The sequence below is a fragment of the Pseudomonas sp. NFACC02 genome, assembly GCF_900110765.1.
Classification (GTDB): domain Bacteria; phylum Pseudomonadota; class Gammaproteobacteria; order Pseudomonadales; family Pseudomonadaceae; genus Aquipseudomonas.
In genome coordinates this window covers 57672-114268 of sequence record NZ_FOEO01000006.1, presented here as the reverse complement: position 1 = coordinate 114268, position 56597 = coordinate 57672, and the positions used below count along the sequence as shown (strand labels likewise).

The window sequence follows — 56597 nt, the reverse complement described above, 5'->3', positions numbered from 1 at the left end:
TCGTCACGCTCACCACCGTCGGCTTTGGCGACATCGTGCCCAAAACGCCGGTCGGGCAAATATTGTCCTCGCTGGTGATGATCACCGGTTATTCGATCATCGCCGTGCCCACCGGCATTTTCACCGCTGAGCTGGCCAATGCCATGCGCGGCGATCAGATCGAGCACGATTGTCCGGTGTGCAAGAAACACAGCCATGAACCTGCTGCTGCGTTTTGCTCGCGTTGTGGGAACGCGCTGTTTCCGAAAGTGGATGCCATCTCGGCCAAGGAACCGATGGACAAGGCATAAGCACAGACGTTTTTAATCTAAGGTGGACTGGCGGTTTTCGTTATAGTCGCGGCCATTCGCCATCGTTTTTTATATAAGAACAGTTTTCTGACACGACAAAGGAATTCGCAGTGAACAAACTCTTTTCCGCCTCCCTGCTGGCCGCCGGACTGGCGTTTGGCAGTGCCGCCCACGCCGCGCCCGAATTGCTCAACGTCTCCTATGACGTGATGCGCGACTTCTACAAGGACTATAACGCCGCCTTCCAGAAGCACTGGCAAGCCGAACACAAGGAAGACGTGACGCTGAAGATGTCCTTCGGCGGCTCGAGCAAGCAGGCGCGCTCGGTCATCGATGGCCTGCCTGCCGACGTCATTACCATGAACATGGCCACCGACATCAACGCCCTGGCGGACAATGGCAACCTGATACCGGACAACTGGGTCACTCGCCTGCCCAACAACAGCGCGCCGTTCACCTCAGCCACCGTGTTCATCGTCCGCAAAGGCAACCCGAAAGCCCTGAAAGACTGGCCGGACCTGATCAAGGATGGCGTCGAAGTAGTCGTGCCGAACCCGAAAACCTCAGGCAACGGCCGCTACACCTACCTCTCGGCCTGGGGTTACACCCTGAAAAACGGCGGAGATGAAGCGGCCGCGAAGAAATTCGTCGGCCAGTTGTTCAGCCATGTGCCCGTGCTGGACACCGGCGGCCGTGGCGCCACCACCACCTTCATGACCAACCACATCGGCGACGTACTGGTGACCTTCGAGAACGAGGCGGAAATGATCGCCCGCGAATTCGGTCGCGATCAGTTCGAGGTGGTGTACCCAAGCGTCTCCGCCGAGGCCGAGCCGCCCGTGAGCCTGGTGGACAAGGTGGTCGACAAGAAAGGCACACGCGCCCTGGCCGAAGACTACCTGAAGTACCTGTGGTCCCCCGAGGGTCAGGAGATCGCCGCCAACAACTACCTGCGTCCACGTGACCCGGCAGTCCTGGCGAAATACACCGACCGCTTCCCGAAGGTCGACTTCCTCAACGTCGAGAAAACCTTCGGTGACTGGCGCACCGTCCAGAAGACCCACTTCAACGATGGCGGCGTGTTCGACGAAATTTACCCGGCCAAGTAAGCCTGAGTCAGACGCAAAAAACGGCGACCTCGATAGGTCGCCGTTTTTGTTTGCTTTGTTGATTGTTCCCACGCTCCGCGTGGTAACACCGCTCTGGCCGGCCTGCGTCCGTCTTTCTTTGACGCAAAGCGTCAATCAATGCGTGACCACGCGGAGCGTGGGAACGATCAAGTTGCACCGAAACCAGAAACGACAAATAACCTGTAGGAGCAGTCGGAGGTTACGACGGCCGCGAATGCGGTATGTCAGTCCCACTGATTTCGCTGACCCACGCGTTCGCTGCGGTCGTAACTTCCGACATTTCCCATCTCCAGCCTCTCAAGATGCGTCTGCCATGAGGCAGGCGCTCTTTAATTCCCGAACTGCTTGCTCAGGCCCGGCGGCACGCCGCTGGCATCGGTTTCCTGCCACGGACCGCTTGGGGAAGTGGACCATGTCCAGCCATTGTTCCAGCGGTAATAGGTGCGCTGGCGGTAGAAGGTGTTCGGCACGTTATCCAGCACATGTACACCCAGTCGCGCGTCCCAGTGACTGTTGCCGCCTGGCGGTGGTGCGAAGTGAGCGGAGGTTTTCGGACCCGAAGGAACAGGCGTTGACGGTGGCGTCTGTGGCGTCGTGCGCGGCGTTCCCGGCTGAGGCGTCGGTGATGGCCCCGGGATGGTCGGAATCGGCTCTGAACTCTGTGGGCCAGGGCGCTGGACTGCACAGGCGGCGCTCAGCGCCACCACCACACTCAACAAGGCAAATCGTGCAACGCGATACATAAGCGAAGGCTCTCTACGGATCAGGGCTACTGATCGGGGCTGTCGATGGTCAAGGCCTGTCGGGCAGTCACGTTGCTGGGCAACGGTTGACTGCGACCGATCCACTCACCGGCGGTGGGCTGGCCTGCACGGGATACCCGGGCAACGAGTTGGACTTCCGGGAAGTTCGACAGTTTCAGCTGCGGCATCATCGCGTCGGCGTCCGTCAGCTCAACGTCCACCGGCAGATCGGCGACCGTCACGCGTTTGACCGCCAACGGCGCAGGCGGACCGGACACGGCGCGGGCGAAGATAAATACCGTGTCGCCGGGCTGTACCTTGCCTTTAAGCGCATCGGACAGCGTGACGCGAACCTTGAGGCGGGCACCTTGGGTGGCAGCCGGTTGCGTGTCCTGCACGGTGCCACCACTTTGCACCAGCTTGTCACTGGCGCGCGCAATGCCGCCTTCCAGCGCCGAACGCGACGGATCGTTGGGCGGCAGCACGGCCAGCAGGCGCTTCCAGTAATCCACCGCCTCCTGATACCGTTGCCCTTCGAACGCATTGATGCCCTTCAGGCCCAGGCTGGTGACTTCCTTGGGATCAAGCGTCAACGCCTCGTCGGACAGCGCCTGAATCTGCGGGGTCCAGGTTTTGTTGTCAGCGAAGTACAGCGCCTGCGCCCACTGCCCGAGCAACTCGGGCTGCCGCCCCGCCAGTCCGACCGCACGCTCGAACATGCTCGCCGCGTCGGCCGGGCGGTCTTGTGCCATGTACGTGCGGGCAAGGAAGTAAATGCTCTCGGCGGAATCCGGCTGGGCCTTGACCGCACGTTCGAGACGATCGGTCATCTGTGCCAGCGAGCCCGGCGGCTGCGCGAACTCACGTGACAGCTCGACCTTGTCGCTCGCACCGAAGTGCAGGTACAGCCCAAGCCCCAGCACGGGCACCAGCACCGCGACCAGCAACGGCAGCGGCTTGCCCAAACGCGAGACCCGCTCGGGCCCTGTGCCTTCGGTGTCGGCCAGCAACTCACGGGCAGCTTCAGCGCGACCGCTGTCCAGTTGCGCCGACGACAAGACACCTTCAGCCTGCTGCGCTTGCAGCTCGGCCAGACGTTCCTGATACAAGGCAACGTTAAGGGCGGTGCGATCCTCTTCGCTTTGGGCGCGACGACCGCGCAACAAGGGAATCAGCAGAAAACTCAGGGCCACCAGCAACAGCAGGCCGGCCGCTAGCCAGAAATCGATCATTCGTGTTTTTTATCCAACAGGTGGGCGAGGCGCTGACGCTCCTCGTCGGAAAGCACATCGGCGTCTTCACTGCGCTGGCCGCGACGACGCACCACGATCACGCCAATCAGCAGCACACCACCCAGCAACAGGCCGGCAGGACCGAACCACAGCAGCCAGGTGTGCGCGTTCAGCTCAGGTTTGTAGCGCACGAATTCGCCGTAGCGGTCGACCATGAAGTCGATGATCTGCTGGTTGCTCTGGCCTTCGCCGAGCATGCGATAGATTTCTTTACGCAGGTCAGCGGCAATCGGCGCGTTGGAGTCGGCGATGTCCTGGTTCTGGCATTTCGGACAACGCAGTTCGCGGGTCAACTCGGTGTAACGGGCACGCTCGGCTTCATCTTTGAAGGTGTAGGCGTCGATGGCCGCGTGGGCAATGCTCGCACTCGCCAGCACCAGCACACCCACCGCAAACAAGCGCCGCCCGACGTGTGCCATCCAACCCTGTGCCCGCTGCCCAATCTGTGGGAGCGAGCTTGCTCGCGAAGGGGCCGGGCCAGTCACTGCATCTTCCAGAGGCCTCATTGCTTGTCCTCGTCGACCAGCCCCTGATACAGACCGGCAAGCTTCTCGCGCCAGACGGTCTCATCGATCACGCCGACATGTTTGTAGCGAATGATGCCCTTGCGGTCGATCAGGAAGGTTTCCGGCGCGCCGTACACCCCCAGGTTCAGACCCAGGCTGCCGGCTTCATCGTTGATGTTCAGTTGATACGGGTCGTGAAACTCCTTCAGCCACTTCAAGGCATCGGCGTTGACGTCCTTGTAGTTGACGCCGTAGATCACCACACCTTGCCGGGCCAGTTTGGTCAGCACCGGGTGTTCGACGCGACAGGCAATGCACCATGTGCCCCAGACGTTGACCAGCGCCGGTTTGCCCAGCAGGTTATCCCGCGTCAGCGGCTTGCCATCCTGCACGGCCGGCAGGGAAAACGCCGGAAATGGCTTGTCGATCAGTGCAGAAGGCAGCTCCGAAGGGTCAAGGTAAAGGCCTCTGTAGAGAATCACCGCCATGCCCAGAAACAGCACCAGCGGAATCAACAACACCCAACGCTTCATACCGCCGCTCCCGACAACCCGAGTGCATCACGCACTTTCGCTCTGACCTTGACCCGATACCGCTTGTCCAGCGCCGCCAGCAATCCCCCCAGCGCGGTGATCAAGCCACCGAACCAGATCCAGCGCACGAAAGGTTTGACGTGAACGCGCACCGCCCATGCGCCGTTGTCCAGCGGTTCGCCCAGCGCGACGTACAGATCGCGGGTGAAACCGGCGTCGATGCCGGCCTCGGTCATCATTGAACGCTGAACGGTGTACAGGCGTTTTTCCGGGTGAAGCACAGTGACTTCCTTGCCGTTTTCCAGCACACGGATAGTGCCTTTGTCAGAGGTAAAGTTGGGGCCTTGAACGTGTTTTGCGCCATCGAAGACGAACATGTAGCCGCCCAGTTCGACCGACTCGCCGGGGGCCAGACGCAGGTCGCGTTCGGCGCTGTTCTGGCTGGACAACACCACGCCCAGCGCAACGACCGCGATGCCGATGTGTGCCAATTGCATGCCCCAATAACTGCGGGTCAGGGAGCGCATGCCCTTGAGCAAACCTTTGTGACGGGTTTTGTCGAGCAGATCGCGCACCCCGGCCAGCAGCACCCACGCCGCCAGCAGACAGGTCGCAAGCACCGCCCAGTGGAAATCGGCCATGGCGAAACCGGCGATCACCGCCAATACCGCACTGCCGATCAGCACTGGCGCGAGCATGCTCAGCAGCCACTTGATCGGGGTGTCTTTCCAGCGCACCAGCACGCCCACGGCCATCACCGCCATGAGCAACCCCATCAGCGGCACGAACAACGCATTGAAGTACGGCGGGCCGACGGACATCTTCGCCCCGCTCAAGGCATCCAGTATCAACGGATAGAGGGTGCCCAGCAGGATCATCGACGCCGCGACCACCAGCACCAGGTTGTTGCCCAGCAGTAAGGTTTCCCGCGACCAGAGGCCGAAACCGACGTGACTTTTCACCACCGGCGCACGGATGGCGAACAACGTCAACGAACCGCCGACGACCATCAACAGGAAGATCAGGATGAACACGCCGCGCGCAGGGTCCGACGCAAAGGCGTGAACCGAGGTCAGCACGCCGGAACGCACAAGGAATGTCCCCAGCAGGCTCAACGAAAAGGCGGCGATGGCCAGCAGCACCGTCCAGCTTTTGAACACGCCGCGTTTCTCCGTCACGGCCAGCGAGTGGATCAGTGCAGTGCCGACCAGCCACGGCATGAACGAGGCATTTTCCACCGGGTCCCAGAACCACCAGCCGCCCCAGCCCAGTTCGTAATACGCCCACCACGAGCCCAGCGTGATGCCGACGCCGAGGAACGCCCAGGCGACGATGGTCCAGGGACGCGACCAGCGTGCCCACGCCGCATCGAGACGTCCACCGAGCAAGGCTGCGATAGCAAAGGCAAAGGCGACCGAGAAGCCGACATACCCCATGTACAGCATCGGTGGATGAACAATCAGGCCGATGTCCTGCAGCAACGGATTAAGGTCGCGACCGTCCTGCGGAATCTGTGGCAGAAGACGGCTGAACGGGTTGGAGGTGAGGATCAGGAACAGCAGGAAGCCGACGCTGATCATGCCCATGACCGCCAGCACGCGCGCCAGCATGACTTGAGGCAATTGACGCGAAAACACCGACACGGCGAAGGTCCAGCCGCCGAGGATCAACGCCCAGAGTAACAACGAGCCTTCGTGTGCGCCCCAGACAGCACTGAACTTGTAGTACCACGGCAAGGCGCTGTTGGAGTTCTCGGCGATGTAGGTCACCGAAAAGTCGTCGACCATGAACGAATAAGTGAGGCAGCCGAACGAAAACAGCAGAAACGCGAACTGTCCCCAGGCCGCCGGCTGGGCGAGGCCCATCCACAGACGATCACCGCGCCAGGCGCCGAACAAGGGAACGACGGCCTGCACGACGGCAAAGCACAGCGCCAGGATCATGGCCAGGTGGCCGAGTTCGGGAATCATGATTTACCCCTGTTTTTCCGGGAGAGCGCCTGGCTGGGCCGATGCGCCGGGCGCTGACTGGCCGCTGTCCTTCAAGGCTTTGGTGACCTCAGGCGGCATGTATTTCTCATCGTGTTTGGCCAACACCTCATCGGCAACGACCACGCCATCGGCGTTCAGCTTGCCCAAGGCAACGATGCCCTGCCCTTCGCGGAACAGGTCCGGGAGGATGCCACGGTAGGTAATGGTCACCGACTTGTTGAAATCGGTCACGACGAAGCTCACGTCCAGTGAATCGGCGGAACGCTGCAGCGAGCCCTTTTCGACCATGCCCCCGGCGCGAATACGTGTGTCGCGGGGTGCTTCGCCACTGGCAATCTGGGTCGGGGTGTAGAACAGGTTGATGTTTTCTTTCAGAGCGCTGAGCGCCAGCGTCACGGCAATGCCGACCCCGGCGAGAATCGCCACGATGATCAACAGTCGCTTTTTTCTCAGCGGATTCACGTGTTGCTCTCCCGGCGCAGACGGCGCGCCTCTTGTTGCAGGTAACGCCGACGCGCCAACAGCGGTGACGCGACGTTGATCGCCAGTACGGTGAAGCAGATGCCATAGGCGGTCCAGACGAACAGCGCGTGCTTGCCCATGGCGAGAAAATCGCCGAACGATTCAAAACTCATTGCGCGGCCCCCTTGCGCGGCGCTTGCCCGAGGCGCTTCAACACTTCTTCCTTGACCCAGGTGGCACGGGACTCGCGCTTGAGCACTTCCAGACGCATCCGCACCAGCAGCACGGCGCCAAAGAAGCAATAAAACCCCAGCGCGGTAAACAGCAGCGGTAGCCACATTTCAGCCGGCATCGCCGGTTTTTCGGTGAGGCTGAAGGTTGCGCCCTGATGCAGCGTGTTCCACCACTCCACGGAGTACTTGATGATCGGAATATTGATCACGCCCACAATCGCCAGCACCGCGCAAGCCTTGGCGGCGCTGTCACGATTACTGACGGCGTTGCCCAGCGCAATAAGACCGAAGTACAGAAAAAGCAGAATCAGCATCGACGTCAGTCGTGCATCCCAGACCCACCACGAGCCCCAGGTCGGTTTGCCCCAGATGGCGCCGGTGACCAGCGCCATGGCCGTCATCCAGGCGCCGATGGGCGCGGCGCATTGCAGTGCGACGTCGGCCATCTTCATTTTCCAGACCAGACCGACCACACCGCACACGGCCAGCATCACGTAGCAGGATTGCGCGAGCATCGCGGAGGGAACGTGGATATAGATGATGCGAAAGCTGTTGCCCTGCTGGTAATCCGGCGGTGCGAACGCCAGGCCCCAGACCACGCCGATGCCGATCAGCAACGCGGCGGCGATGCTCAGCCAGGGCAGCAGACGACCGCTGATGCCATAGAACCATTTCGGCGAGCCCAGTTTATGGAACCAGGCCCAACTGATACCGCCTTTAGCCTTGGCGCTTGTGTTCATCACGCTGCCTTTTCATCACGGTGCTTTTCATGGTCTGGTTCTGTTCTGGCGCTTCTATTGATTGAAGCGTCCGGGTTCTGAAGATAAAAATCTGTCCAGTCGGTCAAGAACCGATTATTCGCCAACGCTGATTTTCAGGCCAGCAGCAATTGCAAAAGGTGTCAGGGTTATCGCCAGTGCAGTCAGGCTGCCAAGCCAAAGCAGATAGCCGGTCGCGGGCATGCCCTGAAGGGCCGCCTGCAACGCGCCGCTGCCCAGAATCAGCACCGGGATGTACAGCGGCAGAATCAACAATGCCAGCAGCAAGCCCCCGCGTTTGAGCCCGACCGTCAACGCGGCACCCACCGCCCCCAACAGGCTCAGAACCGGCGTGCCCAGCAACAGCGATAACAGCAACACCGGCAGGCACGCGATCGGCAGCCCGAGCATCAGTGCCAGCAACGGCGCCAACAGCACGAGTGCCAGACCGGAGAACATCCAGTGCGCCAAAACCTTGGCCAGCACCAGCAGAGACAGAGGGTGCGACGAAAGCACCCACTGTTCAAGTGAACCATCTTCAAAGTCGCTGCGAAACAGCCCGTCCAGCGATAACAGCACCGACAACAAAGCGGCCACCCAGACCAGCCCCGGTGACAGGGTCTGCAACAATTGCGCTTCAGGCCCCACGGCCAGGGGAAACAGGGCGATGACGATCGCGAAGAACACCAGCGGGTTGAGCAATTCGGCAGGACGGCGAAACAGCAGACGGGCTTCGCGGGCGATCAGCAGGGTAAACACATGACTCATACGGCCCACTGCCCCAGGTCCAGATCTCGATAACCGGCCGGTGTACGGCTTAGCGTGTGGTGAGTGGTCAGCACCACGGCACCGCCGTTTTCGCAGTGATCGGCCAGATGCGCCTCCAGTTGTGCCACGCCTTGTTTGTCCAGCGCGGTGAACGGCTCATCGAGCATCCACAGTGCCGGGCCCGGCAAATAAAGACGGGCCAGCGCAACACGGCGCTTCTGTCCGGCGGACAACGTATGACACGGCACATCTTCGAAACCGCGCAGTCCCACCGAGTCGAGGGCTTGCCAGAGCGCGTCGGACTCGACGCTATGGTGCAAGGCGCAGAGCCAGGTCAGGTTTTCCACCGGCGTTAACAGCTCCTTGATCCCGGCCGCATGGCCGATCCACAACAGGTGGTGGGCAAGTTCGCTGCGATGCTGCGACAGAGGCTTGCCGTCGAGCAACACATCGCCGGCCGTGGGCTGCATCAAGCCGCTCAACAGGCGCAACAAACTGGTCTTGCCGCTGCCGTTCGGCCCGCTGATCTGCACCATATCGCCCGCCGCCAGCCGCAGGTCGAGCTTCTCGAACAGCAGACGCCAGTCACGCTCGCAGGCCAGCGACACGGCTTCAAGAACAGGGATCGACATGGGGACCTTCTTTTCGGATAGCAGGTGTGCACGGCGGTTCAAGTCAACGTTGTGACGGCCGTTATACTGGTGCAGCTTAACGGTAGCCCGCCGATGACGTCGGCGCAGGATTATACATAGATAGGCGCTGTTGCCGTGTGCAGGCTGAAACGGCGATAGCTTCCAGGACGGGCGACCCAGAGCGCACCTTTACCGAGTCGGGATCTGATGACAGGCGACATACCCAATCTTTCTCCAGTCGCGGCGGCCACCGCCCTGTTACGCGCAGGCGTCGCCCCAGGCGAAGTGCTCAAGCTCATGGAGCCGCGCGCGGGCCTGCTGAATTCGGGTCAACTGGCCAACGCCGAAGTGGTCAGCCTCAAGCAGCTTGGCCAGGATTTCCAGTTGCTGCTCAAGCTGACCATGACCAACGGCCAGCAAACCACCCTGCCCGTCAGCAGCTCCCTGCCGCTGACGCCCGGCACCCAGGTCAACGTTGCCCAGGGTTCGGCCGATACCCTGACGATCAGCGTGCAGGACCTGCAGAAAGCAGTCGCCAACAGCCTGACCAGCATCGATACCCGCCAATTGCCTGCGGGCACGCTGTTGCAGGGTAAGGTCCTGACGACGCAAGTCATGGCCCAGAACGTCGCGCAACTGGCGGGGCAACCTCCGAGTGGTGGCGGCACACTGGCCGCGAATTACCGCTCCATCGTCCTGCTGCTCAATACCGCGCTGGCGGGCAGCAGCCTGACCGTTGATAGCCCGCAACCCTTGCGCGTGGGCAGTTTGCTCAGCGCGCAGGTACAGAACAGTCAGGCGCTGAACTTCATCGCCATGCCCAATAGACTGGACGAACTGGCACTGGCACAGCAGCTGTCGACCCAACAAAGCCGTCAGGGCTCGCTGCAGAGTTTGCTGACCGCGCTGCAAAACCTGCCGCTGCCCGCAATGAACGACCCGGACAACGTGTCACCCTCGTTGCGCGCCAGCATCGATCAGTTGCTGGCAGACCTGCCGGATCTGCAACAACTGACCACCGCCAAAGGTGTGGCTCAGGCGCTGAACGCCAGCGGGCTGTTCATGGAATCACGCTTGTTGGCGGGCGAAAACCCGACGCTGGTACCTGACCTGAAAGCGAATCTACTGCGGGTCATCGCACAGATCCTTCCGGGTTTGCCGGGCAACGTCAGTTATGACGGCGCAGCCGCGGCCAATACCCTCGCCCGAGCGATGCCCAGCGTGATTCGCAACGCCCTGGGAACGCTGGGACTGGTCGCGGCGCCGAATGCGCCGATCAACTTCCCCTTACCGGCCCGCACGCTAGGCAGCCCGGACGGCAATGACGACCTGGAAACCCTGCTCAAACTGGCTGCCGGCGCTATTTCGCGCCTGCAGAGCCATCAACTGGGTGGGCTGGAACAGACCCGCACCAACGCCGACGGTACTCAGGTCACGACCTGGCAACTGGAAATCCCCATGCGCAACGCCCACGACATCGTGCCGTTGCAGGTAAGGATTCAGCGCGAAGACACACCCGAGCGTGAAGAAGCCCCGGAAACGGCGGCACAGGACATCAAGGAAAAAGAAAAACTCTGGCGCGTCGAGCTGGCCTTCGATCTTGAGCCCCTGGGCCCGTTGCAGGTGCAGGCGCAACTCATCGCGGGCAACCTGTCCAGCCAGCTGTGGGCGGAACGTGAGGGCAGCGCCGAGTTGATCTCCGGCGAACTGGACAACCTGCGCGCACGCCTGGTGGCGGTCGGCCTGAACGTCAAAGAACTGGAGTGCAACCGTGGCACACCGACCCACGGACCGCGCACGGTGCTGGAACAACGCTGGATCGACGAGAACGCCTGATGAACACCGAACAGAACCCGCGTCAGGCAATTGCCCTGAGCTACGACGGCCAGCAAGCCCCTACCCTCACCGCCAAGGGCGACGACGCCTTGGCCGAAGCGATCCTGGCCATCGCCCGCGAATACAAGGTCCCGATCTACGAAAACGCCGAACTGGTCAAAATGCTCGCACGCCTGGAACTGGGCGACAGCATTCCGAAAGAACTGTACCTGACCATCGCCGAAATCATCGCGTTTGCCTGGCACCTCAAAGGCAAGTTCCCGGTGGGGTTTGACCCAGATCCGGAGCCGGTTGAGCGGGATATTACCCCGCGCTGATGGGTGCTATCCCTATGCGAAGCCGGTGTATCTGACCCACCGCTTTCGCGGCCGTCGTAACCTCCGACTGCTCCTACAAGAGATCGGGGCGAAGCCTAGATAGGCGTTCGCTTTTGATCTTGTTGCGAGAAATGTCAGGCGCCGCAGAGCGCGACTTGGGTGCAGGCTGAACGCAGGCGATGCGCAGTGGGCCGAGCGGCAGGGATGCCGCGAGAGCGCCGTCAGGACATGGATGTCCGTTCGGCGCGGGCCCACGGAGCGTCGCCGGAGTGAGGGAACTTCGACGAAGTCGAAGCCAAACCAGGAGCAGGGCCTTTTTGGTTACTTTTGTGGCTCTCTTGACAAAAGTGACCCGCTGTAAGAGCGGAACCATAAGCAACCGTTACCGAAGAAACGGATATACACACCGTACCCAACAACGGAAGAACCAAAATCCTGCTATCAATTATTCCCGTGCAACTTGGTCATCAACTGCGCCTCAGCCTGGGTCAGGCCGCAGGACTGGGTAAGCTCGTCTACGCTGGCGCCCATGCTGACCAGGCGTGCCGCCTGGGCGAAGGACAGTGTGGAGGGGTCGCGCTGTTCGAGCGCGGTGATCTTGTCCGGAAGCGGTGCGACGATGGAGCGCAGTTCGTGCAGATCCTCGCCCATCTTCACCGTACCGCCCTGGTAATTCTCCAGGCGTCGGGCGAGCTCGCGGATGCGCTGATCACGCAGCGAGTCAGCTTCGACCTGCTGCGTGGCCAGGGTACGCAGGCGTTTGGTGTGGGCCATGAACATCGCAACCGTCGCGACCCACAACACCGCCAGAAAAATGACCGCAACCTCAAAAATCAATCAGATGTTCTCCAGCTCGGACCACTCTTCCTCGGACATCATCTTGTCCAGTTCCACAAGGATCAGCAGCTCGCCGTTCTTGTTGCAGACGCCCTGGATGAATTTCGCGGACTCGTCGTTACCCACGTTCGGCGCGGTTTCGACTTCCGACTGACGCAGGTAAACCACTTCAGCAACGCTATCGACCAGGATTCCGACCACTTGCTTATCGGCCTCGATGATCACGATACGCGTGTTGTCGCTGACTTCAACCGGCGGCAGACCAAAGCGCTGGCGGGTGTCGATCACAGTGACGACATTGCCACGCAGGTTGATGATGCCCAGCACATAGCTTGGCGCACCCGGCACCGGCGCGATCTCGGTGTAGCGCAGCACTTCCTGAACCTGCATCACGTTGATGCCATACGTTTCGTTGTCCAGGCGGAAGGTGACCCACTGCAGAATCGGATCTTCGGAACCCTGTGCTGACGACTTCTTCATACCCCTAACCCCTTGCTGTTGTGCTGTTCGACCGGCGCTTTCAGCTCCGGCTCGTGCTTGTTTGATGACAGTTATTTGATGGTATTCATTTGCGTGCCTGCATCTGCTTGACCGCGCCGCTGGCAATCAGCTCGGCCAGTTCGGAAACGTCCAGCAATGCACACATGTGTTCGATCACGGTCCCGGCCAGCCACGGACGTTGGCCACGATGGGTGCGCCATTTGATTTCCTTCGGGTCCAGGCGCAGCGAACGGCTGACCTGGTGCACCGCCAACCCCCACTCGTAACCCTGAACCGAAATGACGTACTGCAAACCCTGACGGAAGTCATCGCGGTAGCGGTCCGGCATGATCCAGCGCGCGGTATCCAGCACTTTCAGATTGCCGGCCTGGCTCGGCAGAATGCCGAGGAACCAGTCTGGCTGGCCGAACAGCGGCGTCAGGTCATGCCCGGCCAGTGGATAGATCGAACCGAGACACACCAGTGGCACTGCCAGGGTCAGCCCGGCGACGTCGAACAGCAGGCATTCGAACGGTTCGTCTGCCCAGGCTGGACGTTCATCGGAGGTTGGCGGCGGAGTCGGTGTGCGCTGCGCGGGCAGGTGCACATCGGCCACTGGCTCGACCCGTGCCACTGTCGGTTCCGCTAGCACCGGTTCAACGACGGCTGGAACGCTAACAGGAGGCGCGATCACCGGCGGCAGAATGACCGGCACTTCCAAAAGTCTGGTCGTCACGGGTTCAGCATGCGGTCGGGCCAACGGTGCTGTCTCGCGAACCGGCTCAGGCTTGGCCTGCGGCGTGAACGCCAGCGAGACGGGCGCAGGTCGGCTAACCGGCACGGCAGCCGCAACGGCGTCGGCAACGGCCGTGCGCATGCGTGCATCGTGGGCCTGCTCTTCGAGCACGGCCGCTTGAAACTCATCAATGCTTTCGACGACTTCCAGCTCTTCGGTAGCGTCCTGAAGCAACGCGTCGAGGTAGTTCTGCAGCGCCAGTTGCGGTCGTGATGCGATGTCCAGAGGGCGGTTCATACGGGAGCCCGAAAATAAGTGATGCGATTACCGCCTATACCTGATATCGGCTGAACAGCGGGCCGACTTGAGCGCGCAGGCGCATGGACCGGGAATAAACGATCAGCGGACATGTCAGGCCACCTGTCCCACAAGCTGTTCGGTCAACAAATGCTTGAGCAGTGCGCGATACGCCAGCACGCCTCGGCTCTTGTTGTCGAACTGCGACGGCGTGACGCCCGCACGGCTGGCATCACGCAAGCGCGTATCCACCGGGATATAAGCGTTCCACACGTGTTCGGGGAAGCTGTCGCGCAGCAACTTCAAGGTGCCCATCGACGCCTGCGTGCGGCGGTCGAACAGCGTCGGCACGATGGTGTACGGCAACGGGACCTTGCGCGACCGGTTGATCATCGCCAGGGTGTTGACCATGCGCTCCAGGCCCTTGACCGCCAGAAACTCGGTTTGCACCGGAATCGCCAGTTGCTGACTGGCCGCCAGCGCATTGACCATCAACACTCCCAGCAGCGGCGGGCTGTCGATGATCGCATAATCAAAATCCTGCCACAGTTGCGCCAGGCTCTTGGCAACCACCAGCCCCAGACCGCTCTGCCCCGGCGATTGACGCTCGAGGGTTGCCAGCGCAGTACTGGAAGGCAGCAGGGAAATACGCCCGTCACTGGTGGGCAATAACAATTGACCCGGCAACCCATCGGGCACGGCGCCTTTGTTCAGGAACAGGTCGAAGCAGCTGTGTTCCAGCGCGTCAGGATTGTGTCCGAAATAACTGGTCATCGAGCCGTGAGGGTCCAGGTCGACCACGACCACGCGTTTGCCCGCCTCGGCCAGCAATCCGGCTAAAGCGATTGAGGTGGTGGTCTTGCCGACCCCGCCTTTCTGATTGGCTACTGCCCAGACTCTCATGTGTTCGTTTTCCCCCCGGCCCTCATCGGTGACCGAGCATTAAGGGGCAGATGACGAAGATTTGACGCCTTGCGCCGGCTTGGCTGGGACAGGTGCAGTTTGTGTGCCAGCACGACGCAGTGCCGCATCCGGTTTTGCATTGGCTGCGGTGCCGGAGCCAGTCAGGCTGCGGCGCACGTCCAGATTACGTGAAATCACCAGCACCACACGACGGTTGCGCGCACGGCCATCAGCGGTGGCATTGGACGTCAGCGGCTGGAACTCGCCGTAGCCGACGGACGCCAGGCGTGCCGGATTGATCCCGTCCATCGCCAGCATGCGCACGATGCTCGAAGAACGTGCTGAAGACAGCTCCCAGTTGCTCGGGAACTGCGCGGTATTGATCGGCTGGTCATCGGTGAAGCCTTCGACGTGGATCGGGTTGTCGAACGGCTTGATGATTTTCGCCACCTTGTCGATCAGATCGAACGCCAGGTTGCTGGGCATGGCGTCCCCGCTGCCAAACAACAGGCTGGAGTTGAGTTCGATCTCGATCCATAGCTCGTTGCCGCGCACGGTCATCTGCTTCGAGGCGATCAGGTCGCCGAACGCGGCGTTAACATCGTCGGCAATGGATTTCAGCGGGTCCTGCGCGCCCTGCCCCAGGGCCGCATCGGTTTGCTCGCTGTCTTGAACCAAGGGGTCGGCGGGGCGAACGGTCTGCGGTTTCTGCTCACCGATCGGGATCGGCTTCACGCTACGCTCGGCTTCGTTGAATACGCCGACCAGCGCTTCGGACAGCACCTTGTACTTGCCTTCGTTGAGCGACGAGATGGAGTACATGACCACGAAAAATGCGAACAACAGGGTGATGAAGTCCGCGTAGGACACCAGCCAGCGCTCATGGTTTTCGTGTTCTTCGTGGCGACGTCGACGGGCCATCAGTCCATCACTCCATGAAACCTTGCAGCTTCAATTCGATCGAACGCGGGTTTTCGCCTTCGGCAATGGAGAGCAGACCTTCAAGGAGCATTTCACGGTAACGCGACTGGCGAATGGCTACGGCTTTGAGCTTGTTGGCCACCGGCAACAGGATGAGGTTGGCGGACGCGACGCCGTAAATGGTCGCCACGAAGGCCACTGCGATACCACTGCCCAACTGGTTCGGGTCGGCGAGGTTGCCCATGACGTGAATCAGGCCCATGACCGCGCCGATGATGCCCACGGTCGGCGCGTAGCCACCCATGCTTTCAAAGACTTTGGCCGCCTGAATGTCACGGTTTTCCTGAGTCAGGAAATCCACTTCCAGGATGCCGCGAATGGCTTCCGGCTCGGCACCGTCGACCAGCAATTGCAGGCCTTTGCGCGAATACGCGTCGGGTTCGCCATCGGCCACGGATTCAAGCCCCAACAGGCCTTCCTTGCGCGCGGTCAGGCTCCACGACACCACACGGTCTATGCCGCCTGCCAGGTCGATGCGCGGTGGAAACAGGATCCACACGAAAATCTGGATCGCGCGCTTGAACGCGCTCATTGGCGTCTGCAACAGGCAGGCCGCCAGGGTGCCGCCGAGGACGATCAGCGCTGCAGGCCCGTTGAGCAAGGCGCCCAGGTGGCCGCCTTCCAGAAAGTTACCGCCGATGATGGCGACAAACGCCAGAATGATCCCGATAAGCGTCAAAACATCCATTACAGACACGCCTCGACCAGGTGACGCCCGATATCGTCCAGGCTGTAGACGGCGTCGGCCAGATTGGCTTTGACGATGGCCATCGGCATGCCGTAGATCACGCAGCTGGCTTCGTCTTGCGCCCAGATATGGCTGCCGCCCTGCTTGAGCAGACGCGCCCCTTCGCGACCGTCCGCGCCCATGCCCGTCAGCACCACGGCCAAGACTTTGTCGCCGTAGGACTTGGCGGCCGAGCCGAACGTGATGTCGACACACGGTTTGTAGTTAAGGCGCTCGTCACCCGGCAGGATTTTTACCGCTCCCCGGCCGTCGACCATCATCTGTTTGCCGCCCGGCGCCAGTAGCGCTAAGCCGGGGCGAAGGATGTCGCCGTCTTCGGCTTCCTTGACACTGATGCGGCACAGCTTGTCGAGGCGTTCGGCGAAGGCCTTGGTGAAGGCGGCAGGCATGTGTTGAATCAGCACGATCGGAGCCGGAAAATTGGCCGGCAACTGCGTCAGCACGCGCTGCAACGCCACCGGGCCGCCTGTGGAGGTGCCGATGGCGACCAGCTTGTAGGCCTTGCGCTTGGGCGCAGGCGAGCTGTGCGCGGCAGGCGCCGGCGCTTGATGAGTGAATGCCCCGGCCGGAGGGCGGGCGGGTGCAGGACGAGCAGCCCCGGCGGAAGGCGCCGGCGTGCGCAACGCCCCTGAGGCGGGCGCAGCGAGCGTAGCAACCGGGGCAGCAGCAAAACCGGTGGAGCGACGGTTGCTGCGAGAAATGCTGTGCACCTTCTCGCACAGCATCTGCTTGACCTTGTCGGGGTTACGCGAGATGTCTTCGAAATTCTTCGGCAGGAAGTCCACCGCGCCGGCATCCAGCGCATCCAGGGTGACCCGGGCGCCTTCGTGCGTCAGCGAGGAAAACATCAGAACCGGTGTCGGACAGCGCTGCATGATATGGCGAACGGCGGTAATGCCATCCATCATCGGCATCTCGTAGTCCATGGTGATCACATCGGGCTTGAGGGCCAGAGCCTGCTCGATCGCTTCCTTGCCGTTGGTGGCGGTGCCGACCACTTGAATCGTTGTGTCAGAGGAAAGAATTTCCGAGACGCGCCGGCGAAAAAAGCCGGAATCGTCTACCACCAGAACCTTGACTGCCATAAAAACTCCATAGAGCCTGCCCAGTGACTGGTGCGGCCCGTTTCATCAACCTCTGATCCACCAGGATGACAAAGGTGGACAAAGAACCTGCGGGAGCGAATTCATTCGCGAAAATGATTCAGGCGATACCTGTCTGTTGCCTGTACCGGCCCCTCGCGAATGAATCGATCCCACAGCGTTCAATGCATTGCGGACTTCAAATACGCCGTGCGGCGTAACGCTTGAGCATGCTCGGTACGTCGAGGATCAGGGCGATGCGGCCGTCACCGGTAATGGTGGCGCCCGACATGCCTGGCGTACCTTGCAACATTTTGCCCAGCGGTTTGATGACCACCTCTTCCTGACCCACGAGCTGATCGACGACGAAGCCGATGCGCTGAGTGCCGACCGAGAGAATCACCACATGGCCTTCGCGTTGTTCTTCGTGCGCGGCCGAACTGACCAGCCAGCGCTTGAGGTAGAACAGCGGCAGTGCCTTGTCGCGCACGATCACCACTTCCTGGCCGTCCACCACGTTGGTGGTCGACAGGTCGAGGTGGAAAATCTCGTTGACGTTGACCAGCGGGAAAGCGAAGGCCTGATCGCCCAGCATCACCATCAGGGTCGGCATGATCGCCAGGGTCAACGGCACCTTGATGACGATCTTCGAGCCTTGCCCCTTGGTCGAGTAGATGTTGATCGAGCCGTTGAGCTGGGCAATCTTCGTTTTCACCACGTCCATGCCCACGCCACGGCCCGACACGTCGGAAATCTCGGTCTTGGTCGAGAAGCCCGGCGCGAAGATCAGGTTGTAGCAATCGGTGTCGCTCAGACGGTCCGCCGCATCCTTGTCCATGACCCCACGCTTGACCGCAATCGCACGCAGCACCGCCGGGTCCATGCCTTTGCCGTCATCGGAGATCGACAGCAGGATGTGGTCGCCTTCCTGTTCCGCCGAGAGCACCACGCGACCGCCCCGGGACTTGCCCGACGCTTCGCGTTCTTCCGGCGATTCGATGCCATGGTCCACCGCGTTGCGCACCAAGTGCACCAACGGGTCGGCCAGCGCCTCGACCAGGTTCTTGTCCAGGTCGGTTTCTTCACCCACCAGTTCAAGGTTGATTTCTTTCTTCAGCTGACGCGCCAGATCGCGAACCAGTCGCGGGAAGCGACCGAACACTTTCTTGATCGGCTGCATGCGGGTTTTCATCACCGCGGTCTGCAGGTCAGCGGTGACCACGTCCAGGTTGGACACGGCCTTGGACATGGCTTCGTCCGAACTGTTGGCGCCCAGGCGCACCAGACGGTTACGCACCAGCACCAGTTCACCGACCATGTTCATGATTTCATCCAGCCGGGCGGTGTCGACGCGCACGGTGGTTTCCGCTTCGGTCGGTGCCTTGTCGGCGACCGGCGCCGGTGCGCGTGCGGCTGCAGGCGCAGCAGCAGGAGCCGGAGCGGGCTTGGCGGGTGCGGCAGAACCCGAAGCTGGCTTGACCGGCTCGGCCTTCGCGGGCTCCGTTTTCGCAGGCTCGGCTTTTTTCGCTGGCGTCGTCGCCGCGGCCGCAGACGCCGCTACCGCAGGCTCGAACTTGCCCTTGCCGTGCAACTGATCCAGCAGGTCTTCAAATTCGTTATCGGTGATTTCATCCGACGCAGCGGCCTTGGAATCGCTCGCGGTAGCAGGAGCAGGTGGAGTCGCGGGAGCAGCCGCGCCGGCATCGGGCGAAAATGAACCCTTGCCGTGCAACTGGTCCAGCAGCGCTTCGAATTCGTCATCGGTGATTTCGTCGCTGGCAGGTGGCGCAGCGGGTGCGGCAGCCGCCGCAGGTGCCACGGCATCGGCCGCAAACTGGCCCTTACCGTGCAACTGGTCGAGGAGCGACTCAAATTCGGCGTCGGTGATTTCGTCGCTGGCCGCGTCAGTCGCTGTGGCAGGTGGCGACACAGAAGCGGCAGGCGCCGCCGCCGACGCAGCAACGCCGGCCGCTTCAGCCTTGACCGCGTTCAGCGAGTCCAGCAGTTGCTCGAATTCCTGATCGGTAATGTCTTCGGACGGCGCTTCGGCAACCGCTTCGACCTCTGGAGCAGGAGCAGCCGCCACTTCGTCAGCCGACGCCGGCTCTGCCAGACGCGACAGCGCCGCCAACAGCTCTGGCGTGGCCGGCGTGATGTCAGACCGTTCGCGAACCTGACCGAACATGCTGTTGACGGTGTCCAGTGCTTCGAGCACCACGTCCATGAGCTCCGCATCGACCCGGCGCTCTCCCTTGCGCAGGATGTCGAACACGTTTTCGGCGATGTGACAGCATTCAACCAGCTCGTTGAGCTGGAGGAAGCCGGCGCCCCCTTTTACAGTGTGAAAACCGCGAAAAATTGCATTGAGCAGGTCCGCATCGTCAGGCCGGCTTTCCAGCTCGACCAGTTGCTCGGACAACTGCTCCAGAATCTCGCCGGCCTCTACCAGAAAATCCTGAAGGATTTCTTCATCGGCGCCGAAGCTCATTGGGGGTGCTCCTAAAATTAACCGTCAAACCGATCCAGAGGCTGCATCGAGGCTCTGCGCGCATTACCTTCGTCGAAGCATTCACGCGCAGCACCGCAGCCACTTTCACATAGAACCTGGGATCTAGAAGTTAGAAGCCAAGGCTGGATAGCAGATCGTCTACATCATCCTGACCGGATACGACGTCTTCACGTTTATCGGCATGAATCTGCGGACCTTCACCCTTGGAATGAAGTTTTTCTTGTTCTTTTTGCTGACGGAACACTTCCTGGTCGTGCTCAATCCCGGCAAAGCGATCAACCTGACTGGCCATCAGCACGAGCTTGAGCAGATTGCTCTCCACTTCTGTCACCAGTTGCGTGACGCGCTTGATCACCTGACCGGTCAGGTCCTGGTAATCCTGAGCCAGCAGAATGTCGTTCAGGTGAGTGGCGACCTCGTGGGTGTCTTTCTCGCTGCGCGTCAGAAATCCATCGACGCGACGGGCCAGATCACGAAACTCGTCGGCACTGATTTCGCGACGCATGAAGCGTCCCCACTCGACACTCAGCGCTTTGGCGTCGGCACTGAGGCCGTTCATCAAAGGCGTGCTCTGCTCCACCAGATCCATGGTGCGGTTAGCCGCCCCTTCCGTGAGCCTGACCACATACGACAGGCGCTCGGTGGCATCGGTGATCTGGGACACTTCTTCGGCTTGCGGCATGTGCGGGTCAATATGGAAGTTGACGATCGCACTGTGCAGTTCACGCGTGAGCTTGCCGACTTCCTGATACAGGCCGCGATCCCGGGTCTGATTAAGCTGATGGATAAGTTGCACGGCGTCACCGAACTTGCCTTTTTCAAGGCTGGCAACGAGTTCCTGTGCGTGTTTCTTCAGGGTCGACTCAAAGTCACCCATTGTAGAATCTTTAGGATCCATAGCGCCCTCGCAGCGGACATCAGCTATTGACGCGCTCGAATATTTTTTCGATTTTTTCTTTGAGCACTTGTGCAGTGAATGGCTTCACTACATAGCCGTTCACGCCGGCCTGAGCGGCCTCGATGATCTGCTCGCGTTTGGCCTCGGCCGTCACCATCAACACCGGTAGATGACGCAGACGTTCATCGGCACGCACCTGGCGCAGCAGGTCGATGCCGGACATGCCAGGCATGTTCCAGTCAGTCACCAGAAAGTCAAAAGCCCCGCTCTGCAGCATAGGCAATGCAGTGGTACCGTCATCTGCTTCGGCCGTGTTGGTGAACCCAAGGTCACGCAACAGGTTTTTTATGATCCGCCGCATCGTTGAGAAATCATCAACGATGAGGATTTTCATGTTCTTGTCCAATTCGACCTCCAAGCAGTCTTTAACGCGTCCAGCACCTGGACGCGCGTTCAATCAATACCGGCACAACCCAATGGCCCGTTTTGCGAAAACAATGAAGGGGGTCAAGGAATCGACAACTGACAAGCGCAGCGGAACCGGACTGTAAAAGACCTGATCCGACCGGCTCCTGCCTTGTCTTCCTTTTCGCCCACTCAACGTCTATTGCACAGCCGGCCTTACATGCATCACGCAGACACCACGGTCTGCGCTCGATGAGTCAACGCGCGCGCCACTCGCCCAACCGACCCCGCAACCGTGCCGCGCATTGACTGTGCAACTGACTGACGCGCGACTCGCTGACCCCCAGGACCTCACCGATTTCCTTGAGGTTCAGCTCTTCGTCGTAGTACAGCGCCAGCACCAGGCGTTCACGTTCGGGCAGGTTGGCAATGGCCTCCGCCAGCGCGCTCTGGAAACGCTCGTCTTCCAGATCGCGCGACGGTTCGAGCGACTGGCTCGCGCCGTCCTCGTGCAGCCCTTCATGCTCGCCGTCCTGCAACAGGTCGTCGAAGCTGAACAGGCGACTGCCCAAGGTGTCGTTCAAAATCCCGTAGTAATCGTCGAGGCTCAATTGAAGTTCGGCAGCAACCTCATGATCTTTAGCGTCGCGACCTGTTTTTGCTTCAATTGCACGAATCGCGTCGCTCACCATGCGCGTATTGCGGTGAACCGAGCGGGGTGCCCAGTCGCCCTTGCGCACTTCGTCGAGCATCGCACCACGGATACGAATACCCGCGTACGTCTCGAAACTCGCACCCTTGGTGGAGTCGTACTTGGTCGATACTTCGAGCAGACCGATCATGCCCGCCTGGATCAGGTCTTCGACTTGCACACTGGCTGGCAGACGCGCCAGCAAGTGGTAAGCGATGCGCTTGACCAGAGGGGCATAACGCTCGATCAGCTCATACTGGGAATCTTTGGAAGATTTGCTGTACATGCGATAGCCGCTCGGTGTCATGACACTGGCCCTGCGCTGGTCTGATGAACCAGACGTTCAACGAAAAATTCAAGGTGGCCACGCGGGTTCGCCGGCAGCGGCCAGGTATCGACCTTCTGCGCGATGGCCTTGAACGCCAGCGCACATTTGGAACGTGGAAATGCTTCGTACACCGCCCGCTGCTTCTGCACGGCCTTGCGCACGCACTCGTCGTAAGGCACCGCGCCCACATACTGCAGTGCCACGTCGAGGAACCGGTCGGTGACCTTGGTCAGCTTGGCAAACAGGTTGCGCCCTTCCTGCGGGCTCTGCGCCATGTTGGCCAGCACGCGGAAGCGGTTCATGCCGTAATCACGGTTGAGCAGTTTGATCAGCGCGTAGGCGTCAGTGATCGAGGTGGGCTCGTCGCAGACCACCAGCAAGACTTCCTGCGCGGCGCGCACAAAGCTGACCACCGATTCGCCGATCCCGGCAGCGGTGTCGATCACCAGCACATCCAGGTTGTCACCGATATCGCTGAACGCCTGAATCAGGCCGGCGTGTTGCGCAGGCGTCAGGTGAACCATGCTCTGGGTGCCCGATGCCGCTGGCACGATGCGCACGCCGCCGGGGCCCTGCAACAGGACATCGCGCAGCTCGCACCGACCCTCGATGACATCGGCAAGGGTGCGTTTCGGGGTCAGCCCCAACAATACGTCGACATTGGCCAGACCCAGATCGGCGTCCAGCAACATGACGCGACGTCCCAGCTCGGCCAGGGCCAGCGAGAGGTTCACTGACACGTTGGTCTTGCCTACGCCACCTTTGCCACCGGTCACCGCGATAACCTGAACGGGATGCATGCTGCCCATGTTAATTTTTTACCTTGTCTTGCTTAGACCTAAGCCACATTTCGGGCTGCACGTTCACTGCGTGAACAATGCGTGGCAGACCATCGATGCAGGTATTTTCCAATGTCATTTTCCCTACCTAGCCCGCGCGCTTGCCGGTGCTGTGATAAAGATCCGCAAACATATCCGCCATCGCTTCCTCGCTAGGCTCCTCCTGCATCTGCACGCTGACAGCCCTGCTCACCAGCTGGTGCCGACGTGGGAGATGCAGATCATCCGGAATCCGTGGGCCATCCGTCAGGTAGGCCACGGGCAACTCGTGAGTCACCGCCAGGCTCAGGACTTCGCCCAGGCTTGCGGTTTCGTCCAGTTTGGTCAGGATGCACCCGGCCAGGCCGCAACGTTTGTAACTGTGATAAGCCGCTGTCAGCACTTGCTTCTGACTGGTCGTCGCCAGCACCAGGTAGTTCCGTGCCTTGATGCCACGACCCGCCAGGCTTTCCAGTTGCAGACGCAGTGCCGGATCGCTTGCTTGCAGACCGGCCGTGTCGATCAACACTACGCGCTTGCGCAGCAGCGGTTCGAGCGCCTGAGCCAGAGATTGCCCGGGGTCGACGTGCGTCACCGGTACGTTGAGAATACGTCCCAGCGTCTTGAGCTGTTCCTGAGCACCGATCCTGAAGCTGTCCATGCTCACCAGCGCGATGTTTTGCGCGCCGTATTTCAACACATATCGCGCGGCCAGTTTTGCCAGCGTCGTGGTCTTGCCCATACCGGCGGGACCGACCATGGCGATGACACCGCCCTCTTCCAACGGCTCGACATCCGGCGTCACGATCATGCGGGCCAGATGCGCCAGCAACATACGCCAGGTATGCGCCTGGTCATTGCCGTCCGGCACCATTGCCAGCAGGTCGCGCGACAGCGGACCGGACAGGCCGACGCGCTGCAGACGACGCCACAGGTTCGCCTGCTGCGGGCGGCTGCCTTGCAGTTGATTCCAGGCCAGCGACCCCAGTTGCACTTCCAGCAGTTCGCGAAGGCCGTTCAGCTCGGAGCGCATCGACTCATAGGCGCGCTGGCTGACAGCGGGCTCGGCGGCCGTTTGACGCTCGGCGCGATCAGCCGCGATGGCCGCATGAATCGACGGGCGAAACGGCTCGTCCAGCGTTGGCTCGATCTGCTTGCTGTCGTCCATCGCAACACCGGCGAACAGCTGACGATTGGCGACAGTGTCCAGCTCGCTGCGATGGGTCAGCTCAGCCTGCGCGGTGACGATGCGCGACTGGGTCTTGCGCAACTCGTCTTCCAGCTCGATGTTAGGCACGCGCGGTGCCAGCGCAGACAATTTGTAGTCCAGCGCAGCTGTCAGTTCCACGCCACCGGCGATGCGCCGGTTGCCGATGATGGCGGCTTCAGCGCCCAGCTCATCGCGAACCAGTTTCATGGCTTGTCGCATATCGGCGGCGAAAAAACGCTTAACTTGCATGACTCACTACCTCAGCCGTTCGGCCCGACAGTCGCTACGATGGTGACTTGCTTATTGTCAGGAATTTCCTGGTAAGCCAAAACATGCATATTCGGTACTGCCAGACGTCCAAAGCGGGACAACATGGCGCGAACCGGACCTGCGACCAACAAAATAACCGGCTGACCCTGCATCTCCTGACGCTGCGCCGCTTCGATCAACGAGCGCTGGAGTTTCTCAGCCATGCTCGGCTCAAGCAAAACGCCTTCTTCCTGACCCTGACCCGCCTTCTGCAGACTATTGAGCAATATCTGTTCCAACCTTGGCTCAAGCGTGATAACAGGCAGCTCTGGCTCAATGCCGACAATGCTTTGGACGATTGCACGGGACAAACCGACCCGCACAGCCGCCACCAATGCGGCGGTATCTTGACTCCGCGCGGCATTGTTGGCGATGGCCTCGGCAATACTGCGAATATCGCGCACTGGCACCTGCTCGGCCAGCAGCGCCTGCAACACCTTGAGCAACGCGGACAACGACAGCACGCCAGGGACCAGCTCCTCTGCCAGCTTCGGCGAGCTTTTGGCCAGCAGCGTCATCAATTGCTGGACTTCCTCATGACCGATCAACTCATGAGAGTGTTTATAAAGAATCTGGTTCAAGTGTGTTGCCACTACTGTGCTGGCATCCACCACGGTATAGCCTAGCGACTGCGCCTGAGCGCGCTGGCTGATCTCGATCCACACCGCTTCCAGACCGAACGCCGGGTCTTTGGCATTGATGCCGTTGAGGCTGCCAAACACCTGGCCCGGGTTGATCGCAAGCTCTCGATCCGGATAAATCTCGGCCTCGGCCAGGGTCACGCCCATCAGCGTCAAGCGATAGGCACTCGGTGCCAGATCGAGGTTGTCGCGAATGTGAACGGTCGGCATCAGGAAGCCCAGCTCCTGCGACAGCTTCTTGCGCACGCCCTTGATCCGCGCCAGCAACTGACCACCCTGGTTACGGTCCACCAGCGGAATCAGGCGATAGCCCACTTCCAGGCCGATCATGTCGATCGGGGTCACGTCATCCCAGCCCAGCTCTTTGGATTCCTGCGCACGGCTCGGCGCGGGTAGCAACTCCTGCTGACGCTTGATCTCCTGAATGGCCGCCAGCTTGACCATGTTCTGCTTTTTCCACAGCAGGTAAGCAGCGCCCGCCGCCACCAGCCCCAGGCTGATGAACGAGAAATGCGGCATGCCCGGCACCAGGCCCATCACGATCATGATGCCGGCAGAAACGGCCAGCGCCTTGTGCGAGGTGAACATCTGGCGACCGACCAGCTTGCCCATTTCTTCCGAGCCGGACGCCCGGGTGACCATGATCGCGGCGGCGGTGGACAGCAGCAGCGATGGCAATTGCGCCACCAAACCGTCACCGATGGTCAGCAAGGCATACACCTTGCCTGCGTCGGCGAAGGTCATGTTGTGTTGAAGGATACCCACCAGCATGCCGCCGATGAGGTTGATGAACAGAATCAGCAGGCCGGCAATGGCATCACCGCGCACGAACTTGCTGGCACCGTCCATGGAACCGTAGAACTCGGCTTCCTGAGCGACTTCCAGACGGCGGCGCTTGGCTTCGGGTTGATCGATCAGGCCGGCGTTGAGGTCCGCGTCGATCGCCATCTGTTTACCGGGCATCGCATCGAGGGTGAAACGCGCGCTCACCTCGGAGATACGACCGGCACCCTTGGTCACCACGACGAAGTTGATGATCATCAGGATCGCGAAGACCACGATACCGACCACGTAATTACCGCCGATCACGACCTCGCCGAAGGCCTGGATCACCTTACCGGCAGCGGCGTGACCGTCCTGACCGTGGAGCATGACGACGCGGGTGGACGCGACGTTAAGCGCCAGCCGCAACAGGGTGGCGATCAGCAGGATGGTCGGGAAGACCGAGAAGTCCAGTGGACGCAGGGCGTACACGCAGACGAGCAGTACAACGATCGACAGCGCGATGTTGAACGTAAAGAACACGTCCAGCAGGAACGGCGGCATCGGCAACATCATCATTGCCAGCATGACCAGCAACAGCAACGGCACACCCAACTGACCACGGCCCAGACCGATCAGTCCAATGCGAGCGTTAGAGATTAACTGAGAGCGATCCACCGATTCTGTACCTGCGCGTTAAATCAAACTTTTGACGCCAGAGGCGTTGTAATGCAGGTATTGCAAAAACCTGTCCAACTCTTGGAACGGGTTGAAAATAGCAAGGTGCCAGTATGGGATTTGTGGGGTGGTTGGCACTTTGTGTATGCCTAAAGGGCTCGGCCTAACGGCCGATGTTTCGCCTTCGGCGAGTTACTTGAAAAGACCCCATGTAACCAAGGGTCAAGCTCCCGGTTAGGCCCGACTTCGTCGGGTTCCTTCGCTCCGGCGACGCTCCGTGGGCCCGCGCCGAACGGACATCCATGTCCTGACGGCGCTCTCGCGGCATCCATGCCGCTCGACCCACTCCGCATCGCCTACGTTCAGCCTGCACCCAAGTCGCGTTTTGCGGCGTCTGAACGTTCTCGGTATAAAGATCAAAGGCAAACGCATGAGCACCAGCAGAAATATCAGGCTGACGCAGTCCCTGTAGGAGCGTGGCTTGTCCCGCGATCTGCCGCGCAGCGGCAGCAAAATCAGACGACCCGGTTATGCCTGACACTCCGCATGCACCGGCTTTGCTGCCGGTTCCCGGCAGATCGCGGGACAAGCCACGCTCCTACAGTTGAGGGTGGCGTGCGGACGCTTAATGGTCCAGATTGTCACCACGCTCTGCATGGGAATGTGCCCCCCCCAAGACGCTCCGCATCTACGTTGACGCAGAGCGTCGATCGCTGCGTTACCACGCGGAGCGTGGGAACGATCAAAGCAAAATCAAAAAGCATCAGATGACGGGAATCCCGTAGGAGCGTGGCTTGTCCCGCGATCTGCCGCGCAGCGGTAGCAAAATCAGGCGACTCGGTCCTGCCTGGCACACCGCATGCGCAGGTCTTGCTGCCGGTCGAAACGTCAGGCTGACGCATTCCTTGTAGGAGCGCGCTTGCCCGCGATCTGGCGCGCAGCGGCAGCAAAATCAGGCAACTCGGTTATGCCTGACACTCCGCGTGCACCGGCTTTGCTGCCGGTTCCCGGCAGATCGCGGGACAAGCCACGCTCCTACAGTTAGGGTGACGTGCGGACGTTGAATGCATGAATCAAAAAGCGATGAGCGTTAGCTCCAGCCCGGTTGCTCGTGTGCGCGTTAGTCCATACGCCACCAAACGCGACTTGGGTGCAGGCCGAACGCAGGCGATGCGGAGTGGGTCGAGCGGCATGGATGCCGCGAGAGCGCCGTCAGGGCATGGATGCCCGTTCGGCGCGGGACCACGAAGCGTCGCCGGAGTGAGGGTACTTCGACGAAGGAGAAGCCCAACCATGAGTTCAGACACTTGATTACTTGGTGTCTTTTCAAGTAACTCGCCGAAGGCGAAACAGTTCGGCCGTCAGGACGAACCGCCGTTGATCTTGATCTCAAGCCACAAACCACAAGCCTCAAGCGCCCGTTACGAATCCCGCCTCAAATCCGGCGGAATCGGCAAATCATCCCGCAAAGGATCAGGCCGCTTGCCACGTCCCTGCCGAAACTGCCGGATCTGGTACACATACGCCAACACCTGAGCCACCGCCAGGTACAACCCCGCCGGGATCTCCTGCTCAAGCTCCGTGCTGTAATAGATCGAACGCGCCAACGCAGGCGATTCCAGCAACAGGATCTGATGCTGCGCTGCAATCTCGCGAATCTTCAGCGCCATGAAATCACTGCCCTTGGCCAGCAGCACCGGCGCCCCGCCCTTGTCCTGGTCGTACTTGAGCGCCACGGCATAGTGAGTCGGGTTGGTGATGACGACATCGGCTTCGGGAATCGCCGACATCATCCGCCGCTGCGACATCTCGCGCTGCAACTGACGAATCCGCTGCTTGACCTCCGGCCGCCCTTCACTGTCCTTGTGCTCGTCGCGCACTTCCTGCTTGGTCATCAGCAGCTTCTTGTGCGCCTCCCACAACTGCACCGGCACGTCCACTGCCGCGATGATCAGCAAGCCGAACGCCATCCACAATGTGCTCCAGCCCACCAGTTGCAGGCTGTGGATCATCGCCATTTCCAGGGGCTCGTGGGCAATGGCCAGCAAATCGGCCTTGTCTTTGGACAGCACCACGAGTGCCACCACCAGCACGATGAAAAACTTGGCCAGCGACTTGAGCAGCTCGATCAATGCCTTGGGCGACACCATGCGCTTGAGGCCGGCTGCGGGGTTCAAACGGCTGAACTTGGGCGCCATCGACCCGGCCGCGAAGAGCCATCCGCCCAGGGAAATCGGGCCGACGAGCGCGGCAATGGTCAGCGCCACCAGCAACGGCTGGACCGACAGCAAAGCTGCCTTGCCGGAGATCAGCAGCATCAGTCCCATGCTGCGTTCATCCATCAACGCCGCGCGAGAAATGGTGAAGTTGTCGCGCATCAACTGCATCATCATCTCAGCCATCGAGCCGCCAAAGGCCAGCAGACCCGCAGCGCCGACGATCATGACGATGACGGTATTGAGTTCTTTGGAGCGGGCGATCTCGCCCTTTTCCCGGGACTCTTTCTTTCGCTTGTCCGTGGGGTCTTCTGTTTTGTCTTGACCGCTCTCGCTTTCAGCCATGTTAGCGCGCCTTGACCATTTCCTTGAGCAACTGCAAAGCGTCGACCGCCAGCGGTTGATACTGATTGAGAATGTCGCCGAGCGTGATCCACAGAATACCCATGCCCAGCACCAGCGTCAGCGGGAAACCGATGGAGAAGATGTTCAACTGCGGCGCCGCCCGTGTCATCACGCCCATGGCGATGTTGACCACCAGCAGCGCCGTAATGGCCGGCAACACCAGGACCAAGGCAGCGCCGAGTACCCAGCCCAGCCGCAGAACCAGTTCCCAGAAATTGGCCACTACCAACCCGTCTCCAACCGGCAATGTCGTAAAGCTCTCGATCAACACCTCGAACACCACCAGATGGCCATTCATCGCCAGAAACAGCAGCGTCACCAGCATGGTGAAGAACTGCCCGATGACCGCCACGGACACGCCGTTGACCGGATCAACCATGGACGCGAAACCCATGCCCATCTGGAGCGCGATGATCTGGCCGGCGATCACGAACGCCTGGAAGAACAACTGCAGCGATAACCCCAACGCGGCACCGATGATGATCTGCTCGGCGATCAACAAGAGCGCGCTGAGGTCCAGCGCATGAACCGACGGCATGGGCGGCAGGCTGGGTGCGACCACCACGGTAATCGCCAGGGAAAGGTAGAGGCGCACGCGCGTCGGGACCAGCGTCGTGCCAAAGATCGGCATGGTCATCAGCACCGCCGCGATGCGAAACAGCGGCAACATGAAGGCCGCGACCCAGGTGCTGATCTGCGTGTCGGTCAGCGCCAGCACAGGTTCCATCGAGGGTCAGCCGATCACTTGGGGAATGCTGGTGTACAGCGAAATGATGTATTCCATGAAGGTCCGCACCAGCCATGGACCCACAACGATCAAGGTGACCAGCATCACCAGCAGCCGTGGCAGGAAGCTCAACGTCTGTTCGTTGATCTGGGTCGCCGCCTGAAACATCGACACGATCAGGCCGACGATGAGACTGGGTACCACAAGAATTGCCACCATGGTGGTGGTCAGCCATAGCGCTTCGCGAAACAGGTCCACAGCCACTTCAGGGGTCATGCGGCGCACTCCTCTTCAAACGGGCTCATACGCCACCAAAGCTGCCGGCCAGCGTACCAATGATCAACGCCCAGCCATCCACCAGCACGAACAGCATGATTTTGAACGGCAGCGAAATGATCAGCGGTGACAGCATCATCATCCCCATGGCCATGAGCACGCTGGCGACCACCAGGTCGATGATCAGAAACGGGATGAAAATCATGAAACCGATCTGAAACGCGGTCTTCAATTCCGAGGTCACGAAGGCCGGAACGATGATCGTCAGCGGCGCGGCATCGGGCGTTGGAATGTCAGTGCGCTTGGACAGTCGCATGAACAGGTCCAGGTCACTGGAGCGTGTCTGCGCCAGCATGAAGTCCTTGATCGGCACTTCGGCCTTGGCCACCGCGTCCTGCGCGCTGAGTTTTTCAGCCAGATAGGGCTGCAATGCGTCGTTATTCACCCGGTCGAACACCGGCGCCATGATGAACAGCGTCAGAAAGAGCGCCATGCCGGTGAGAATCTGGTTCGAGGGCGTCTGCTGCAAGCCCAGGGCCTGACGCAGGATCGAGAACACGATAATGATCCGGGTGAAGCTGGTCATCAGCATCACGAACGCCGGGATGAAGCTCAGCGCGGTCATGATCAGCAGGATTTGCAGGCTGACCGAATACTCCTGCTGACCATTGGCGCCCGTGCCCAGCGTGATCGCCGGGATCGACAACGGGTCTGCACCGAACGCCAGTGGCGCTGCCAGCAGCAACAGCAGCGTCAATACAATGCGCATCAGTTCTTATCCTTCTCACCGGAGTGGCCGGAACCGTCTGTGTCTGCACGCGTCTTGTCGACCCGTGGCGCTGCCATACCCTTGTTCCCCAGCGCCTCCATGAGACGCCGGGCGAATTCGGGCGTCGTGTTCTGCGTCTCGGGCACGATGACCGGCTCGTTCATCACGTGCAGCGCCGTGATACTGCCCGGCGAAACACCCAGCAATACCTGCTCGTTGCCCACCTGAACCAGCACCAGCCGGTCGCGCGGACCGAGTGCGCGTGACCCCACCAGTTCAATCACCTGATTGCCTGCCGGGCCTGCGCGCTGCACCCGCCGCATCAGCCAGGCCAGGACGAAAATCAGACCGACCACCAACAACAGGCCGAGCACCAGCTGCAACAACTGACTGCCCACCCCGCTGCTCAGCGCACTCGACGCGGGCGGCACAGCCACTGGCGCAGCGGCAGGCGCGCTTGCAGCGGGGGCTGCGGAATCAGCTGCCATGACGGCCCATGAAACCGCCAGCAACGACACGCCTGTTAGCGCCCTTAGCCCCTTCACAAGAAAACCGCCCACTTAGCGCAGCTTCTTGATGCGTTCGCTTGGGCTGATCACATCGGTCAGGCGAATACCGAACTTTTCGTTCACCACCACCACTTCACCGTGGGCGATCAACGTACCGTTGACCAGCACGTCGAGCGGCTCACCGGCCAGACGGTCCAGCTCGATCACCGAACCCTGGTTGAGTTGCAGCAAGTTGCGGATGTTGATGTCGGTGCTGCCCACTTCCATGGAAATCGACACCGGAATGTCGAGGATCACGTCCAGATTCGGGCCGTCCAGGGTCACCGGGGCGTTGTTCTTCGGCATGCTGCCGAACTCTTCCATCGCCAGTCGGTTGGAGGACGAATGGCCAGCGTCGGCGGCCAGGAGCGCGTCGATATCCGCCTGACCACCCTCTCCCGCTTCACCCAAGGCAGCAGCCCACTCGTCGGCCAGTGCCTGGTCGTCTGTGGAGTTCATTTCGTTTTCATCAGCCATGGTTGTCCTCGGCGAGCAATATTCGTTGAAACAGCAAATCGTTTAACCGTTCGTTCTGACCTTGACGACAAATCGTCAGCGGCGTTCTACCGGTTCGATCACTTGCAGGGCGAGATTACCCTTGTGCGAACCCAGTTTGACCTTGAACGTTGGCACCCCATTGGCACGCATCACCAGATGTTCCGGGAGCTCCACCGGAATCACATCGCCGGGCTGCATGTGCAGTACATCGCGCAATTTCAGCTGACGACGGGCGACCGTGGCACTCATCGGCACCGATACGTCGAGCACGTCCTGTTTCAATGCGTTGACCCAGCGCTCGTCCTGATCGTCCAGATCCGACTGGAAACCGGCGTCGAGCATTTCGCGCACCGGCTCGATCATCGAATACGGCATGGTCACGTGCAGATCGCCGCCACCGCCGTCGAGTTCGATGTGGAAGGTCGATACCACGATCGCTTCACTCGGGCCGACGATGTTGGCCATGGCCGGGTTCACTTCGGAGTTGATGTACTCGAAATTGACCTCCATGATCGCCTGCCAGGCTTCTTTCAGGTCGATGAACGCCTGATCGAGGACGATGCGCACCACCCGCAACTCGGTCGGCGTGAACTCACGGCCTTCGATCTTGGCGTGGCGGCCGTCGCCTCCGAAAAAGTTATCCACCAGCTTGAACACCAGCTTGGCGTCCAGGATGAACAGTGCGGTGCCGCGCAACGGTTTGATCTTCACCAGGTTCAGGCTGGTCGGCACGTACAGCGAGTGCACGTATTCCCCGAACTTCATTACCTGCACACCGCCCACTGCAACGTCGGCGGAGCGACGCAGCAGGTTGAACATGCTGATGCGCGTGTAGCGCGCGAAACGCTCGTTGATCATTTCCAGGGTCGGCATGCGTCCGCGGACGATGCGGTCCTGGCTGGTCAGGTCGTAACTCTTGACGCTGCCAGGTTCGATGACGCTTTCGGTCTGCACCAGACCATCGTCCACGCCATGCAACAGCGCGTCGATTTCATCCTGGGACAGCAGGTCTTGCACGGCCATGTCGTGGTCCTACTGCAATACGTAGTTAGTGAAAAGTACCTGTTCGATGACGCTTTTGTTCAGCTCCTTCTGGCCGACTTCCTGCACGACGGCAGCGGCTTTCTGGCGCAGCATCTCCATACCGACCGGGGTCGTGAGGGTGTCGAACGGCTGACCGGAGAACATCATGACCAGGTTGTTGCGAATGACCGGCATGTGAACTTTCAACGCTTCGAGATCCGCATGATCACGAGCCAGCAAAGTAATGCTGACCTGCATGTAACGCTGACGGCCATTGACGTTGTAGTTAACGACAAAGGGCGGCGTCAGCGGTTCGAAGATCGCTTCCTTCTTGACGTTCGCGGCCTCGGCGGCGGCGGCAGGGTCAGGCTTGCTCTCGGCTTTGTGCATGATGAACCATGTGGCGCCGACCGACAGACCGATCGCCAGCAACAAGCCCACCACGATGAGAATGATGACCTTTAGCTTGCCTTTTTTCGCGGGGTCTTTAACTGCGTCGTCGCTCTTCGCCATGCCAATAATCCGTCACTATCCAAGGGGTTCAGGGTTGCGTGACAGAGGAAGAGCAAGGGTTGTGCCAGAGTTGGCGCAAGCGGAGTTTGAAGCTTTCGATTCGAAGTCGATGGACCGACGGCGCCCGTCATAGGCCATGAAACGACCTGAGGGAGCGAGCTTGCTCGCGAAAACGGGGGCCCGGCGGACAATTCTCCAGTGCCGGACCTTTAGCCTTCGCGAGCAAGCGCGCTCCCACAGTTATGACACGCAGGATCAGGCGTAATAATCGACCGCGCTGGAACCCACCACCGTCAACGGCGCACTGGCTGCCGCAGTGGCCGCATCGACCGGTGCGCCGTCCGCGATCAGATCGCTGCCGCCATTGGACCGACCGGTGCCGTTGCCGCGTTGGGCGTCGCCACCGGACTGTTGCTGCGCCTGCTGCTGCATGTTGCGGGACTGATCCGACACATTGACATCGACCTGACCCATGCCCTGCTGGGCAAAGGAGTCACGCAAACGTGACATCTGGCTTTCCAGCGCCTCACGCACACCGACGTGGGCGCTCATGAACGTCACTTGGGTTTGCTGGTCCGCCGCCATATTGACGCGAATGTCGAGGCGCCCCAACTCCGCCGGTTCCAGTTGAATATCCGCCTGCTTGAGGTTCTGACTGGAGAGGTACATCACGCGGTTGACCACGCCCTCCGTCCAGCCGCCCTGATTCATTGCCAAGGGCTGGTTCATCAACGGCGCAGGGGGGGCGGCATTGGTCTTGGTCTGAGCGGCCTGGGAGAGCGCTGCCAGACGTTCAGCAAAATTATCCACGCGCGTGTCGCTGCTCGCCCCCTTCACGTCTTTCAAGCCGTCAGCGAGCAACCCGCTGAATGCCTTGTCGCCGCCGCCCTCGGTGGCGTCCTTGTCAACCGCTTGGTCACCTGCTGCCGCGAGGCTCCCGGCCAGCAACTGCGCCGGATCGGCGTTCGGGTCCTGCTTGCCGGACGTCTTGCCCGCCTCGGCGGAGTGACCCGTCGCCTGAGTGTTCTGTTGCGCCTTGTTTTCCAGCGCGACCTGCACAGCCGTCAACCCTTCCAACGGGTCAGCCGACGGGTCGAAGGTGTCGTCGGTGGCGTCAGTCGGCGCCTGGACCACGGGCGGCGGCACAACCGGTGCGCCACTGTTGGACAGCAGCGTCGCGGGATCCACGATTTGGGGGTCCACAACCTGTGGGGCCGGCTCCTGAACAGGCGGGGTCACGACCAGTGTCGGGTCGGTAACCGGCGTGTCAGCCAGTGTCGCGTCAGTGGAAGCGTCCGCCGTGCTCGTGGTGTCGTCTTTGATGTCATCGTCGTCATCGTCGCTGGCACCGTTGCCGGCGCTGCTGTCGGATTTCCCGTTGACCGTTTTGGCAGGCAAGCCATTGCCGCTATCGGCAACGGTTTTGTCGGGAGCGGCAGACGGATGACTGACACTGTCCTTCTTGTCGACTGCCGAACTCTTGGCGCTCACCGGCCTGGCCGGCGAGTCGTCGACGCTGGAGGGCTTGGGCGCCGCCTGTTTGGCGAAGACGGTTGAGAAGCTGGAAGTCTTGTCCTTGACGGGGTCAGGCGCCTTTACCGAAGTGCTGGCACTGGCCTTCTGGGCTTTGGCAGCCGTCAGAGCCGCAAGTAAAGGATTGTTGGCAAGGGCCATGATGATCTCCGCAAGAGCACGATTGCACAGAGATCTAGCAAATGGCGGGCCAGTTCGGCGGCGCGGCGATAAGCGGGATTAACGACGATGCGCGCAGGCCTGCAATTCGACATCGAACAGATCCCGGACCACGCTGAATTCGTCGGTGATGGCCTGCACCAGTTGGTTGATCACCGTACTGCTGGCAGAAGCCTGACTGCGCGCATGCTCTTCAAGCAAGCGGCACAGTTCAGTCAGACGAGTAGCCCCCATGTTCCCGCTGCTGCCTTTGAAACTATGGGCCATCATGCCCAACGGCTTCAGGTGCGCTGCAGACTCGGCCGAGAAGCCAGGTGCGCTGATCAGCTGATTCAGCTCCCCGACGCGCTTCTCCGAATCCTTGATGAAAACGTCGAGCAAGGCCGGGTATTCGCCCTCCATCACGTCGCGCAACGTTCCGAGAACGCTCACATCCACATGTTCGTCCGACACTTGCTCGCTCCTTGATCAAGAATCGCCGGATTATGCCAGACCCTTCCAGGCAAACTCCACACAGGCTGTACGGCCATCCGGCGACCACTGGCAGCGGTCGCTGAGTTGCCGGACCAGGCTCAGGCCACGGCCGGACAACTGTTCCACCGCCGGCGGCAACGACAAGACCTGCTGAGCGTCGAAGCCACTGCCGCTGTCGTGCACTTCGACGATGAGACGACCACCCTGCCCGACCGGGATTATCTGGAAATTAAAACGGATGAATCCTCGGTCCAGTGCATCCAGACGCTCGCCGCGTTGCTGGTAGTAAAGCGCAAAACCCTCGGCATCGCGTTTAAGCGCCGAATCCAGCCCCAGCACCCCATGCTCCAACGCATTGCTGTAGAGCTCGGAGAGCACAATGTACAACTCGCTGCTCTGCAGGCGCAGGCCGTGAACTTCCTGCAGCAGTTGCAAGAGATACGGCAGCGGATTGAAGCGTTTGAGCGTTGACGCGCGGAATTCGAACGTCGCCGACCAGTCCAGCGGGCTCGAATCGCCACTGTCGGTGTAAATAACCGAGGGCGGCCCCAGCAATTCAGGCTGCGTAAAGCCCACTTCGACCATGCTGACGTCATCACGCACTTGCCCGCGAAAACGCGCCAATGCCCATTGCACTTCCTCGATCAACATCGCGGGATTACGGTTGGAAACGAATACGTTCTGCAGCCGGCGGGTGCCAAACATCTCACCGCTTTCGTCGGTGCTGTCGACCACCCCGTCGGACAACAGAAACACTCGATCGCCGGCACCAAAGGGATACACCTGAGTGTTGTCGTCAAAACTGTTGGCGCTCAACACGCCCAACGGCAGATGCGCTGACACCAGCGGGGTATGCGGCCGACCATCGGCATGCAGCAGATACCCGTCCGGCAGCCCCCCGTTCCAGACCTCCACCAGGTGCTGTTTGAAATTCACGCTGATCAGCGCCGCACAGCAGAACATGTCCACCGGCAGGATGCGCTTGAGCTTGGCGTTCATTTCGCGGAGGGTCTCCGGCAAGCCGTAACCTTTGGCCGTCATGCCATAAAACACTTCGGCCAGCGGCATCGCCCCGACCGCCGCCGGCAAGCCGTGGCCGGTAAAGTCACCCAGCAACACATGCATGTTGCCGGAGGGCGCCCACGCGGCGAGCAGCAGATCGCCATTGAACAACGCGTAAGGCGATTGCAGGTAGCGGATATTCGGGGCGCTCAGGCAACCGGAATGGGCGATCTGGTCAAACACGGCCTTGGCCACGCGCTGCTCGTTGAGCAGGTACTTATGATGCCGGGCAATGAGATCACGCTGCTGCAGGACGGTTTCCTGAAGCAGTCGCAGGCGGTTCATCGCGTTGATCTTGGCCGCCAACACGCTTTGGTTATAAGGCTTGGCAACGAAATCGTCCCCTCCGGCGTCCAGGCAGCGGGCCAGTCCTTCGCCTTCGGTCAACGAGGTCAGGAAGATGATCGGCACCAGCGCTTCGCCCGCCAGCTCCTTGATCCGCCGGGCCGCCTCGAAACCGTCCATGACCGGCATCAACGCGTCCATCAACACCAATTGCGGACGATTACGCTCGAACAGCGCCACCGCTTCGGCGCCATCGCTCGCGCTCAGCACCTCATGCCCCTGACGGCTGATAATCGCCGAGAGCAGCATGCGGTCACTGGCGTTGTCATCGGCGATGAGAATCTTCAGGCGCTCAGGTGGCGCAGATCCCGTCATCAGCCGATGCGGAAGAGTTTGGAGAAGTTGGAGATGGCGAGGATTTTGACGACGTCTGCGCTGCAGTTTTCCAACCGCACATCAGCCCGCTCGCCCCCGGCGTGATCGCGCAACAGCAAAAGCATGCCTAACGCAGAACTGTCGAGGTAATTGGTTTCTTTCAAATCGACCACGTAACGCTTGGCCTTGGTTTCTTTTTCGTAAGCACCGCGGAAGTCCTGATGCGTCGAGAAATCGAAGCGTCCCTTGATCTTGATGGTCAGTTGCTGCTCGTCTGGTGAACGATCGGAAGTTACTGACATGAACAAATCCTTTATATGAAACGACGTCAGACGGTTGAAGTTTTAGCATTGCTTGTGCGGAGGGGCAAATGGAAGATTGCAGCGCTTACATTCGCCGTAACGGCCAGATTGTTTCGCCTTCGGCGAGTTACTTGAAAAGTCGGGTTGTCGCACCACCCTGGTAAACAGGCGCTTGCCCTGATTCTGGCTAACGCCAGACCTGTTCCGCCTTCGGCGGGTTACTTGAAAAGACCCCAAGTAACCAAGGGTCCGAACTCCCGGTTTGGCCCGACTTCGTCGGGTTCCTTCGCTCCGGCGACGCTCCGTGGGCCCGCGCCGAACGGGCATCCATGCCCTGACGGCGCTCTCGCGGCATCCATGCCGCTCGACCCACTCCACGCCGCCTGCGTTCAGCCTGCACCCAAGTCGCGCTTTGTGGTGTCTGGACTGACGAGGCAGGAAAAGCAAAAGCAGAGCAGGAGCAGGAGCAGGAGCAGGAGCGAAAATATCAGGCTGACGCCGAGCCTGTAGGAGCGTGGCTTGTCCCGCGATCTGCCGCGCAGCGGTAGCAAAATCAGGCGACTCAATCATGCCTGACACTCCGCATACACAGGTCTTGCTGCCGGTTCCCGGCAGATCGCGGGACAAGCCACGCTCCTACGGTTAGGGGGTGGCGAGCGGGAGATAGATGCACGAACCAATAATGCGAAGAGCGTTAGCTCCAGCCCGCGTTGTTCGTGTCCGCGACAGTCCAGACACCACCAAACGCGACTTGGGTGCAGGCTGAACGCAGGCGATGCGCAGTGGGCCTAGCGGCATGGATGCCGCGAGAGCCAGGACCCCGGGTCAATTGGGGATGGTCCGGCATTCCGGTTTTCAAGTAATCCGCCGAAGGCGGAACAGCTCTGGCGTTAGCCAGAACCCAAAAATCACCACCGAAAGAACTGACCACACACGATCCAAAACCTCAAAACGCCTCATGCCGAGGCAACCGCTGCGACAGCTCATCCAGCAGCTTTTGCTCGCGCTTGTCCTCCAGCGCACGCGCCTCATCGATATACCGCTGCACCAGCTTGCGCAAACCCTCGACCCGCGCATAGGCCTTCTGCCATTCGTCACGCGCCTTGTTCACGTTGTTCTGGTGCCAGGCCAGACTCTGACGTTGCTGACTGACCGCCGTTTCCAGTTGATTGAGAAAGCGCTGATAGTTCATCAGCCACTGACCCGACACGCCATGCGCGCCTTTATCGATCCACTGCTGCTGGTAGTCGGAACGAAACCTTTCCAGATCGCCCAGCTTGGCCTCGGCCAGCCGGACCTGCCCCTGAAAATGCCCCAGGCGCTGGACGGCGGTTTTCTCGGCCTTTTCCGCCATGTCCACGACGGGAGCCAGACGTGCCGCGCGGCTCTGGGCCATGACCTATCAGCTCCCGCCCTGAGGATTGAAGATCTTCGCCAACTGAGCCTCGCTGCTTTGCATGCTTTCGTTGTCGTGCAGCCCCTGACGCAGGTACTGCACCAGCTGCGGTTGCAAGTTGATGGCGAGGTCGGTTTCGCGATCACCGCCGGCCACATAAGCGCCGACGCTGATCAAGTCGCGGCTTTGCTGATAGCGCGACCACAGCTGCTTGAAATACTGCGCCTGCACCATGTGCTGCGGATCGACCACCGACGGCATGACCCGGCTGATGGACGCTTCGATGTCGATGGCCGGGTAATGCCCCTCCTCGGCCAGGCGCCGGGACAGCACGATGTGCCCGTCCAGCACGCCCCGCGCCGAGTCGGCGATCGGGTCCTGTTGGTCGTCGCCTTCGGACAGAACGGTATAGAACGCCGTGATCGAACCTCCGCCCTTCTCGGCGTTACCCGCCCGCTCCACCAGTTTTGGCAGCTTGGCGAACACCGAAGGCGGATAGCCCTTGGTCGCCGGGGGTTCGCCGATGGCGAGGGCAATTTCCCGCTGGGCCTGGGCGAAACGGGTCAGAGAGTCCATCAGCAGCAGGACGTTCTTGCCCTTGTCGCGGAAATATTCGGCAATGCGCGTGCAGTACATGGCCGCGCGCAAACGCATCAACGGCGCGTCGTCCGCGGGTGACGCCACGACCACCGACCGTTTGAGGCCCTCCTCGCCAAGGATGTGTTCGATGAACTCCTTCACCTCACGGCCCCGTTCACCGATCAACCCGACGACGATGATGTCGGCCTCGGTGAAGCGGGTCATCATGCCGAGCAGCACACTCTTGCCCACGCCGGTACCGGCGAACAGCCCCAGACGCTGGCCGCGCCCGACCGTCAACAACCCGTTGATGCACCGAATACCCACGTCCAGCGGCACGCTGATCGGGTCGCGTTTGAGCGGGTTGATGGTCGGCCCGTCCAGCGGCACCCAGTCCTCGGCTTTCATACCGCCCTTGCCATCCAGTGGACGACCGGCGCCATCGAGCACGCGGCCGAGCATGGTCATGCCCATCGGCAAGCGCCCGGTGTCTGGTAACGGCACCACGCGTGCGCCCGGGGCGATCCCGGCCACACTGCCCACCGGCATCAGAAAGACCTTGCCGCCGGCAAACCCCATGACTTCGGCTTCGACTTCCACCGGGTGATGGCTGTCGTCGTTGATCACGACACAGCGGCTGCCCATGGCGGCGCGCAGCCCTTCGGCTTCAAGCGTCAGGCCGACCATCCGCAACAGGCGCCCTTCGACCACCGGCTGAATCGGCAGCTTGATCGCATCGGCGTAGGTGCTCAGGCGCTTGCCGAAGCTGGTGCGATCAAGACGCATCGGAGGCGTCCGCGTGCTTCTGCATCACGTCTTCGGCACTTTTGATCGCCGCTTCGAGGTCGACACTGACGTCCGGCGCAGCCGGGTGCAGGGCCTGTTCGTGCAACTGATCGAACATCTTGGCAATCGCCACGCTCAAGCGTGTCTCGACGGTGGCATCGATGCGGCTGTGTTCGGTTTCGACCCGGCAACCGCCCGGCTGCAAGGTGTCATCCTCAAGAATGCGCCAGCTTTCTTCATGGCGTTCACGCAGCGCTTTGACTTGAGCGAAATCCTGCGAGTTGACCAGAATGCGCACGTTGTTGGCGCCCATCGGCAGCAGGCGCAACGCGTCCTGCAGGACTTTGCCGATCTGGCTGGAATCGGTTTTCAATTCACGCTGGATCACTTCGCGAGCGAGGTGCTCGACCAGTTGAATCAGCGATTTTTCGATCTGCGCGTCCTGATCGGCGATGGGCTCGAACAGGTGCGTCATCAAGGTTTCCAGGCTCTCCAGCTTGGCGGTCAGGGCGACTTCCGCCTCCTGACGCACCTTGAGCTGCGTGCTGTGAAAACCTTCCTTTTCACCAATGGCGAAACCTTCGTTGTAGGCGTCCTGGCGGATGCTTTCCAACTCTTCCAGGGTCAGTGGCTGGACTTCTTCCAGCGGCACTTCTTCGCTTTCGGCAGGCTCCGGCTCTTCGGCCACCGGTTCAGGCTCTGGCGCCTGCACCTCAGGGTCGAAGCTGGGCAAGGCCCAGACATCCAACCCGCGCAGATCCTTGGCGCGGATGAGCTCGCTGGGTGCTTCTTTATCGGAGCTGAACATCGACTGCACCTACTGTTAAATCATTTCCTCGCCACCTTTGCCGCCGAGCACGATCTCCCCGGCCTCCGCCATACGACGGGCAATGGTGAGGATCTCTTTCTGGGCAGCTTCCACGTCGCTGACGCGAACCGGGCCTTTGGCCTCCAGATCGTCGCGCAGCAGCTCGGCGGCACGTTTGGACATGTTCTTGAAAATCTTTTCCTTGATGGCGTCGTCCGATCCCTTGAGTGCCAGGACCAGCACATCGGAGGACACTTCGCGCAGCAAGGCCTGAATGCCACGATCGTCGACATCGGACAGGTTGTTGAAGACGAACATGAGGTCTTCGATCTGCGTCGACAGGTCTTCGTCCACTTCGCGGATCGAATCCATGAGCTGGCCTTCGATCGAGCTGTCGAGGAAGTTCATGATGTCCGCGGCACGCTTGATACCGCCAAGGGTGGTACGCGACGTGTTGGCGTTGCCCGAGAACTGCTTCTCGAGGATCTGGTTCAATTCTTTCAATGCCGCTGGCTGCACGGTGTTCAACGAGGAGACGCGCAGGATGATGTCCAGCCGCACCTTGTGGTCGAAATGGCTCAGCACCTCACCGGCCTGGTCGGCGTCCAGATAGGCGACGACGATGGCCTGAATCTGCGGGTGCTCGTAGCGGATGACGTCCGCGACAGCGCGCGGCTCCATCCACTTCAGGCTGTCCAGGCCGCTGGTATTGCCACCTAGCAGGATCCGGTCGATGAGGCCGTTGGCCTTGTCTTCGCCCAATGCCTGCGTGAGCATCTTGCGAATGTAGCCGTCCGAGCCGATGCCGACGCCAGTCTGGTCCCCGACGACGTCGACGAACTCGCTCATCACCTGCTCGACCTGCTCGCGGTGCACATTGCGCATTTGCGCCATGGCCACGCCGACACGCTGAACCTCTTTAGGGCCCATGTGACGCAACACTTGCGCAGCATCCGTCTCACCCAGGGTGAGCAGCAGGATCGCAGCCTTATCAACTCGGGTCAGTTTGACCGCAGCAGCACGACTATCACTCATCTGTGTTGATCCACTCTTTTACGACCTGAGCCACACGAGCCGGGTCTTCAGCCACCAGGCTCTTGATTGCGTTGAGCTGCGCGTCATAACCCTCGCTCGGGCTAGGCAGCAGAATGCTTTGCGGACCGCCCAGACTCACGCGGTCGTTCGCCAGTTCACCGTCCAGACCGACCATGCCGCCCAGTTCGACGTCACCGTCAGCGTGCTTGCTCTTCGGATTGGTGATGTTGTTCAGCACCGGACGCAGCACACCGAACACCAGCACCAGGATGAACAACACACCCATGGCCTGTTTGACGATGTCCCAGAACCACGGTTGAGAGTAGAACGGAATGTCCGGAATCACTTCGCCACGATCGGTCGAGAACGGCACGTTGATCACACTGACGCTGTCGCCACGGCTGGCGTCGAAGCCCACGGCGTCCTGCACCAGCCGGGTGAAGCGCGCCAACTGGTCAGCGGTCCACGGCACCGTGGTGGTTTCACCATTGGCCGGGTTCACCTTTACCTGATCGTCCACGACGACGGCAACGGAAAGGCGATTGATCTTGCCTTGCTGTTGCTTGGTGTGACTGATGGAACGGTCCAGCTCAAAGTTCTTGGTCGACTGGTTACGCTTGTCCGCCGGGTATGGCGCCAGCATTGGCTGACCAGTGGCCGGGTCCATGATCTGCTGACCGTTGGCGTCCAGCAGCGGCTGGCCAGGGGCGATCGGGCCTGCGGCACCGCCTGCAGCGGCGGTGGCGTTCTGCGGTGCAGTCGCCGGGCCGGGTGGCTGGTTGCTCAGTGCCCCCGGAACGCCTTGCGGACCGCTGCCGCTGGAGCGTTGTTCCGTGGTGGTCTGCTCACTGCGCAGCGCCGGCTGGTCGGGGTTGAAGCTTTCGGCGGTGGATTCCACCGCACTGAAGTCAAGGTCCGCCGAAACCTCAGCCTTGTAACGGTCATTGCCCAGCACCGGCTGCAGAATGTTCTGCACGCGTTGCGTGAGCATGGTTTCCATGCGACGGGTGTAGTCGAACTGCTTGCCGGCCATGGTCAGCTCGGAGTTTTCCACCTGATCGGACAGCAGGTTGCCTTTCTGGTCGACGACGGTGACCTGGGATTTGGTCAGTTCCGGCACACTGGTCGCCACCAGGTTGACGATGGCCATCACCTGGCCCGGCTCAAGGGTGCGACCGGCATACATCTCCACCAGCACCGAAGCGGTGGGTTTGCGATCATCACGAACGAACACCGAGCTTTTCGGAATCGCCAGGTGTACACGAGCAGCCTTGATGTTGTTCAGGCTCGAAATGGTGCGTGCCAGTTCGCCTTCCAGGCCACGGCGATAGCGCGTGGCTTCCATGAACTGGCTGGTGCCCAGCCCCTGGTCCTTGTCGAGAATCTCGAAGCCGACGTTGCCGTCGGTCTGCGCGATGCCGGCACCGGCCAGCTTGATACGCGCACGGGCCAGGTCCTCGGACTTGACCAGCAAGGCACCGGAGTTCGGCTCAACGGTGTACGGAATGTCGGCTTGTGCCAACGTGTCCATCACCTGCTTGGTGTCCATGCCGGAAAGACTGCCATAAAGCGGCTTGTAGTCCGGTTGTTGCGACCAAAGCACGACGGCAAAACCAATCGCCACGCTTGCAGCCAGACCGACCATGAGGCCGACCTGCCGCAGCATGGTCATCTCGGACAGATTTTGCAGGAACGCCAAACCGAACATCGGTGGTTTGCTTCCTGTCGCACCCGTTTTGGCGGGTACGTTATCGGCGACGGCTTCAGCCATGACTTAGATCGTCCTCAAACCGGCATTTGCATAATGTCTTGGTACGCCTGGACCAGCTTGTTGCGTACCTGGGTCAGCGCCTGAAAGGACACGCTGGCTTTCTGCGAGGAAATCATCACGTCGGTGAGATCCACGCCACTCTTGCCCATCTCAAAGGCAGTCGCCAATTGGTTGGACGCCTGCTGTGTATCGTTGACCTTGTTCACCGCCATGCCGAGCATGTCGGAAAAACTGGTTGCGCCCGTCTGCTGCGGCGCCTCGATAGCCTTGGGCTTGGCCATGGCGTCCATTTGCATGGAGCGCATGTCCAGCATCAAGCGATTAAATTCAACACCTTGGCTCATGGACTTCTCTCTCAAAGGGCCCGCAAATTTTTGACACGGATTTAGCGATTACCCATGTAGTAGCAACAACGGTGCCAGACCAATAGCGGCATAGCGCCAGCTATCATGAAAGTATTAGGGGGTCAGAAATAGAACGGTACGAAAATCGATGTGGGAGCCGGCTTGCTGGCGAATGCGGTGTATCAATCAACACTTGAGGTGTCTGACACCCAGCATTCGCCAGCAAGCCGGCTCCCACAGGTCAGGGTTTCGGTCTGTATTCATTCAGGAAGCGAACAGATAACCTTCGACATCCATCCCGGCATCCCGCATCTGCGCCAGCTTGTAGCGCAACGTACGAGGGCTGATCCCCAGACGCTCGGCCGCTTCCTTACGCCGGCCGCGCTCGGCCCGCAGCGTGTCGATGATCATCTGGAACTCACGACGCCGTAGGTCTTCACCCAGCGCACTTCCCGGATCGCCACCCACTGCCTCGAGCGACGAATCCATGGCGCTGGAGGTTGTCGGCACCGTCGACGGAACCTGAAGGACTGGCGCTGGCGTCGAGATGGATGCGGAGGTGACAGGGCCGGTCAGGCAGAAATCTTCCGCCTGAATCACCCCGCCCTGCTGCAGGATGAGCGCGCGCTGCACCGCGTTGTCCAGCTCGCGTACGTTCCCCGGCCAGCTGTATCCGACCAGGCACTTCTGCGCCTCAGCCGAGAGACGCACCGGCGCATGCTTCATTTTATTGACGTGTTTGGCCAAAAGGCGCTCGGCCAGCGGCAAGATGTCGGCGGGACGCTGACGCAGCGACTGCCACGCCAACGGGAATACCGACAGACGATAGAACAGGTCCTCACGGAAACGGCCCGCCGCCACTTCGCCCGCCAGGTCGCGGTTGGTGGTCGCCAGGACACGAATGTCCAGCGCAATGGGTTTGCGCGCACCAACCCGCTCCACTTCCCGCTCTTGCAGGACACGCAGCAGCTTGGCTTGTAAAGCCATCGGCATTTCCGAGATCTCGTCGAGCAGAAGGGTGCCGCCATCGGCTTGTTCAAACTTCCCGGGCTGTGCAGCAATCGCGCCGGTGAACGAGCCTTTCTCGTGACCAAACAACGTCGCTTCAAGCATGTTGTCCGGAATCGCCGCGCAGTTGATGGCAATGAACGGCTTTCCGGCACGCGGCGATTGCTGGTGGATAAAACGCGCCAGCACTTCTTTACCGGTTCCCGACTCGCCCGAAATCAACACCGTGGAATCGCTTTTGGCCACACGGCTCGCCAGACTCAGCAGTTGTACGCTGGCAGGCTCGACCGCAATCGGCCCTTCACCGTCCGCTGGCCCAAGCCGCCCGAGGGCATGGCGTGCGACCAGTGCCAGCAATGCCTTGGGCTCGAACGGCTTGACCAGATAATCGGCGGCGCCTTGACGCATCGCTTCCACCGCCCGATCCACCGCACCGTGTGCCGTCATTAACAGCACAGGTAGCTGCGGGTAACGCGTGCGCAGCTGACTGAGTAATTGATGACCGTCCATACCCGGCATGTTGACGTCGCTGACCACCAGACTGAACGACGCCTCGGCGGCGGCCAGAAGCGCCTCTTCGGCCGAACCGACGGCGCGATAGTCATGCCCGGCGAGCGCCAGGGTTTCGCCCAGCGCCTCGCGCAGTGAGGGGTCGTCTTCGACCAGCAATACCTTGATCGTCATGAGTCCTCCCCCCCCGTGGTGACCGCTGCGCCGATGCCCGGAATCAGCGGCAAGGAAACGATGGCACAGGTGCCGCGCCCTGGACGCGAACGAAATTGCACCTGCCCCTGATGAGCACGCGCCACCGCTGTGACCACGGCCAGCCCCAGCCCGGTGCCTGTCGCCTTGGTGGTGAAAAACGGCTCACCGATACGGGCCAGCGCGGTCGCATCAATGCCACTGCCGTTGTCACTGATACACAGACGCAGCGTACTGCCGCGACCGTATGCATGAATTTTGATACGGGACCGACCGGCGCTCGCCTGCACCGCATTCTCAATCAGATTGAGCAACGCACCGACCAGCGTATCCCGGTTGCACAGCAGCTCGCCGCTGAGGTCATCGCACTGCCAACGCACCGACGCGTCGCGGACATGCGTCTGCGCGGCGGATTCAAGGGCGCCGACCAATTGACTGGGCGTGAGACGGTCGGTCAGCGGCAACTCGCCCCGCGCGAACACCAGCATGTCGCGCACCTGATGTTCGAGTTCGTGCAGCCGCTCCTTCAAACGGCCGGCGAAGCGCTGCTGTGTCTCCACATTCAACGCCTGCTCGGTCAAATGGCTGGCATAGATCATCGCCGCCGACAGGGGTGTACGAATCTGATGCGCCAGCGAAGCCACCATCCGGCCCAGTGACGACAGACGCTCATGGCGCGCCAGCTGACTTTGCAAGTGACGGGTTTCAGTCAGGTCGTTGAGCAGGACCAGTTGACCGGGTTCCGCATCGAGAGATCGGGTCGCAATCGACAGGCGACGACCGTCTTTCAGCGAGATTTCGTGTCCGTCGTCCTCGCGCGGTGCAAAACACCGGGCAATCACATGGCGCCAGAGCATGCCCACCAGCGGCTCGCCGAGCAGGTCCAGAGCGGCAGGGTTGGCTTCGCGGACCATGCCGTGGGCGTCGATGACGATCACACCGCCCGGCAACAGATCGAGCAGGTTCTGCAGACGGTTGGCCAGTCGCTCTTTCTCGGCCAGCTCCTGCATCCGCTGAGCACTGACAACCGCCAGTTCTCCCTTGAGTTCGGTGACCCGCGCCTCCAGCAAGCTGTAGGAGTCAGTCAGTTGTGTCGACATCTGGCTGAACAGGGCAAATGCCTGTTCCAGTCCCTGACGACTTTCCGCTTCCGGGGACGGCTGCACGTGCGAACCCGGTAAATCAGGTTCGGAAGACATCTGAGCGGCCTGGGGCATAGTGTTGATCTCTCGCGTGGCGAACCGTCAGTAAACGGTATGTTGCAAGAGACATAGCAATCCTCGTGCCGAAAAAAAACCGCTGAAAAATCAGCGGCTTGTTTTTGACGCGTCAAACGAGTGTCAGTCGTCAGCCTGCTCGTCACCCTCGCGACGGCTCATGCCATATTTGCGCATCTTCTCCACCAGCGTGGTACGGCGGATGCGCAAGCGCTCGGCGGCGCGGGCCACGATACCGTTGGCATCGTCGAGCGCCTGCTGGATCAAGCCCTGTTCCAGCCCGCCGAGGTAGTCCTTCAGGTCAAGGCCTTCTGGCGGCAGCAGCGCACCGTTGGCGAAGTTGGGGGTATGCCCGTTGATGGCCACGCGCTCTTCCAGATCGCTGCGAAGGCTGTCCACCAACTGTTCGTCTTCATCGTCGACGTAGCGAAATTTCTTCGGCAGTTCGGCCACGCCGATCACACCGTAGGGGTGCATGATCGCCATGCGCTCCACCAGGTTGGCCAACTCACGCACATTGCCCGGCCAGCCATGACGACAAAGAGACATGATGGCTGCGGAGTTGAAACGGATAGAGCCGCGTTTTTCGTGCTCCATGCGCGAAATCAGCTCATTCATCAGCAGCGGAATGTCTTCCACGCGCTCACGCAATGGCGCCATTTCGATCGGGAACACGTTCAGGCGGTAGTACAGGTCTTCCCGAAATCCACCGGTCTCGATCATGTCTTCGAGGTTCTTGTGGGTCGCCGCAATAATGCGCACGTCGACGCTTTGGGTCTTGTTGCTGCCCACGCGCTCAAAGGTGCGTTCCTGCAACACCCGCAGCAACTTGACCTGCATCGGCAGCGGCATGTCACCGATTTCATCGAGGAACAGCGTGCCACCGTTGGCCAGCTCGAAACGCCCTGCCCGACTGGTAATGGCTCCGGTAAAAGCGCCTTTCTCATGGCCGAACAGTTCGCTTTCCAGCAGCTCGGCCGGAATCGCGCCGCAGTTAACGGGCACGAATGGCGCGTCGCGACGTTTGGAATGGTAATGAAGGTTACGCGCAACCACTTCCTTGCCAGTGCCCGACTCACCCAGAATCAAGACGCTGGCGTCCGTGTCGGCCACTTGCTGCATCATCTGACGCACATGCTGAATTGCACGGCTGGTGCCGACCAGACTGCGGAACAGGTTAGGCTCGCGCTGGCGACCCCGCTCACGGGCCTGATCGTACATTTCACGATAGACCTGGGCGCGATGCAGGGAATCCAGCAATTTGCTGTAGCTAGGCGGCATCTCGACGGTTGACAGCACGCGTCGACGCAGGTCTTCGGCCAGTTCGGCAGAAGAATTTTCGCCCATCAGCAGGACGGGAAGGAACTCATCCCAGGCAGCGACGGTCTTAAGCAGCCCTTGAAGACTGCCCGGCGAGTTCACGGAGCCGACCAGCACGCAGAGGACTTCTCGAGTGGAGGTCAGAGACCCCACGACTTGCTGCCAGTCAGTGCTGGAGCAGGACAGGTTCTCATCGCCGAGAAAATTCAGAATCACCGCCATGTCACGGCGGCGCTGGCTATCGTCATCGATCAGCAGAATCTTGATTTCACGCCACATGCAATAGCAACTTCCCTAGTCAACTCGTGCCCATTCAGGGGCAAGCTTGGCATTTGTACTGTCCGCAGGACGCTACATCAACCAGAAATTAGTGAACATCACTAGTTAAGTCAAAAAACCGTACACAGTCAATTTTATGGCGCACAAATTTTTTCGATCAACCAAGCGTCAACCAAACAGATGGTAAACCTTTGCAGCGCTTTTCGCTCGCTGGATCTGCGACATTTCATCGACAATCGCCTGACGCTCTCCTACAGCGGTCTCTATCAGCTGTCGATAGACCCCCAATAACTCTTCCAGATTGCTGCGCAGCTCAGGCTCATCGTCAGTCGTTTCGCGAATGACTTCGTCGACGCAGGCACGGCAGGCCAGATCGAGCTTGCCGATCGCCTCCCAATCTCGTTCGGCGAGGGCATCGACCAGGGCTTCGCGGGTTTCTTCGATTCGCTTGAGTGCAGCACCCATGGTTTTCTCCTTCAGAGCGCTTGTTGCTGATCGCCGATCGCGTCCCAACCTTCCTTGACGGTCGTCAACAGGCCGCTGACTTCGTCGAGAATTTTCGGATCGGTCTTGATGTTGGCTTCGGCCAGACGTTTCATCATGTACACATACAGGTTGTCCACGTGAGCCAGCGCTTCTGCCTGTTTCTCCATGTCCAGACCTTCTCGCAGGCCGCCCACGATCTCGATGGCCTTGCCAATCAATGTGCCTTTGGCGGCCACGTCCTTGCGCTCGATCGCACCTTTGGCTTGGGCGATACGGTCCAGTCCCGCTTCCATCAGCATCTGCACCAGACGGTGTGGCGTGGCCACAGCGGTCTGTGCGTGTGAATTGACCTTCTGATACTGCCGAAGGGCTGCCATCCGGTTCATGTGCTCTTACCTCGCAAAACTTGACGTTTCTATATTCAGGGTATCGACATCGCCTTGAGAAACTTTAAGGCCAGATGCCAAAAACCCGGCGCATGGCCGGGTCCTGGTTTGTCTCTTGAATCATCAGCCGCTCTTCTGAGCGTTGAGCGAATCGAAGAACGACGTAATGTTGGTCGCAGAGGCCTTGAGCTGCCCTACCAACAAGTCCATGGCGTTGTACTTGGCGGTCAGGGTGGCGGTCAGGCTGGTGACCCGCAAGTCCAGCGCGGTCTGCTGGTCCTGCAGATCGCTCTGCTGCTGGTTCAGGCTCTTGGTACGCGTGTCAAAAATGCCACCTGTCTGCGTATAGGGCGTGATGGCGGCGTTCATACGGGCAATCAGTCCGTTGGAACCGTCGCCGGTGCCGCTGAACAACTGCTGCACATCGCCAGCCAGGCCCTTGTCCATGGCCGCGCTGAACTTGGTGGCATCAAGCGACAGGATCCCGTCTCCCTGAGTCGTGGTAATGCCCAACTGCGACAGCACTGAAAGATTACCCTCGGCGCCGGTTGTCACGAGCTCGTTTCGCATCGCCGACAGAATCGAACGAGGCATCGAATCGCCCGTCAGGGCCGCCGGGGTGACGGTCGCTCCGGTCTTAGGGTCCGGAGTATCGCTGACGGTGGCCTTGCTCACCGCGGAAATAGCCTTGACCACGGCGTTGTAAGAGTCGATAAACGCCTGCAAGGACGCCTTCAGCCCGTCAGTGTTGGTCGAGACGCTGACAGTCGTGGTTTGCGTACCCTCAGCCACCAACTGCAGCGAGACGCCGCCGAGTGTCTTGTCGAGCGTATTGCTCTTGCTGCTCACGTTGAAGCCGTTGATATCGACGCTCGCGTTGCCCGGCGGGTTACCGATATAACCGGCAGAGGTCGCTGACGTCGTGTCGATCTTCACACCCGAGTTGATGGTGAAGCCGGTGATATCGCTGCTGGTGGTGATATCCGACCCTTCACCGGTCGTGGTCGAGCCCAGCACCAGACGTGAACCGTTGGCGTCGGTGATGATGTTGGCGCTGATGTTGGTGGTCTTGGTGTCGGCGTTGATCTGCTTGGCGACGGAGGCCAGTGTTGCGCCGGTCGGGATGGTGTAGCTCTTGGAAATGCCATTTTGAGTGACGGTCAGATTGCCACTCGGAATAGCACTGTCAGAGCCGCCAGAAAATGCAGCGGTCGCCACACTGGAGCTGGTGGCCAGCTTGTTGACCTTGACGGTGTAGTTACCCGGAACCGCACTGTTGTCGGACGTAACGGTGACCTTGGTTTCGTCAGAGGACTTGGCGGCATAACCGGCGAAGTCAAGTTTGCTGGTGGCGCCAGCCGCGGGTTTGATAAGCGCCTGGAAAGACGATAGCGCCGATTGCAGCGTACCGATACCGGACAGTTTGGTGGTGACCAGTTTGGTCTGCGTCGTGATCTGTGTCTGCTTTGCCAACTTATCGGCGTTGACCAGTGCGGTCACGATATCCCCGATAGCCAAGCCAGATCCCAGACCTGTTGACGGGGTAATTGGACTAGCCATTTGAGTCTCCTTCCAGGGTTAGTCGGTCTTTTGACCATTTTGACGGTCGAGAGAACCGCGTTCACGTTTCATGCCAGTTAAACTTTTGCGTCGAACAACAGACTGTTTGCATTTTTCAGACTGTCGGCAATCTTCAGCGCTTCGGCAGACGGCAATTGTCGCACCACTTCGCCTGTCTCAGTGGCAATCACCTTCACGACAACCTGCCCCGACCCTTCGTCGATGGAGAACTCAAGATTACGTCGAACCGACTGGAAGAACCTTTCCATTTCCTGAACGGCAGCTTTCAAATCCTTGGACCCCTTATCGGGATTGGAGTCTTTACTCGTCGCCGTTTCCGACTTGCCCTCAGCGGCAGGTGCAGCAACGACTTGAGGTGCCACGGCCTGCTTATCAGCTACCACTGGCACCGATTGCACTGGCTGTACCGCTGAATAAGACAGGTTCAACCGATTGCTGATATCCATGCCCACTCACCTCTCAAAGTAAAAAGGCGGAGGAGTACGCAAGCACACTCCCCCGCCAAAACTCACTGACCGATATTACTGAAGCAGTTTCAGTACAGCGGATGGCAGTTGGTTAGCCTGGGCCAGAACAGAAGTGGAAGCCTGTTGCAGAGTCTGCTGCTTGGTCAGGTTAGCGGTTTCAGCGGCGAAGTCGGTGTCTTGAATACGACCCAGTGCAGCGGTGGCGTTTTCGTTGACGTTTTGCAGGTTGGAGATCGTGCTGGTCAGACGGTTTTGCGCAGCACCGAGGTTTGCACGAGTGGCGTTGATCGATGCCAGAGCGGCGTCGATCGCAGTGATCGCGTTGTCGATGTTGGCAGAAGCAGTACCGGCGCTACCTGCAGTACCTGTGATCGCTACCGAGCCGCTTGCTACGGACAGGGAAGTGGCGTCGAACTTCGAGCTCAGGACCAGATCGATACGGTTGGCCGAGCCAGTGCTCGAACCGACTTGCAGGGTCATGGTGCCAGCCGAACCGTCCAGCAGGTTTTTGCCGTTGAGGTTGGTCGAAGCGGAGATACGGGTCAGTTCGTCCGACATTTGGCCGAATTCGGCGTTCAGAGCGGTACGGTCAGCGGTGCTGTTTGTATCGTTTCGTGCCTGAACGGCCAGTTCACGCATACGCTGCAGAATGTTGGTCGACTCTTGCAGAGCGCCTTCAGCGGTCTGAGCCATCGAGATACCGTCGTTGGCGTTCTTGATTGCTACGGTCTGACCACGGATTTGCGCAGTTTCGCGGGTAGCGATCTGCAGGCCGGCGGCGTCGTCTTTGGCGCTGTTGATTTTCAGACCGGAAGACAGACGGGTCATCGAAGTCGACAGTGCGTCCGAAGCGCGGCTCAGGTTCTTCTGAACAGCCAGGGAAGCTACGTTGGTGTTTACGCCTAAAGCCATGATGAATTCCTCGTTGGTTGGGTACTGCGGCTTTCCGGCCCTGGCAAGCGCCGGGTGTGGCCTAGAGAACCTTCGTAATGTTTATCGTCGTATCTGGAAGGAGCTTGAGGGCTTTTTCAAAATTTTTTGCCACCAGAGCGCCACCCCTGCTTTTGACGGGGGTTACACAACGTTTCGGCGTGACCTGCGCAATCTTTAACCAGGACACCCGCGCGAGGATTCGAAGGGACTTTATCCGGACACGCCTGACGGCGTGCCCGGATTGTCACTAGCCTGTCAAAGGCGAAGGATCACTGAAGCAGTTTCAGGACGGCCGCAGGTAACTGATTGGCCTGGGCCAGGACGGCGGTTGAGGCTTGCTGAAGCGTTTGCTGCTTGGTGAGCTCAGCGGTTTCGGCGGCGAAGTCGACGTCTTCAATACGGCCTCGGGAGGCTGTGACGTTTTCGATGATGTTGCTGATGTTGGCCACCGTAGTGGTCAGACGATTTTGTTTGGCACCCAGGTCAGCCATCCCGGCAGTGACTCTGGCAATGGCGTTGTCGATCTGGATGATCGCTTCGTCGATGTTTTTGTTCGCCACCGCAGCTTCCAGGGCGAGTTCCGCCTTTGTAGGGTTGAGGGGATCCGCCCGAGTCACGCCTTCGTATATCCCGGTGCCGTCGATTTTAGGCGTCAGGTCATCACCGGCCTTGATGTCTTTGTTACCCACCTTCATCGGCGTGGTCGCTGTTGCGAGCGCAGCAGCGACTGTTGCACGGTCCGCAGGTGCAGCGAACATGGACTTAGTCGAGTAATCCTGATCCAGTACAATCTGGATTTCTTCGTGCTCTCCCGTATTGGCCCCGACATGAAACGTCAGGTTTCCTGCACTGCCGTCCAGCAAGTTCAGATCTTTCCCGAACTTGGTACTCTTGCTTAGCCGGGTCAACTCCTCCGTCGCCTGTTCGAACTCCTTGTGTGACGCTAAGCGATCAGACGCCGTGTTAGTACCGTTCTTGGCCTGAACGGCGAGGTCTCTCATCCGTTGAAGTGTGTTCAACGTTTGTGACAATGCACCTTCAGTTGTCTGAATAACCGAAATTGCATCGTTTGCATTTCGGGTCGCCACCGACAAGCCTCTGGCTTGAGTGGTCAACCGGCTGGCGATCTGCATCCCGGCCGCATCGTCTTTGGCACTGTTGATTCGAAGCCCGGAAGACAGTCGGGTCATCGCAGTCCCTAACGAATCAGAAGACTTGTTCAGGTTCCGCTGAACGGACAGCGACGCAATATTGGTATTAACGGCTAAAGCCATTTTGAATTCCCTCGTTGATAGAAACGGCAGGCTTTCAATAAGCGGGGAAGTCCATTTCTCCCGGAAAACCTACAGTGTTCTTATCGACGAACAGTTCATCGGCTTGAACAACTTTCCTGCAATACGGAGGGTGCCATCACGACAAATGAAGGATAAATATCCAGCTAACTTCGCGACGGGACTGAATAAAAATAAAACCAAAAAAAACGGCCACAACGACCGTTTTTTTATTCGACAAGCGATGCACTGAGTAGGCCGTTTCCCTGACTGTTGCACTGCTGGAAATAACCCACTCGGGTGTTAGCCTCTTTTACAGGAACGCCGTCTATCAGGGCATACGAAAGAAATCCTCGATAATGCGCCGCTTCGTTGGTTTCTGTATCAACCCGCCTTCGCCTGAAAAAGCGAAGCACCCAGGCGCCACGTCAGTGCTGATGACACTGACACCTTGGGCAATAAGCGCTTCTTTGCCGATATGGCAGCCACCGATCACAGCGCTATTAGGATAAAGGATAACGCCCTCGTCGAGGACCGGGGCGATACCGTGGTTTTTTCCCACTGTGGTGTTCTGATAGACCACCAGATAGTTGGAATAAGTGGCCTTGGCGAACACAATACCGGTGGAGTGCCCGATAAAGAACATCGCTGGCATGTTGATTTCGTAGAAGAGATCAATGCCATTCAGCATCTTGTTCAACAGGAAGAGTTTGGTCGGCACTTCGGTATTGCCGGTTTCGCGCCATATCGTATTGGACAGGTAGTAAAGAAACGTGCAGTACTGCGACGAGTGCAAATAATTGAATTCATCCAGCGCCCAGGTTTTTACCGAATTGATACAGACCTGCAAGCGGGCGAGGGATTGATCGATGTGGTCGCCGATCAACAGCGATGCCTGATGTTCCCGTCCATCCGGCAGCAGGTTCTGCAGTTGCCTGGTCGTATAAGTCAGTAACCCGTTTCGTCCCAGGGTCAGGATATTGAGTGGCTTGTTCATGTCGATGTCCTGAAGTGATCGCTTACTTGATGGACGCTGTGGCGAGATCAGTGCTGTTGAAGCAGGTCGACCATCTCATATTCCAGCCAGTCCGCTACGCCAATCCAGTCCTGCCGCCCCTGACAGTGAAGCACCGCACCGAGCACCTGAGTCCAGGCCTGCTGTTGAGGCTCGCTGCTGGAAAAAAGTGGCGCCGCGGCGTCCACCAGATCGACCATGACCAGCGCCGCTTCGATGTCACGCCCCAGGCGGAACAATTGCGCACAGCGACGCGCCTCATCGACAAGAGCGGTAGAAGACTTCATGGCGCCGTCCAGTCCGGGTCGAATTCAGTGCCAGCGATGAGCGCTCCATCCCGGCTGGTGTTGAAGAATCGTACCTCGGGGTGCCGGGCGATATAGCGTTCCAGTTCAATGAGGTAGCTGCGGAAGTTGAGCTGGGTCTTGACCTTGTCACCACGTCCGTCCCGAACCCAATGTCGAGCAATACTCATCTCCGGCCCGAGGTCTCCGTCCTGCCAGCCCGTGTGCGTCTTGCCGCCCGGAAAGGCGAAGTCCGCACCGAACAACGTGATACGGGCCGCCCCCATTTTCACCGCCAGATCTATAGCGGGGTGAATCACGCTGCCCCCCACGTGCAGCGTGGCTCTGGGAATCTGTTCACGAATGCGCGAGTAAACCGGGCTGGCGGAATAGCCGACATAGCGTGACCCTTGCCAGGCCTCAAGCATCGCCGCGTCCTGACGGGGCAGGTAGACCAGTGCGATGCCTTGAGTATCGTCAGGCGGCAAATGACGGGAGGTGATGCGGTGGTCGATACTGACCACCAGGTCCGGCTTGATCCCTTGCTTGCGCAGCGGCACATAAGCGGTGTCGACACAGAGGAACAGGGGCCTATCAGCATGCTCAAAGGTGCTCAACAGGCGCGGCAGGTGCTGTTGCAGGCTCGGGCCAGTGGCGATGACAAACACGTCTCGCCCCACCTGAGTACCAAACAGCGCCGCGACGTCGGTGTCGCTGTTCAGCAGCGCCCTGCCCTGTTCCAGTCGCTGGACGTTGTCGGGGTCGTCGGGCGAAAACGCCTGGTTATTGAAATCGACATGCACTTCGCTGACCAGACGATCACGGATTCGCGCATTGGCATCGTCGGCCAGCACCAGTTCGGCGGGCAGCGCGAAGAACGGCAGCTGGATTTCCGGATGCGCATCGGCGTAGGACAGCACTACGCGGGGATCGCCAAGCCAGTCAATGTGCTCCAGCAAC

Annotated in this window: 58 protein-coding genes (2 of these 58 cut by a window edge); 4 read left to right on the top strand and 54 right to left on the bottom strand. The window is 60.1% G+C overall.

The genetic code is table 11. The features are described from left to right. Window positions 1–290 carry the 3' portion of an ion transporter gene (locus BMY73_RS07920; protein WP_092406244.1) on the top strand. 568 nt of this gene lie to the left of the window's left edge, so the window shows 290 of its 858 coding nt (coding positions 569–858); its start codon lies off the left edge, out of view; its stop codon occupies window positions 288–290. A gap of 110 nt (window positions 291–400) precedes the next feature. Next, a complete protein-coding gene (locus BMY73_RS07915; RefSeq protein ID WP_092406242.1) occupies window positions 401–1399 on the top strand; it encodes a sulfate ABC transporter substrate-binding protein in 999 nt (332 codons plus the stop codon). 350 nt (window positions 1400–1749) lie between these two features. Here BMY73_RS07915 and BMY73_RS07910 read toward each other — a convergent pair whose 3' ends face one another. The 10 genes from BMY73_RS07910 to ccmA all read right to left on the bottom strand — a co-directional run bounded on the left by BMY73_RS07910 (window position 1750) and on the right by ccmA (window position 9338). After that, a complete protein-coding gene (locus BMY73_RS07910) occupies window positions 1750–2163 on the bottom strand; it encodes a hypothetical protein (RefSeq protein ID WP_092406240.1) in 414 nt (137 codons plus the stop codon). A gap of 26 nt (window positions 2164–2189) precedes the next feature. Next, complete coding sequence (gene ccmI, locus BMY73_RS07905) at window positions 2190–3395, bottom strand: c-type cytochrome biogenesis protein CcmI (protein WP_092406238.1); 1206 nt, start codon at window positions 3393–3395, stop codon at window positions 2190–2192. After that, a complete protein-coding gene (locus BMY73_RS07900; RefSeq protein ID WP_092406236.1) occupies window positions 3392–3874 on the bottom strand; it encodes a cytochrome c-type biogenesis protein in 483 nt (160 codons plus the stop codon). Before BMY73_RS07900 ends, ccmI begins: the two co-directional genes overlap by 4 nt. 83 nt (window positions 3875–3957) lie before the next feature. After that, a complete protein-coding gene (locus tag BMY73_RS07895) occupies window positions 3958–4494 on the bottom strand; it encodes a DsbE family thiol:disulfide interchange protein (RefSeq protein ID WP_092406234.1) in 537 nt (178 codons plus the stop codon). After that, entirely contained in the window at window positions 4491–6464 is a 1974-nt protein-coding gene (locus BMY73_RS07890) for a heme lyase CcmF/NrfE family subunit (RefSeq protein WP_062385934.1), read from the bottom strand. Before BMY73_RS07890 ends, BMY73_RS07895 begins: the two co-directional genes overlap by 4 nt. Before the next feature lie 3 nt (window positions 6465–6467). After that, window positions 6468–6947 (bottom strand): cytochrome c maturation protein CcmE, encoded by a 480-nt coding sequence (ccmE, locus tag BMY73_RS07885; protein WP_062385936.1) that lies wholly within the window; start codon window positions 6945–6947, stop codon window positions 6468–6470. After that, window positions 6944–7120 carry a heme exporter protein CcmD gene (gene ccmD, locus BMY73_RS07880; RefSeq protein ID WP_062385937.1) on the bottom strand — a complete coding sequence of 59 codons (177 nt, stop codon included), beginning with the start codon at window positions 7118–7120 and terminating at the stop codon, window positions 6944–6946. Before ccmD ends, ccmE begins: the two co-directional genes overlap by 4 nt. Further along, the gene (locus BMY73_RS07875; RefSeq protein ID WP_162770539.1) at window positions 7117–7920 is read right to left on the bottom strand and encodes a heme ABC transporter permease; all 804 of its coding nucleotides are present in this window, start codon (window positions 7918–7920) and stop codon (window positions 7117–7119) included. Before BMY73_RS07875 ends, ccmD begins: the two co-directional genes overlap by 4 nt. Window positions 7921–8034: 114 nt before the next feature. Next, complete coding sequence (ccmB, locus tag BMY73_RS07870) at window positions 8035–8706, bottom strand: heme exporter protein CcmB (protein WP_062385940.1); 672 nt, start codon at window positions 8704–8706, stop codon at window positions 8035–8037. Next, window positions 8703–9338, bottom strand: coding sequence for a cytochrome c biogenesis heme-transporting ATPase CcmA (gene ccmA / locus BMY73_RS07865; protein WP_062385942.1), 636 nt, complete (start codon window positions 9336–9338; stop codon window positions 8703–8705). The genes ccmB and ccmA overlap by 4 nt, the downstream gene beginning before the upstream one ends. A 207-nt stretch (window positions 9339–9545) precedes the next feature. Between ccmA and BMY73_RS07860 the strand changes: the two genes are divergently transcribed. Then, the gene (locus BMY73_RS07860; protein WP_092406232.1) at window positions 9546–11174 is read left to right on the top strand and encodes a flagellar hook-length control protein FliK; all 1629 of its coding nucleotides are present in this window, start codon (window positions 9546–9548) and stop codon (window positions 11172–11174) included. Next, window positions 11174–11491 (top strand): EscU/YscU/HrcU family type III secretion system export apparatus switch protein, encoded by a 318-nt coding sequence (locus BMY73_RS07855; protein ID WP_062385946.1) that lies wholly within the window; start codon window positions 11174–11176, stop codon window positions 11489–11491. Before BMY73_RS07860 ends, BMY73_RS07855 begins: the two co-directional genes overlap by 1 nt. 441 nt (window positions 11492–11932) lie before the next feature. Here the strand turns inward: BMY73_RS07855 and BMY73_RS07850 are convergent, their stop codons facing one another. The 44 genes from BMY73_RS07850 to BMY73_RS07635 all read right to left on the bottom strand — a co-directional run. After that, on the bottom strand, window positions 11933–12328 hold the full coding sequence (locus tag BMY73_RS07850) for a DUF2802 domain-containing protein (RefSeq protein WP_062385948.1): 396 nt from the start codon (window positions 12326–12328) through the stop codon (window positions 11933–11935). After that, complete coding sequence (locus BMY73_RS07845; RefSeq protein WP_062385949.1) at window positions 12329–12808, bottom strand: chemotaxis protein CheW; 480 nt, start codon at window positions 12806–12808, stop codon at window positions 12329–12331. An 85-nt stretch (window positions 12809–12893) separates the two neighbouring features. Further along, window positions 12894–13841, bottom strand: a complete 948-nt coding sequence (locus tag BMY73_RS07840) for a CheW domain-containing protein (RefSeq protein ID WP_092406230.1) — start codon at window positions 13839–13841, stop codon at window positions 12894–12896. 114 nt (window positions 13842–13955) lie between these two features. Further along, complete coding sequence (locus BMY73_RS07835) at window positions 13956–14744, bottom strand: ParA family protein (protein ID WP_092406228.1); 789 nt, start codon at window positions 14742–14744, stop codon at window positions 13956–13958. Between the two features lie 39 nt (window positions 14745–14783). Beyond that, on the bottom strand, window positions 14784–15665 hold the full coding sequence (motD, locus tag BMY73_RS07830; protein ID WP_062385954.1) for a flagellar motor protein MotD: 882 nt from the start codon (window positions 15663–15665) through the stop codon (window positions 14784–14786). 7 nt (window positions 15666–15672) lie between these two features. Then, window positions 15673–16413, bottom strand: coding sequence for a flagellar motor protein (locus BMY73_RS07825; protein WP_062385956.1), 741 nt, complete (start codon window positions 16411–16413; stop codon window positions 15673–15675). Further along, a complete protein-coding gene (locus BMY73_RS07820; protein WP_092406226.1) occupies window positions 16413–17558 on the bottom strand; it encodes a protein-glutamate methylesterase/protein-glutamine glutaminase in 1146 nt (381 codons plus the stop codon). Before BMY73_RS07820 ends, BMY73_RS07825 begins: the two co-directional genes overlap by 1 nt. Window positions 17559–17754: 196 nt before the next feature. Next, on the bottom strand, window positions 17755–20043 hold the full coding sequence (locus BMY73_RS07815) for a chemotaxis protein CheA (protein ID WP_092406224.1): 2289 nt from the start codon (window positions 20041–20043) through the stop codon (window positions 17755–17757). 130 nt (window positions 20044–20173) lie between these two features. Beyond that, window positions 20174–20962: a protein phosphatase CheZ gene (locus BMY73_RS07810; protein ID WP_062385961.1), complete on the bottom strand. Its 789-nt coding sequence runs from the start codon at window positions 20960–20962 to the stop codon at window positions 20174–20176. 19 nt (window positions 20963–20981) lie between these two features. Next, window positions 20982–21356: a chemotaxis response regulator CheY gene (locus BMY73_RS07805; RefSeq protein WP_175500148.1), complete on the bottom strand. Its 375-nt coding sequence runs from the start codon at window positions 21354–21356 to the stop codon at window positions 20982–20984. Window positions 21357–21624: 268 nt separating this feature from the next. Beyond that, window positions 21625–22365, bottom strand: a complete 741-nt coding sequence (fliA, locus tag BMY73_RS07800) for an RNA polymerase sigma factor FliA (RefSeq protein WP_062385962.1) — start codon at window positions 22363–22365, stop codon at window positions 21625–21627. Then, a complete protein-coding gene (gene fleN / locus BMY73_RS07795; protein ID WP_062385964.1) occupies window positions 22362–23195 on the bottom strand; it encodes a flagellar synthesis regulator FleN in 834 nt (277 codons plus the stop codon). Before fleN ends, fliA begins: the two co-directional genes overlap by 4 nt. Window positions 23196–23313: 118 nt before the next feature. Further along, window positions 23314–24663: a flagellar biosynthesis GTPase FlhF gene (gene flhF, locus BMY73_RS07790; RefSeq protein ID WP_062385965.1), complete on the bottom strand. Its 1350-nt coding sequence runs from the start codon at window positions 24661–24663 to the stop codon at window positions 23314–23316. An 11-nt stretch (window positions 24664–24674) separates the two neighbouring features. After that, window positions 24675–26804: a flagellar biosynthesis protein FlhA gene (gene flhA, locus BMY73_RS07785; protein ID WP_092406222.1), complete on the bottom strand. Its 2130-nt coding sequence runs from the start codon at window positions 26802–26804 to the stop codon at window positions 24675–24677. 1421 nt (window positions 26805–28225) lie between these two features. Next, complete coding sequence (gene flhB, locus BMY73_RS07780; protein ID WP_062385988.1) at window positions 28226–29365, bottom strand: flagellar biosynthesis protein FlhB; 1140 nt, start codon at window positions 29363–29365, stop codon at window positions 28226–28228. Between the two features lies 1 nt (window position 29366). Continuing rightward, a complete protein-coding gene (gene fliR, locus BMY73_RS07775; protein ID WP_062385990.1) occupies window positions 29367–30152 on the bottom strand; it encodes a flagellar biosynthetic protein FliR in 786 nt (261 codons plus the stop codon). A gap of 6 nt (window positions 30153–30158) precedes the next feature. Continuing rightward, window positions 30159–30428, bottom strand: a complete 270-nt coding sequence (gene fliQ, locus BMY73_RS07770; protein WP_062385992.1) for a flagellar biosynthesis protein FliQ — start codon at window positions 30426–30428, stop codon at window positions 30159–30161. A gap of 25 nt (window positions 30429–30453) precedes the next feature. Then, window positions 30454–31197, bottom strand: coding sequence for a flagellar type III secretion system pore protein FliP (fliP, locus tag BMY73_RS07765; protein ID WP_092406219.1), 744 nt, complete (start codon window positions 31195–31197; stop codon window positions 30454–30456). After that, complete coding sequence (gene fliO / locus BMY73_RS07760; RefSeq protein WP_092406370.1) at window positions 31197–31685, bottom strand: flagellar biosynthetic protein FliO; 489 nt, start codon at window positions 31683–31685, stop codon at window positions 31197–31199. The genes fliP and fliO overlap by 1 nt, the downstream gene beginning before the upstream one ends. A gap of 72 nt (window positions 31686–31757) precedes the next feature. After that, entirely contained in the window at window positions 31758–32222 is a 465-nt protein-coding gene (gene fliN / locus BMY73_RS07755) for a flagellar motor switch protein FliN (protein WP_092406217.1), read from the bottom strand. A 75-nt stretch (window positions 32223–32297) separates the two neighbouring features. Continuing rightward, on the bottom strand, window positions 32298–33266 hold the full coding sequence (gene fliM, locus BMY73_RS07750; RefSeq protein ID WP_062385997.1) for a flagellar motor switch protein FliM: 969 nt from the start codon (window positions 33264–33266) through the stop codon (window positions 32298–32300). Window positions 33267–33275: 9 nt separating this feature from the next. Beyond that, complete coding sequence (gene fliL, locus BMY73_RS07745; protein ID WP_092406215.1) at window positions 33276–33779, bottom strand: flagellar basal body-associated protein FliL; 504 nt, start codon at window positions 33777–33779, stop codon at window positions 33276–33278. Between the two features lie 255 nt (window positions 33780–34034). Further along, window positions 34035–35453, bottom strand: coding sequence for a flagellar hook-length control protein FliK (locus tag BMY73_RS07740; RefSeq protein ID WP_092406213.1), 1419 nt, complete (start codon window positions 35451–35453; stop codon window positions 34035–34037). 78 nt (window positions 35454–35531) lie between these two features. Beyond that, a complete protein-coding gene (locus tag BMY73_RS07735; RefSeq protein WP_092406368.1) occupies window positions 35532–35873 on the bottom strand; it encodes an Hpt domain-containing protein in 342 nt (113 codons plus the stop codon). An 81-nt stretch (window positions 35874–35954) separates the two neighbouring features. Further along, on the bottom strand, window positions 35955–37667 hold the full coding sequence (locus tag BMY73_RS07730) for an ATP-binding SpoIIE family protein phosphatase (protein WP_062386003.1): 1713 nt from the start codon (window positions 37665–37667) through the stop codon (window positions 35955–35957). Then, complete coding sequence (locus BMY73_RS07725) at window positions 37667–37969, bottom strand: STAS domain-containing protein (RefSeq protein WP_062386004.1); 303 nt, start codon at window positions 37967–37969, stop codon at window positions 37667–37669. Before BMY73_RS07725 ends, BMY73_RS07730 begins: the two co-directional genes overlap by 1 nt. 946 nt (window positions 37970–38915) lie before the next feature. Beyond that, the gene (fliJ, locus tag BMY73_RS07720; RefSeq protein WP_062386006.1) at window positions 38916–39365 is read right to left on the bottom strand and encodes a flagellar export protein FliJ; all 450 of its coding nucleotides are present in this window, start codon (window positions 39363–39365) and stop codon (window positions 38916–38918) included. A gap of 6 nt (window positions 39366–39371) precedes the next feature. Continuing rightward, window positions 39372–40730 carry a flagellar protein export ATPase FliI gene (fliI, locus tag BMY73_RS07715; protein ID WP_062386007.1) on the bottom strand — a complete coding sequence of 453 codons (1359 nt, stop codon included), beginning with the start codon at window positions 40728–40730 and terminating at the stop codon, window positions 39372–39374. Beyond that, window positions 40720–41538, bottom strand: coding sequence for a flagellar assembly protein FliH (gene fliH, locus BMY73_RS07710; RefSeq protein ID WP_092406211.1), 819 nt, complete (start codon window positions 41536–41538; stop codon window positions 40720–40722). The genes fliI and fliH overlap by 11 nt, the downstream gene beginning before the upstream one ends. A gap of 15 nt (window positions 41539–41553) precedes the next feature. Continuing rightward, the gene (gene fliG / locus BMY73_RS07705) at window positions 41554–42573 is read right to left on the bottom strand and encodes a flagellar motor switch protein FliG (protein ID WP_062386011.1); all 1020 of its coding nucleotides are present in this window, start codon (window positions 42571–42573) and stop codon (window positions 41554–41556) included. Further along, window positions 42566–44344, bottom strand: coding sequence for a flagellar basal-body MS-ring/collar protein FliF (fliF, locus tag BMY73_RS07700; RefSeq protein WP_062386012.1), 1779 nt, complete (start codon window positions 44342–44344; stop codon window positions 42566–42568). The genes fliG and fliF overlap by 8 nt, the downstream gene beginning before the upstream one ends. A 14-nt stretch (window positions 44345–44358) precedes the next feature. Continuing rightward, a complete protein-coding gene (gene fliE, locus BMY73_RS07695) occupies window positions 44359–44688 on the bottom strand; it encodes a flagellar hook-basal body complex protein FliE (RefSeq protein ID WP_062386014.1) in 330 nt (109 codons plus the stop codon). Between the two features lie 264 nt (window positions 44689–44952). Next, window positions 44953–46380: a sigma-54-dependent transcriptional regulator gene (locus tag BMY73_RS07690; RefSeq protein ID WP_092406209.1), complete on the bottom strand. Its 1428-nt coding sequence runs from the start codon at window positions 46378–46380 to the stop codon at window positions 44953–44955. Further along, window positions 46377–47597 carry a sensor histidine kinase gene (locus tag BMY73_RS07685; protein WP_371914955.1) on the bottom strand — a complete coding sequence of 407 codons (1221 nt, stop codon included), beginning with the start codon at window positions 47595–47597 and terminating at the stop codon, window positions 46377–46379. The genes BMY73_RS07690 and BMY73_RS07685 overlap by 4 nt, the downstream gene beginning before the upstream one ends. A gap of 141 nt (window positions 47598–47738) precedes the next feature. Further along, window positions 47739–49214, bottom strand: a complete 1476-nt coding sequence (fleQ, locus tag BMY73_RS07680) for a transcriptional regulator FleQ (RefSeq protein ID WP_062386023.1) — start codon at window positions 49212–49214, stop codon at window positions 47739–47741. A gap of 168 nt (window positions 49215–49382) precedes the next feature. Then, a complete protein-coding gene (gene fliT, locus BMY73_RS07675; RefSeq protein WP_092406205.1) occupies window positions 49383–49679 on the bottom strand; it encodes a flagellar protein FliT in 297 nt (98 codons plus the stop codon). Between the two features lie 11 nt (window positions 49680–49690). After that, window positions 49691–50086 (bottom strand): flagellar export chaperone FliS, encoded by a 396-nt coding sequence (gene fliS, locus BMY73_RS07670; protein WP_062386028.1) that lies wholly within the window; start codon window positions 50084–50086, stop codon window positions 49691–49693. A 123-nt stretch (window positions 50087–50209) separates the two neighbouring features. Beyond that, entirely contained in the window at window positions 50210–51646 is a 1437-nt protein-coding gene (gene fliD / locus BMY73_RS07665; RefSeq protein WP_062386030.1) for a flagellar filament capping protein FliD, read from the bottom strand. 77 nt (window positions 51647–51723) lie between these two features. After that, window positions 51724–52113 (bottom strand): flagellar protein FlaG, encoded by a 390-nt coding sequence (locus BMY73_RS07660; RefSeq protein ID WP_062386032.1) that lies wholly within the window; start codon window positions 52111–52113, stop codon window positions 51724–51726. Between the two features lie 75 nt (window positions 52114–52188). After that, window positions 52189–53046, bottom strand: coding sequence for a flagellin domain-containing protein (locus BMY73_RS07655; RefSeq protein ID WP_062386034.1), 858 nt, complete (start codon window positions 53044–53046; stop codon window positions 52189–52191). 290 nt (window positions 53047–53336) lie between these two features. Further along, window positions 53337–54341, bottom strand: coding sequence for a flagellin N-terminal helical domain-containing protein (locus BMY73_RS07650; protein ID WP_092406203.1), 1005 nt, complete (start codon window positions 54339–54341; stop codon window positions 53337–53339). Window positions 54342–54669: 328 nt separating this feature from the next. Beyond that, window positions 54670–55335, bottom strand: coding sequence for an LbetaH domain-containing protein (locus BMY73_RS07645; RefSeq protein ID WP_062386038.1), 666 nt, complete (start codon window positions 55333–55335; stop codon window positions 54670–54672). A 47-nt stretch (window positions 55336–55382) separates the two neighbouring features. Continuing rightward, window positions 55383–55640: a hypothetical protein gene (locus BMY73_RS07640; RefSeq protein ID WP_062386040.1), complete on the bottom strand. Its 258-nt coding sequence runs from the start codon at window positions 55638–55640 to the stop codon at window positions 55383–55385. After that, window positions 55637–56597 carry the 3' portion of a motility associated factor glycosyltransferase family protein gene (locus BMY73_RS07635; RefSeq protein ID WP_092406201.1) on the bottom strand. It continues 335 nt past the right edge of the window, so the window shows 961 of its 1296 coding nt (coding positions 336–1296); its start codon lies beyond the right edge, outside the window — the gene reads right to left on this strand; the stop codon is at window positions 55637–55639. Before BMY73_RS07635 ends, BMY73_RS07640 begins: the two co-directional genes overlap by 4 nt.

What these genes read in the sequence shown, in the direction of transcription:
- BMY73_RS07910 (WP_092406240.1), bottom strand. Translation starts at nt 2,163, where the DNA reads ATGTATCGCGTTGCACGATTTGCCTTGTTGAGTGTGGTGGTGGCGCTG.
- ccmI (WP_092406238.1), bottom strand. Translation starts at nt 3,395, where the DNA reads ATGATCGATTTCTGGCTAGCGGCCGGCCTGCTGTTGCTGGTGGCCCTG.
- BMY73_RS07900 (WP_092406236.1), bottom strand. Translation starts at nt 3,874, where the DNA reads ATGGCACACGTCGGGCGGCGCTTGTTTGCGGTGGGTGTGCTGGTGCTG.
- BMY73_RS07895 (WP_092406234.1), bottom strand. Translation starts at nt 4,494, where the DNA reads ATGAAGCGTTGGGTGTTGTTGATTCCGCTGGTGCTGTTTCTGGGCATG.
- BMY73_RS07890 (WP_062385934.1), bottom strand. Translation starts at nt 6,464, where the DNA reads ATGATTCCCGAACTCGGCCACCTGGCCATGATCCTGGCGCTGTGCTTT.
- ccmD (WP_062385937.1), bottom strand. Translation starts at nt 7,120, where the DNA reads ATGAGTTTTGAATCGTTCGGCGATTTTCTCGCCATGGGCAAGCACGCG.
- BMY73_RS07875 (WP_162770539.1), bottom strand. Translation starts at nt 7,920, where the DNA reads ATGAACACAAGCGCCAAGGCTAAAGGCGGTATCAGTTGGGCCTGGTTC.
- ccmB (WP_062385940.1), bottom strand. Translation starts at nt 8,706, where the DNA reads ATGAGTCATGTGTTTACCCTGCTGATCGCCCGCGAAGCCCGTCTGCTG.
- ccmA (WP_062385942.1), bottom strand. Translation starts at nt 9,338, where the DNA reads ATGTCGATCCCTGTTCTTGAAGCCGTGTCGCTGGCCTGCGAGCGTGAC.
- BMY73_RS07860 (WP_092406232.1), top strand. Translation starts at nt 9,546, where the DNA reads ATGACAGGCGACATACCCAATCTTTCTCCAGTCGCGGCGGCCACCGCC.
- BMY73_RS07855 (WP_062385946.1), top strand. Translation starts at nt 11,174, where the DNA reads ATGAACACCGAACAGAACCCGCGTCAGGCAATTGCCCTGAGCTACGAC.
- BMY73_RS07845 (WP_062385949.1), bottom strand. Translation starts at nt 12,808, where the DNA reads ATGAAGAAGTCGTCAGCACAGGGTTCCGAAGATCCGATTCTGCAGTGG.
- BMY73_RS07840 (WP_092406230.1), bottom strand. Translation starts at nt 13,841, where the DNA reads ATGAACCGCCCTCTGGACATCGCATCACGACCGCAACTGGCGCTGCAG.
- BMY73_RS07835 (WP_092406228.1), bottom strand. Translation starts at nt 14,744, where the DNA reads ATGAGAGTCTGGGCAGTAGCCAATCAGAAAGGCGGGGTCGGCAAGACC.
- motD (WP_062385954.1), bottom strand. Translation starts at nt 15,665, where the DNA reads ATGGCCCGTCGACGTCGCCACGAAGAACACGAAAACCATGAGCGCTGG.
- BMY73_RS07825 (WP_062385956.1), bottom strand. Translation starts at nt 16,413, where the DNA reads ATGGATGTTTTGACGCTTATCGGGATCATTCTGGCGTTTGTCGCCATC.
- BMY73_RS07820 (WP_092406226.1), bottom strand. Translation starts at nt 17,558, where the DNA reads ATGGCAGTCAAGGTTCTGGTGGTAGACGATTCCGGCTTTTTTCGCCGG.
- BMY73_RS07815 (WP_092406224.1), bottom strand. Translation starts at nt 20,043, where the DNA reads ATGAGCTTCGGCGCCGATGAAGAAATCCTTCAGGATTTTCTGGTAGAG.
- BMY73_RS07810 (WP_062385961.1), bottom strand. Translation starts at nt 20,962, where the DNA reads ATGGATCCTAAAGATTCTACAATGGGTGACTTTGAGTCGACCCTGAAG.
- BMY73_RS07805 (WP_175500148.1), bottom strand. Translation starts at nt 21,356, where the DNA reads ATGAAAATCCTCATCGTTGATGATTTCTCAACGATGCGGCGGATCATA.
- fliA (WP_062385962.1), bottom strand. Translation starts at nt 22,365, where the DNA reads ATGACACCGAGCGGCTATCGCATGTACAGCAAATCTTCCAAAGATTCC.
- fleN (WP_062385964.1), bottom strand. Translation starts at nt 23,195, where the DNA reads ATGGGCAGCATGCATCCCGTTCAGGTTATCGCGGTGACCGGTGGCAAA.
- flhF (WP_062385965.1), bottom strand. Translation starts at nt 24,663, where the DNA reads ATGCAAGTTAAGCGTTTTTTCGCCGCCGATATGCGACAAGCCATGAAA.
- flhB (WP_062385988.1), bottom strand. Translation starts at nt 29,365, where the DNA reads ATGGCTGAAAGCGAGAGCGGTCAAGACAAAACAGAAGACCCCACGGAC.
- fliR (WP_062385990.1), bottom strand. Translation starts at nt 30,152, where the DNA reads ATGGAACCTGTGCTGGCGCTGACCGACACGCAGATCAGCACCTGGGTC.
- fliQ (WP_062385992.1), bottom strand. Translation starts at nt 30,428, where the DNA reads ATGACCCCTGAAGTGGCTGTGGACCTGTTTCGCGAAGCGCTATGGCTG.
- fliP (WP_092406219.1), bottom strand. Translation starts at nt 31,197, where the DNA reads ATGCGCATTGTATTGACGCTGCTGTTGCTGCTGGCAGCGCCACTGGCG.
- fliO (WP_092406370.1), bottom strand. Translation starts at nt 31,685, where the DNA reads ATGGCAGCTGATTCCGCAGCCCCCGCTGCAAGCGCGCCTGCCGCTGCG.
- fliN (WP_092406217.1), bottom strand. Translation starts at nt 32,222, where the DNA reads ATGGCTGATGAAAACGAAATGAACTCCACAGACGACCAGGCACTGGCC.
- fliM (WP_062385997.1), bottom strand. Translation starts at nt 33,266, where the DNA reads ATGGCCGTGCAAGACCTGCTGTCCCAGGATGAAATCGACGCGCTGTTG.
- fliL (WP_092406215.1), bottom strand. Translation starts at nt 33,779, where the DNA reads ATGGCGAAGAGCGACGACGCAGTTAAAGACCCCGCGAAAAAAGGCAAG.
- BMY73_RS07740 (WP_092406213.1), bottom strand. Translation starts at nt 35,453, where the DNA reads ATGGCCCTTGCCAACAATCCTTTACTTGCGGCTCTGACGGCTGCCAAA.
- BMY73_RS07735 (WP_092406368.1), bottom strand. Translation starts at nt 35,873, where the DNA reads ATGGAGGGCGAATACCCGGCCTTGCTCGACGTTTTCATCAAGGATTCG.
- BMY73_RS07730 (WP_062386003.1), bottom strand. Translation starts at nt 37,667, where the DNA reads ATGACGGGATCTGCGCCACCTGAGCGCCTGAAGATTCTCATCGCCGAT.
- BMY73_RS07725 (WP_062386004.1), bottom strand. Translation starts at nt 37,969, where the DNA reads ATGTCAGTAACTTCCGATCGTTCACCAGACGAGCAGCAACTGACCATC.
- fliJ (WP_062386006.1), bottom strand. Translation starts at nt 39,365, where the DNA reads ATGGCCCAGAGCCGCGCGGCACGTCTGGCTCCCGTCGTGGACATGGCG.
- fliI (WP_062386007.1), bottom strand. Translation starts at nt 40,730, where the DNA reads ATGCGTCTTGATCGCACCAGCTTCGGCAAGCGCCTGAGCACCTACGCC.
- fliH (WP_092406211.1), bottom strand. Translation starts at nt 41,538, where the DNA reads ATGTTCAGCTCCGATAAAGAAGCACCCAGCGAGCTCATCCGCGCCAAG.
- fliG (WP_062386011.1), bottom strand. Translation starts at nt 42,573, where the DNA reads ATGAGTGATAGTCGTGCTGCTGCGGTCAAACTGACCCGAGTTGATAAG.
- fliF (WP_062386012.1), bottom strand. Translation starts at nt 44,344, where the DNA reads ATGGCTGAAGCCGTCGCCGATAACGTACCCGCCAAAACGGGTGCGACA.
- fliE (WP_062386014.1), bottom strand. Translation starts at nt 44,688, where the DNA reads ATGAGCCAAGGTGTTGAATTTAATCGCTTGATGCTGGACATGCGCTCC.
- BMY73_RS07690 (WP_092406209.1), bottom strand. Translation starts at nt 46,380, where the DNA reads ATGACGATCAAGGTATTGCTGGTCGAAGACGACCCCTCACTGCGCGAG.
- BMY73_RS07685 (WP_371914955.1), bottom strand. Translation starts at nt 47,597, where the DNA reads ATGTCTTCCGAACCTGATTTACCGGGTTCGCACGTGCAGCCGTCCCCG.
- fleQ (WP_062386023.1), bottom strand. Translation starts at nt 49,214, where the DNA reads ATGTGGCGTGAAATCAAGATTCTGCTGATCGATGACGATAGCCAGCGC.
- fliT (WP_092406205.1), bottom strand. Translation starts at nt 49,679, where the DNA reads ATGGGTGCTGCACTCAAGCGAATCGAAGAAACCCGCGAAGCCCTGGTC.
- fliS (WP_062386028.1), bottom strand. Translation starts at nt 50,086, where the DNA reads ATGAACCGGATGGCAGCCCTTCGGCAGTATCAGAAGGTCAATTCACAC.
- fliD (WP_062386030.1), bottom strand. Translation starts at nt 51,646, where the DNA reads ATGGCTAGTCCAATTACCCCGTCAACAGGTCTGGGATCTGGCTTGGCT.
- BMY73_RS07660 (WP_062386032.1), bottom strand. Translation starts at nt 52,113, where the DNA reads ATGGATATCAGCAATCGGTTGAACCTGTCTTATTCAGCGGTACAGCCA.
- BMY73_RS07655 (WP_062386034.1), bottom strand. Translation starts at nt 53,046, where the DNA reads ATGGCTTTAGGCGTAAACACCAACGTAGCTTCCCTGGCTGTTCAGAAG.
- BMY73_RS07650 (WP_092406203.1), bottom strand. Translation starts at nt 54,341, where the DNA reads ATGGCTTTAGCCGTTAATACCAATATTGCGTCGCTGTCCGTTCAGCGG.
- BMY73_RS07645 (WP_062386038.1), bottom strand. Translation starts at nt 55,335, where the DNA reads ATGAACAAGCCACTCAATATCCTGACCCTGGGACGAAACGGGTTACTG.
- BMY73_RS07640 (WP_062386040.1), bottom strand. Translation starts at nt 55,640, where the DNA reads ATGAAGTCTTCTACCGCTCTTGTCGATGAGGCGCGTCGCTGTGCGCAA.